Below are 57,671 nucleotides of genomic sequence, written 5' to 3' on the forward strand. Positions count from 1 at the left end.
TGGGGGGACGCAGGAGGATAGGGTAAGCGCGCGAATGGAAATGCGCGTCCAAGCAGTTAGGCCGATGACGAGGCAAATCCCGTCATCATCAAGGCGGAGCTGTGACGGCGAGGGAAATATAGTACCGAAGTTCCTGATTCCACACTGCCAAGAAAAGCCTCTAGCGAGGTAAAAGGTGCCCGTACCGCAAACCGACACAGGTAGGCGAGGAGAGAATCCTAAGGTGAGCGAGTGAACTCTCGTTAAGGAACTCGGCAAAATGACCCCGTAACTTCGGGAGAAGGGGTGCTCTTTGGGGTGAATAGCCCCGAGGAGCCGCAGTGAATAGGCCCAGGCGACTGTTTAGCAAAAACACAGGTCTCTGCGAAGCCGCAAGGCGAAGTATAGGGGCTGACGCCTGCCCGGTGCTGGAAGGTTAAGGGGAGCGCTTAGCGTAAGCGAAGGTGTGAACCGAAGCCCCAGTAAACGGCGGCCGTAACTATAACGGTCCTAAGGTAGCGAAATTCCTTGTCGGGTAAGTTCCGACCCGCACGAAAGGCGTAACGATCTGGGCACTGTCTCAACGAGAGACTCGGTGAAATTATAGTACCTGTGAAGATGCAGGTTACCCGCGACAGGACGGAAAGACCCCGTGGAGCTTTACTGTAGCCTGATATTGAATTTTGGCACAGCTTGTACAGGATAGGTAGGAGCCTTTGAAGCGTGAGCGCCAGCTTACGTGGAGGCGTTGGTGGGATACTACCCTGGCTGTGTTGAACTTCTAACCCGCACCCCTGATCGGGGTGGGAGACAGTGTCAGGTGGGCAGTTTGACTGGGGCGGTCGCCTCCTAAAAAGTAACGGAGGCGCCCAAAGGTTCCCTCAGAATGGTTGGAAATCATTCGCAGAGTGTAAAGGCACAAGGGAGCTTGACTGCGAGACCTACAAGTCGAGCAGGGACGAAAGTCGGGCTTAGTGATCCGGTGGTTCCGCATGGAAGGGCCATCGCTCAACGGATAAAAGCTACCCCGGGGATAACAGGCTTATCTCCCCCAAGAGTCCACATCGACGGGGAGGTTTGGCACCTCGATGTCGGCTCATCGCATCCTGGGGCTGTAGTCGGTCCCAAGGGTTGGGCTGTTCGCCCATTAAAGCGGTACGCGAGCTGGGTTCAGAACGTCGTGAGACAGTTCGGTCCCTATCCGTCGCGGGCGCAGGAAATTTGAGAGGAGCTGTCCTTAGTACGAGAGGACCGGGATGGACGCACCGCTGGTGTACCAGTTGTCTTGCCAAAGGCATCGCTGGGTAGCTATGTGCGGACGGGATAAGTGCTGAAAGCATCTAAGCATGAAGCCCCCCTCAAGATGAGATTTCCCATAGCGCAAGCTAGTAAGATCCCTGAAAGATGATCAGGTAGATAGGTTCGAGGTGGAAGCGTGGCGACACGTGGAGCTGACGAATACTAATCGATCGAGGACTTTTCCTAGGCGATTTGCAAGGTTACAATACTTATTATCCAGTTTTGAAAGAACAACTCTTTCAAACTTTATAGTCTGGTGGCGATAGCGAAGAGGTCACACCCGTTCCCATACCGAACACGGAAGTTAAGCTCTTCAGCGCCGATGGTAGTTGGGGGGTTCCCCCTGTGAGAGTAGGACGTTGCCAGGCGATTAAAGTAGGCCCGTTGGTCAAGCGGTTAAGACACCGCCCTTTCACGGCGGTAACACGGGTTCGAATCCCGTACGGGTCACCATTTGGAGGATTAGCTCAGCTGGGAGAGCACCTGCCTTACAAGCAGGGGGTCGGCGGTTCGATCCCGTCATCCTCCACCATGAATTACTTACGTATGCCGGTGTAGCTCAACTGGTAGAGCAACTGACTTGTAATCAGTAGGTTGGGGGTTCAAGTCCTCTTGCCGGCACCACTTTTAAAAATATTATTTTGAGCCATTAGCTCAGTTGGTAGAGCATCTGACTTTTAATCAGAGGGTCGAAGGTTCGAGTCCTTCATGGCTCACTTTTATGCGGGTGTGGCGGAATTGGCAGACGCACCAGACTTAGGATCTGGCGCCGCGAGGCGTGGGGGTTCGACTCCCTTCACCCGCATCATTGTAACGGTATTCTGTTAAAATTTGTTACATCTTATGATGAAAACATAATTCAGAATATCTTGTTCAAGCGCGGAAGTAGTTCAGTGGTAGAACACCACCTTGCCAAGGTGGGGGTCGCGGGTTCGAATCCCGTCTTCCGCTCCATAAAAATGCCGGGGTGGCGGAACTGGCAGACGCACAGGACTTAAAATCCTGCGGTAGGTGACTACCGTACCGGTTCGATTCCGGTCCTCGGCACCACTTTTATGCGCCCGTAGCTCAATTGGATAGAGCGTTTGACTACGGATCAAAAGGTTAGGGGTTCGACTCCTCTCGGGCGCGCCATTAATTATTCAAGCGGGAAGTAGCTCAGCTTGGTAGAGCACTTGGTTTGGGACCAAGGGGTCGCAGGTTCGAATCCTGTCTTCCCGACCATTTGAAGCTCTAAAAATAACGACATGGGGCCTTAGCTCAGCTGGGAGAGCGCCTGCTTTGCACGCAGGAGGTCAGCGGTTCGATCCCGCTAGGCTCCACCAATTTAATATACAATACATGGCGGTGTAGCTCAGCTGGCTAGAGCGTACGGTTCATACCCGTGAGGTCGGGGGTTCGATCCCCTCCGCCGCTATTGAAATATGGAGGAATACCCAAGTCTGGCTGAAGGGATCGGTCTTGAAAACCGACAGGCGGGTTAAACCGCGCGGGGGTTCGAATCCCTCTTCCTCCGCCATATTTTATCCATAACGTCGCGGGGTGGAGCAGTCTGGTAGCTCGTCGGGCTCATAACCCGAAGGTCGCAGGTTCAAATCCTGTCCCCGCAATAAATGGTCCGGTAGTTCAGTTGGTTAGAATGCCTGCCTGTCACGCAGGAGGTCGCGGGTTCGAGTCCCGTCCGGACCGCCATTTATATAATATTCTTGGCTCAGTAGCTCAGTTGGTAGAGCAATGGACTGAAAATCCATGTGTCGGCGGTTCGATTCCGTCCTGAGCCACCATTTTTTTAATATATGCCTTTTTAAATTAAAATATGGAGGGGTAGCGAAGTGGCTAAACGCGGCGGACTGTAAATCCGCTCCCTCAGGGTTCGGCGGTTCGAATCCGTCCCCCTCCACCAGTTTTGATAGGGGCATAGTTTAACGGTAGAACAGAGGTCTCCAAAACCTCCAGTGTGGGTTCGATTCCTACTGCCCCTGCCAATTTAAACTTAATACTATTTATGGCGATCGTGGCGAAGTGGTTAACGCATCGGATTGTGGTTCCGACATTCGGGGGTTCGATTCCCCTCGGTCGCCCCATATGTAATTAATGGGCTATAGCCAAGCGGTAAGGCAGCGGATTTTGATTCCGTCACGCGAAGGTTCGAATCCTTCTAGCCCAGCCATCCCTTTTAAAGGGCGGCATAGCCAAGTGGTAAGGCAGAGGTCTGCAAAACCTTTATCACCGGTTCAAATCCGGTTGCCGCCTCCATTTTCATCCATGCGGGTGTAGTTTAATGGTAAAACCTCAGCCTTCCAAGCTGATGTCGTGAGTTCGATTCTCATCACCCGCTCCATTTAATTTTAAATGGGCCTGTAGCTCAGCTGGTTAGAGCGCACGCCTGATAAGCGTGAGGTCGATGGTTCAAGTCCATTCAGGCCCACTTTTTTCCGCAGTAGCTCAGTGGTAGAGCTATCGGCTGTTAACCGATCGGTCGCAAGTTCGAATCTTGCCTGCGGAGTTAAATATTTATCGAAGAAATGTGCAAAGGATATAAAAATCCTTTGCACATTTTTATTTTCATAAAAAAACGTGTTTTGAGCAATTAGCTCAAGACACGTTTTTTTGCATTGGAAGTTAATAGTTTGTAAAATATGACACCAATAAGTTGACAATGATAATCATAATCAATTAATATGGTGTTATATCGTGACAACGATGATGAATATATTAAATAGCATAGTTATGCAAAAGAATAGATTTATTATTTTGTGAAAATAATCATTAGTAAACGAGTACAGGAGGAAGACAAAATGGAATTCAGAATAGAAAAGGATACGATCGGAGAAATTCAAGTTCCAATAGATAAATTGTGGGGGGCTCAAACCCAGCGCAGTAGTCAAAATTTTAAAATAGGAACGGAACAGATGCCTAAGAAAGTCATTGAGGCATTTGCGATCCTAAAGAAAAGTGCTGCTCTAGTTAATGAGAAATTAGGAAAGATTGAGTCTGTGAAAGCAGAAGTCATCGTGCGAGCAGCAGATGAAATTTTAGAAGGAAAGCTAGATGATCATTTTCCACTTGTCGTTTGGCAAACAGGAAGCGGAACACAATCGAATATGAACGTCAATGAAGTCATCGCTCATCGCGCGAATGAGCTATTATCAGACATGAATGAGAATGTTACGGTTCATCCGAATGATGATGTGAATAAATCACAAAGCTCTAATGATACCTTTCCAACAGCGATGCATATAGCAGGTGTATTGGCTGTTGAAGATCAATTGTTGCCAATGCTGCGTCAGTTGAAAGAAACATTAGAGAAGAAAGTAGAAGAGTTTGCTGATGTTATTAAAATTGGACGAACTCATTTGCAAGATGCCACTCCGTTGACGTTAGGACAAGAGATTAGTGGTTGGGTTCGTATGCTTGAAAAAACAGAGAAAATGATTACAGATAGTGTTGAGCCAATGAGGGAATTAGCTATTGGTGGAACGGCTGTAGGTACAGGGATTAATGCTCATCCAAAATACGGAGAAATGACAGCTGAACAAATTAGTCAACTAACGGAGAAAGCTTTTGTCACGGCTTCTAACAAATTTCATTCTTTAACGAGTCATGATGAGATTGTTTATGTACACGGTGCGTTAAAAGCGTTAGCAGCTGATTTAATGAAAATAGCTAATGATGTTAGATGGTTAGCTAGCGGTCCACGTTGTGGCATAGGAGAGATTGTAATTCCTGCGAATGAACCAGGAAGTTCCATTATGCCGGGCAAAGTCAACCCAACGCAAAGTGAGGCGTTAACGATGGTTGTTTGCCAAGTGATGGGCAATGATACGACGATCGGTATGGCCGCAAGTCAAGGAAACTTTGAGTTAAACGTATTTAAACCGGTGATTATTTATAATTTCCTCCAATCTGTACGGCTTTTAGCTGATGCTATGGAGTCATTTAATAAGCATTGTGCTGTTGGAATTGAGGCGAATTTAGAAGTTATTCAGCAAAACTTAGAAAACTCGCTTATGCTTGTGACTGCATTAAATCCTCATATCGGTTATGAAAACGCAGCAGCTATTGCGAAACTGGCACATAAAGAAGGGTTAACGTTAAAAGAAGCAGCGTTGAAACTAAACTTATTAACAGAAGAACAATTTGATGAGTTCGTTCGTCCAGAAGAAATGATTCAACCAAAGGAGTGAGGAGCTTTGTGGACAATTTTTCGGATTTGTGAAGGGATTTATGGATTTCGTGCAGAATCTAATGTTCATGACGCCTGGACAGCTACTTTAATCATGAAGACACATGAAAACCGATTAGACATTTTAGCGGAAATACATATGTCTTATTTAAATGAAATGGAAGAATATGAACGGTTACTTGATGAAATACGCTATTTTGCGAAAACAGTGAAAAAGGAGAAGAACAAGGAGATATGTGCAATGAATTTCCATTGCCAAGGGCTTTCTTGTTTTATCGACCAAAATCCACTGCCAACTTTCCGACATACGAGTGGCCTAGAGTTCATTAATACGACGTTTGTTGAAGAAGTTGCTTAGAGGACATAATTGCGGAGCACTCTATCTAGATGGTAGAGTGCTTTTTCTAATGAAAAGGTGGCTTTATGGTAGAGGGTTAATGTATAGTGAGAGAATGAACAATAACGACTGGAGGAGTTAAATTTATGTCGAATTTACCAAACTGCCCAAAATGTAATTCAGAGTATACATACGAGGATGGAAACCTTTTTGTCTGTCCAGAATGTGCGCATGAGTGGACGTTACAATCAGAAGAAGAAAATCATGAAGATCAAAAAGTTGTCAAAGATGCGAATGGCAACATTTTAAAAGATGGTGATTCTGTTACTGTCATTAAAGATCTTAAAGTAAAAGGAAGTTCATCCACATTAAAAATCGGGACGAAAGTAAAAAGCATTCGTTTAGTAGATGGCGATCATAATATTGATTGCAAAATTGACGGTTTCGGTGCGATGAAATTAAAGTCGGAATTTGTGAAAAAGGCGTAAATGCTGGTTTAATAGGGTCTGACTCCAAAAAGATATCTAATAAAGAAGGTGTGATCTTCTTTAGCTACTAGATATTTTTTCGGGGATGGACTCTTTTGCTTTTGAGGACACTTATGCTAGGAAAATAATTCAAGAACAGCAGGGGATTTTTATGTTCAGCTGTGAGATATCTGTCCTTTCTAATATATGGAGGTGTACAGAATTATGAAGTTTTCAAAAATAATTTTCATTTGCTTAGTTAGTGGCATAATTACTTTTTGTACAATCAAAGTGAGCAAAAGCATCATAGAAGATAAAAATGCTTATTATGTTCCAGAAAATCCATTTGTTACGAAGGACATTCAAGAGAACCAACGAAAGCCAGAAGATATTGATCGTATGATCTCACATGGTATATCCGGTACTAAAGAGACGACTTTACCTGTGGAATATGACAAAAACTACACCATATATGAGGACAAGCTCTATGTTACAACTAACAAGGGGAAGACTTGGGTGCAAGTCCCGGATGATGATCAACTAGGATATGCCCGTATCAGTGAATATCTAGATACTATTTCACAAAGCAATATTTACGTATCAAGTGAAGAAATCACCATTGTATACGGTGGGCGTGGTTCAGAAAATATAAGCATTATTACGACCGATAATCCAAGTGAGTATTGGAGTGTTGGTAGTATATCTCAGACAGCTACTCATGATTTACAAAATGGTTATGATGAGATGTACATTGATTTCTTAAATGATGCTAGAACGGGGTACCTTGTTGCCATTAAAAATAACGGAACAGCACAAGAAGAAATGTTAGTTTATCGCAGTGTAAATACAGGTGTAACTTGGGACTATGTAGATATGAACGATGCAATTTATCATGAAATTATAACGCGGTTTGGATTGTAGGTGATACGTCTATGATTAGGAATCGAAAAATGAAAATAATGTTATGTTGGATAGCCATAGTGCTGATGGTTTTTCAAGGGTTAATAATTGGAGTTGCTGCTCCGATAGGCTACTATTTAATTCACGATTGGATCTTTTATATAACCAATTATGTAATTATAATTATTTTTCTATTGTTGTACAGTAAAAATCGCTTTGTTAGATGGCTTCAAATAATGCTGGGTCTAATATTGTTGGTGAGTAATTCTACATTTTTCTATTATATGGGTGATATAAATGTGGTGGTGTCAAAGTCAAAGGACAACCAACATGAAGTAATTCTAAAAGAATATAAAAAAATGAGTAACGAGACAATTAGAATAAAGCGTAGAGGCTTTTTCTTTGGGAAAAAAGTAGCTACATTAATGGGAAGTTCTACATATAAGACCCTTGAAGAAGAAACGTATAAAATCGACTGGGTCAGTGGAGATACTGCTGTTGTGACATACCAAGTTAATGAAAAAGGCGCTTTACACCAAAGTATTTTTAATTTTAGAAGTTCGAGTTATGTTTCCTATCAAAATGTAGCTGTTAGCTTGACTGGCAAATGGTTTGAACAAGATAACCCTCAAAACTACTTTATGTACGATACAGGTGAAATTATTTATGCAAAAGATGGCCAACTTTACTATTACAGTGATGACGATTCAGAACAACAAGGAATTTTTTCGATTGTAATAACAGGGGATGAGAAAAATCCTTCTTTTACAGTGGTATTAAACTCTGATTCTGAGTTTGGAGACGATGGGTTGATTAAGGATGGGGGAACGATTACTATTTATCCGGTCACTCTTAAAGAGTTAGAGGGTAAGGTGTATTATAGGCAATAATACATGTTAATTAAGCATAAGCAACAAACATAATAGAGAAGAAAACATAAAGGTGAATTTAAGTAACCTTCTTAACATTTTGATGATAGGTAAAATGTAACTCCTTGACGAAGCTATTAAAAAATGAACGTAGGAGGGATTCAATTGAACTTGAACATGAGGTATGTGATTTTATACGTTTCCGATCATATAAGGTCTATGACATTTTACAAGGATATTTTAGGTTTACCGATTCGTGGTGAACATGAAACTTATGTTGAGTTTGAAACCGGCTCGACGATTTTAGCGATAAATACAAGAGAAGATGTTCAAGAGATTACGGGCTTGAGCATCCCTAAACAGGGCGTGTCACAAACGTTTGAGTTGGGGTTTGTCGTAGATGATGTAGAAGCAATGATTGAAAAATTGAGAGAGCAAGGTGTTCAAATTCTTGTGGAGCCAGTAGCGAAACCTTGGGGACAAGTAGTTGCGTACGTAGCAGATCCTGATGGAAACTATATTGAAATTTGCAGTTCTCTTGGTTGATAAGACAGGGAGCCGACTAGAAGTCAATGATTCAACTTCTAGTCGGCTCTTTTATCTTTCTAATAAAAAGTATTCTCTGCCTTCTAGTTCAACTATTACTCCTTTTGAAAAAGCCATAAAAATTTTATACTGTTTATTAGAGTGTTTTTATTATTGGTCATGACAGCTTAGGGGGAACAGGATTGAAATCACCGTTTATTTCTTATGTAGCGTTATTTTTTGGGGTACTTGCTTTATCAACTTCCGCGATTTTTGTGAAATTAGCAGATGCACCGGCAGCTATTACCGCCTTTTATCGGCTCTTTTTTGCTACGTTGATTCTTTTGCCGTTTTTATTAATGAATAAAGAGAATCGTCAAGAGTTGCGATCATTGTCTAAAAAACAATGGGGGCTGGGGCTATTATCGGGCTTATTTTTAGCCGCTCATTATGTGTTATGGTTTGAATCATTAAATTATACATCGGTAGCAAGCTCGACGGTTATTGTGACGTTACAGCCATTGTTTTCGATGGTAGGCGGGTATTTTTTATTTAAGGAGCGTTTTAGTAAAGGAGCAATTGTCGGCTTTCTCGTTGCCATTGCTGGAAGCATCGTTATTGGTTGGGGAGATTTTCAAGTGAGTGGCGAGGCGTTGTTTGGTGATATTTTAGCTTTTATTGCAGCTGGTGTAATTACCGCTTATTTCTTTGTGGGGCAGCATGTTCGTAAAAGCTTGTCGCTCGTTCCTTATTCAATCATTGGCTATGCGAGCAGTGCTGTATTTTTAAGCTTGTTTGCCTTTAGCCAGCAAGCCTCCTTTATCGATTATTCGGCTCAAACGTGGTGGTCTTTTATTGGACTAGCGTTTATCGCGACGATTTTGGGACAAACGGTGTTTAATTGGTTGCTGAAATGGTTAAGTACTTCTGTTATTTCGATGAGTATACTAGGAGAAACGATTGGCACTTGTATCCTCGCTTATTTCATTTTAGGTGAAGTCATTTCTGTTCAGCAAGGAATCGGTATCGCTCTTATTTTAATCGGTTTAGCTGTATTTTTGTTGCAGCAAAGAAAGATGGCGTAGATAGAAAGAAAATAGAGCAGTTTCAACTAGGTGAAACTGCTCAAAACTCTTATTTAGATAATAGTTGATTTCTTAATTTCGACATTTCTTTATCTAACGCAAAGGAAGCTTTTGATAGCTCGACTAATTGTTTTTGAGCTTCTGCTGGTATCACTTCTCCTTGATATTTGTAGTTGAGTTTATGTTCTGTTGAGGCCCAAAAATCCATTGCAGAAGTGCGAATTTGGATTTCAGCGGGAACCCATAATACTTGCTTAGATAAAATGACTTGTGTTTCGATAATTAGATGCAAGCTTTTGTAGCCGCTCTTCTTTGGCTCTTTAATATAATCTTTGACGCGAAGGATTCGAGTATCTTCACGCTGTTCAATATGTTCCTTCAGCATGTAGACATCATCGATAAAGCTAGTAACAATACGGACGCCAGCAATATCCCGTATTTCCTTTTCAACGGCTTCTTGCGTTAATGGGATGTTCTTACTTTCAACTTTATCGACCAATGAAAAGACGGTTTTCATTCGCGTTTTCAAATGTTCAATGGGGGAGTAGCCATGTGCTGTTTTCCACTCTAAATCAATAATTTTGAAATCACTTTCTAGCTCGTTTAATGCCATTTGATAAGGAATAAAAAAGCCTTTCCACTCTTTTAATATTTTTTGGATGGCATCGACCGAATGTGTCTCTTGATGCATCGTAAACAACCCCTTGTTCAAAATACGTTGTACTATGCTGTCATCATATCATAGCTTGTTTGGATCAGAAAGATAAAAGAATTTCCTTCTGATTTCACTGAAAAGAATGCAGATAAAAGTGTATTTTATGTGAACTTATTGAACGAAATGACAATTGTATGAAGGTTTATGCTTATATTGATAATATAATGAAAGAATGAATCAACGAATGTGTGAGGTTTTATGATAAAATCGAAGAAGGTGTGAAATGATAAAAAGGAATGAATAATAAAATCATGCGAAGTGAATTGAAGATGGATAAAAAGGATCAAACAGCTTCTGTAACAACATCGGCCAAGTCTTGGTCAACCATTTTGGCACAGACGGTTAAGACCGGGATTATTAAATCTAATTTGATTCCGATGTTTGCAGGACTAACATTGGCTTTATATACGTATGACATGGGACTAGTGGAACATATCCCCGAAATGATTTTTGCGATCATTGGTTCCGCTTTAATTATGGGAGCCGCAGGAGCTTTTAACAATCTATATGATCGTGACATTGATGCGGTGATGGAACGAACAAAAACGAGACCGACTGTAACGGGTGAAATCAATTTGAAAGCTGTTCTGTGGATCGGGATTGGGATGACGATCCTTGGAATAGGGGTACTTGCTTTAGCTTCTCCACTAGCAGCCTTTCTAGGGTTTTTAGGTTTGTTTTTTTACGTTGTTCCGTATACGATGTGGACGAAACGTCGAACGATTTATAATACGGAGGTTGGGAGTATTTCTGGAGCAATGCCTCCGCTAATTGGTTGGGCGGCTGTTCATCCAGATATCACACATCCGGCTAGCCTTGGTCTGTTCATTATTATGATCATTTGGCAAATGCCGCATTTCTATGCGATAGCCATTCGCAAACATGATGAATATAAAGCAGCTAATGTTCCAATGTTACCTGTTGTGAAAGGTTTTAGACGCACTTATATTCAAACGAATGTTTATTTAGTCATTTTGATTGCGACAAGCTTTCTGTTTATGTCATTAAGTTTAGGAATTACGCTGGTGGCACTGCTTTTAAGTGTCATTTGGCTAGTGTTAAGTGTATCGGGTTATCAAAAAATGGATTCGGAGAAATGGGCGAAATCGCTGTTTCTGTATTCGTTGATCCATATGACTGTCCTGTTTTCGACGGTCATTATTTACTCGATTATTGGTATAATTTTCGATTTGTAAAATAGTATGAAGTGAAAAAGCTCTTTTCCTGTTTTAAGGAAAAAGAGTTTTTTTCTTTATATCAATTACCCCTGTAAATATACAGGAATAATTGGTATAAAGAAACTAAATGATTAGTACTATTTACTTGTTTTATCAAATATTAGAAGTGTATAATCTAGTTGATTCATAGTTTCCATATAAAAAGGAGCGTTCAACTTATGACAAGTCAATTAAGTCCAAAAGTAGTTTCGTTTTTAGATGGTTTGAAAAAACTTTATATTAATGGTGAATTCGTGGATTCCGTATCTGGAAAAACTTTCGAAACGCTGAACCCGGCAACAGGTGAAGTATTAGCTGTTGTAGCAGAAGCAGTGGAAGAAGATATCGATTTAGCCGTTCGTGCAGCAAGAGAAGCATTTGATCATGGTGCTTGGTCAAAAATGGGATCAGCGGAAAGAAGCCGCTTAATTTATAAGTTAGCAGATTTAATGGAAGAGAATAAACTAGAGCTTGCTCAACTAGATACATTAGATAATGGTAAGCCACTTCAAGAGACATTAAATGCGGATGTACCGTTAGCTATTGAACATTTCCGTTACTTTGCTGGCTGGTCGACGAAAATTGTTGGTCAAACGATTCCAGTACAAGGAAATTACTTCATGTACACTCGTCATGAGCCAGTTGGGGTAGTAGGTCAAATTATTCCTTGGAACTTCCCATTATTAATGGCTGCTTGGAAGTTAGGGGCGTCACTTGCGACTGGTTGTACGGTTGTTCTTAAACCAGCAGAAAACACACCTTTATCAGCTCTATACTTAGCGACATTGATGGAAGAAGCAGGCTTCCCTAACGGGGTTGTCAACATCGTTCCAGGGTACGGTAAAACAGCTGGACAACCAATCGTTGATCATCCGTTAGTAGATAAGGTTGCTTTCACAGGCTCCACACCAGTTGGTAAAGCAATTATGAAATCAGCTGCTGATACAATGAAACGTGTGACGCTTGAGCTTGGTGGTAAATCACCGAACATTATTTTACCAGATGCCGATTTAACGAAAGCGATTCCAGGAGCGTTAATGGGTATTATGTTTAACCAAGGTCAAGTATGCTGTGCAGGAAGCCGTTTATTCGTACAAAAGAAAATGTACGATAACGTCATGGCAGACTTAACAACAGCTGCGAAATCTGTTAAACAAGGAAACGGTTTAGATTTAGATACAACAATGGGACCTTTAATCTCTGCGGCGCAACAACAGCGAGTAAAAGGCTACATTGATCAAGGAATTGAAGAAGGTGCTGAAGTATTAACAGGCGGTACGATTCCGTTTGATAAAGGTTACTTCGTATCGCCAACGATCTTCGCAGACGTTGATAGCAAAATGAAGATTGCGAATGAAGAAATCTTTGGCCCAGTAGTTGCAGCGATGCCGTTTGATGATATCGATGATTTAGTAGAGAAAGCGAACAACTCTGAGTACGGATTAGCAGCAGGTATTTGGACACAAGATTTGAAAAAAGCGCATAGCGTTGCTCATAAATTACAAGCTGGAACTGTATGGATCAATGCTTACAATGTATTTGATGCAGCCGCTCCATTTGGTGGATACAAACAGTCTGGTATCGGACGCGAAATGGGAAGTTATGCTTTAGATAACTTCACAGAAGTAAAGAGCGTTTGGGTAAATATGGACTAAGTAAGAGTGAAAAAGCCGTGTGTTTGCACGGCTTTTTTAGTTTGGGCTGTTAGGAGGGCTGGCTAAATTTTCTCATGCTATAAAATTGGAGACAGAGAGAGATCCCCATAAATAGAACCGCCAAATAAATCAATGCGATTGTTCCTATCTCCAAGGAAATCACTAAACCACCCAATGAAGACCCTACTGAGCTTCCTAAATAATTAATAGAACTATTCAAAGCAATGGCTGTACTCCCTTGTTTCGGTTGATAAGATAACAAAATATGTTGCTGAGGCGCTTGGGACGCCCAGCCCATCGCTCCCCAAATAAAAAACGGCACATATTTCAAAAGCGGTACATGGATTAGCAACGGCAGGCAGATAATAGCGACGGTTAATGTCGTTAAAATGATCACCATTAATGTTTTCGGCTTTTTAAAGTAATCGATGACATAACCTATCGATAAACTTCCAACTAACCCACCTAACCCCCAAGACCATAAGTAAATTGTTAGATTGATAGTGGAAGCAAAATCCTGTAGGAAGGGGGACAAATATGTATATAAACCTAAACTGGCAATGCTGGCACAAAGCGTAATGAAGACTGTTATCGCCACTCTTTTATCCGTGAACATGGATAATCTTTCTTTTATCGCAGGTGGTGGACTAACAGGAATTTCAGGTAGGAATTTGAATAGGCACACAGTAGCAAGGCAACTAAGTAGGACGACCATCCACATGGTCAATTGCCAATTAAATAGATTAGCAATATATAGACCGATCGGAACTCCTAGCACCGTTCCCATGCTCATGCCTCCAATGGTTAAGCTTAATGCGCGTCCCTTTTTCTCTAAAGGAACTAGTGAAGCGGCCCCTGCTACGGCTAATGGTGAAAATAATCCAGCTGTCATTCCGGCGATCGCTCTTGATAGTAAGAATATAGTGAAGTTCGGAGCTAAAGCACTCCATGCATTGGCAAACCCAAACATCAATATGGAAAATAATAAAACCTTTTTAATCGGTTTTCCAGCTAGAAGAGAAGCAAAAAGTGGAGCTGATACAGCATAAAACAACGTAAAGATGCTGACGGCTTGGCCTACTTGTGAAGCACTTTTCTCATAGGTTGCACTTATTCCAGGAAGTAGACCAGCAATGATATAGGCATCGAACCCAAGGGTGAACATACCTATCGTGAGGAAGAAAACATTTCTCATATGACCGCTCCTTTCATGTGTAAAAATAGTGGGTAAAACGATATGTTATACTTGAAATGATATCTATGTGTAAAAAAATATCATTTTATCAAATGAAAAAGAACGATCATTGTGTTAGAAGGATATAACAAAACGTTATAGCGTTTGAGGGGAATGACAAATGAATACAGACTGGTTACAAAGCTTTGTCGAGGCTGCTAACCAAAAAAGTTTATCGAAAGCAGCCAACGTAAATAACATTTCTCAGCCGGCATTAAGTAAACATATTCGCCATTTAGAAAATGAACTAGATGTCTTATTATTTCATCGGACGTCTAAAGGGGTCGAACTGACAGAAGCGGGAGAACGACTCTATGCTCGGATAAAACCTGTTATGGCAGAATTAGATGACATTCGTCGAGAATTGTGGACATTTCGTCAAGATCATCCAATAGCGATCGGAAGTTTACCTAGCTTGGCCACTTATTATTTACCGTCGAGAATTAAAGGATTTAACTTTCTAGGTAGACCGATCCATTTAATGATGCAAAACACGTCTGAAGAATTGGTCAGGTCATTGCAGGAGGGAAGGCTAGATGCTGTCTTTATTGATAGCCTCTATACGAAAAGCTCATTATGGAGTTGTGAATTGTTTACGGAGCCTTATTGTGCTGTTTTGCCATCAGGACATCCTTTCCAATCAAGGGAAACTGTAGAACTTGCTGATTTGTGTAAAGAGCCATTGATTGTTCATCAAGCTCCATGTGATACGAGAAAGCGGATTGTTAATCAAATCGAATCACTAGGTTATAAACCAAACATCGTAAGTGAAGTAGCTTTTGGAGATTTTGTTTTTGGAGCGATATCGGCTGGAATGGGGATCACGATTTCACCAGAAATGCTAGTGAAACATGTTAGTCACCAACAGATTTTTACATTACCTATTACTAATTTTGGAGAAAAAAGATCGATTTCATTGGTGACTCGGAGAAAGGAGATTGGCGTAAAGTTATATAAATTTTTGTCGGAATTTGTGGAGGAATGAATAGTGTCTTTATATAGTAGAGAAAAACGAAAAACTGTCAACAAATCCTAGTTCAAGGGATTTGTCGACAGTTTAAAGTTAGTGGTTAACGATTTTGCATCCATTCTGGTTTACCGAAACCTTTGAATTCGGCATCAACCACTTTTTCAAATTCTGCTGATTCAACGATTTCGATGATATCCTTTGATAGCTGGGAGTCTTTGTTTTCTTCTTTTACCGCCACAATGTTACGGAATTTATCAGGCATGTTTTCTAAAAATAAGGCCTTTTGCAAGTCTAGTCCTGCGGCTAAAGCGAAGTTACCAGGAACAGCGGCAATGTCTGCACTTTCGATTGCGCGTGGCAGGCCAGCTGCTTCAATCGGTTGAAGCTGTAGGTTTTTCGGGTTTTCAATCACATCTTTCTCTGATGCTTTTAGTTCTTCAATGTTCGGATCAATTTTAATTAAACCTTGTTCTTGCAAAGAAAGCAGTGTACGTGCAGCGTTTGATGGATCGTTAGCAATCGCTACGCGAGCACCATCTTTAATATCATCAATCGACTGATATTCTTTAGAGAAGAAGCCCATTGGTGCAGTCGGGACGATGATTAAATCAGTTAGTTTCATATTGTTTTCTTTCGCGAAGTTTTCAAGGTAAATCGTATGTTGGAATAGGTTAGCGTCGATGTCACCAGCGTCTAATGCTTTGTTTGGCTGAACGTAGTCACTGAATTCAACGAGTTCCACTTTGTAGCCTTTTTCCTCTAGTTGAGGAATGATCGCTTTTTGCAACATATCACTATAGGGCCCCGCTGTTGCTCCAAGCTTGATTTCCTTGCTGTCTCCAGCTGATTTGCTCGTGTCATCTTTTCCACCGCAAGCTGCTAGCGCAGTAATCAATATTAATGCAAGTGCTGCTAGTAAAAATTTTTTCATGTTATTTTCTCCTTTTTTATCTTTTATCGATGGCTTTAGCAATTAAATCTCCCGCTTGTTGAATCAGTTGTACGATGATGATTAAAATGACGACGGTAGCAATCATGATCGTATTGTCGTAGCGGTAATAGCCGAAGCGAATCGCTAAATCTCCGATGCCGCCACCGCCGATGATACCTGCCATCGCAGAGTAGGCAACGAGACTAATAATCGTTAGTGTAATTCCTTGGATAACACTTGATTTTGCTTCAGGTAATAACACATCTTTAATAATCATCCAAGGGGTTGCTCCCACGGCAATCGAAGCTTCAATGACACCTTTATCAATTTCTCGCAAAGAGGTTTCGACAAGGCGAGCGAAAAATGGAATCGCTGCTACTGATAAAGATACACTTGCTGCGATCGGCCCAATCGTATCTCCGACTATTAATTTAGTTAAAGGGAATAAGGCCACTAGTAAAATAATGAACGGAATGGAGCGAACCATATTGACGATAAAGCCTAGAATTCCTTTCACATAGCGGTTCTCCCAGAAGAGACCTTTGTCGGTGACGAATAAAATAATGCCAAGCGGTAAACCGACAATGAGTGAAATACTTAAAGAAATTCCGATCATTAACAGGGTTTCACCAAACGCTTTCCAAATGTCTGGCAGCATCTCGATGAAATGTTGGACATCAAATAGCATGCTCAATCACCTCCACATAAGCGCCACGACTTTCCATATAGGATTGTGCTTTGGCGATGCTGTCTTCTTGTCCTTGTAATTCCATCAGGAAGATTCCTAGTGGCTTTTCTTGAATGTATTCAATGGTGCCGTGTAGGAAATTCCCACGGACGTCAAAGCTTTGAAGCATATCGGAAATGACTCCTTCACCAGCGACTTCACCTTTAAACAACACTTTCACGATTTTTCCTGTGACGCTATGTACAATCGATGGCGGTAAGTCAAACGATACGACACTACTAATGAATTCCTTTGTTAGCGGCTTGTCTGGATTCGCGAAAATATCGTACACTGAACCTTCCTCAATCACTTTTCCGTCTTGCATGATGACCATGCGATCACAAATTTCCTTCACAACGTCCATTTCATGCGTAATGAGAACGATGGTGATATTCAGTTCACGATTGATTTTTTTTAGTAATCGCAAAATCGATACCGTTGTTTTCGGATCAAGTGCGGAGGTGGCTTCATCACAAAGTAAGATCGACGGATTGTTAGCTAAGGCTCTCGCAATGCCTACTCGTTGTTTTTGTCCGCCGCTAAGCTGGGCAGGGTAGACGTCAATTTTTTCAGAGAGACCGACCATGTCTAATAGTTCACGTACTCGATGATCAATTGTTTCTTTCGGTGTATTCGCTGCTTTTAAAGCGAAACGGATGTTTTCACCGACCGTTTTTTGACTAATGAGATAGAAATGTTGAAAGATCATGCCGATTTTCAAGCGAGCTTGACGTAAGGCAACGCTGCTTAATTTCGTTAAATCTTGCCCATCGACGATGATGCTACCGCTTGTAGGGCGCTCTAATAAATTAATACAGCGTAGAAGGGAGCTTTTTCCTGCCCCTGAGTAACCGACAATGCCGAAAACCTCACCTTTTTGGATCGTGAGTGATACATTATCAACGCCTTTTACTTGTTTCTTTTTTGTTTCATATATTTTTGTAAGATTCTGAATCTCTAACATAAGGAATCCCTCTTATCTATTGGTAAATTTCTTGAAAATACAAAAAATGCTTCTTTCCATATCTGAAAGAAGCATCGTTTAAGAAACGGTCGATTTATCTTTCAGAATGAAATCATTCTGTAGGAATTAGCACCTTCCCATCATATGGGGGTTGCTGGACGTCATCGGGCCTATCCCTCAGTCACTCGTGATAAATTCCAATTATTCAAATGTGTTTTAAAAGGTTTTTAAAAGGTATGGTCTTTATAATAAAGTGCTTTAGTATTATTGTCAAACACTTTTTTGAAAATTTTAATTTTTGTTATAGCGGGAAGAACAATGGGATGATAATCATCATGACGATCATCATAATTAGTTGTAATGGTACGCCTACTTTCACAAAATCCATGAACTTATAGCCTCCCGCTGTCATCACAAGTGCGTTTGTCGGAGAAGCAACAGGTGTAGCTAACGCCATGTTGGCACTAACGGCTACCGCCACCAACATCGTAGTAGGATTGACATCTAAGCTCAGCGCAGCGTTGATAGCAATAGGGGCAAATAACACCGTTGTAGCGGTATTACTAATGAATTGGCTGAACACCATCGCTAAAAAATAAATGCCTGCAAGCACACCCATCGCTCCAAACCCACCGAGCGATTGAACAATTCCTTCTGAAAGAATTGTCATCCCACCAGTTTTATCTAAGGCGGTGGCCATCGGTAACATCGCTGCAATTAAGACGATGCTTTCCCAGTTGATTCGACTATAGGCATCATCCATATTTCGAACACATCCCGTCACAACCATTAATACAGCAGCGATTAATACGGAGATAACGGCAGGGAACACTTCAAACACCATCGATAAAATCATCAATAGCATAATTCCACCAGCGATCGCAGCTTTTCCGCTAGCCGCTGCCATGCTGGCGTGTTCCTTCGGTTGCCCGATGACGACGACATCTTTCGTCTCTTTCGCCAACAATTCAATTTCATTCCATGCCCCTTGGACTAATAGGGCATCACCGAAGCGAAGTCGTTGTTTAGATGTTTGTTTTAACACATGCTCGCCTTGGCGATTAATCCGAATAATATTTAAGTTATATTTTTCACGGAAGCCAATATCTCTCACTGTTTTATTAACTAGGCTAGAATGAGGAGTTAGTAGCACTTCAGCAATACCGAGTTCTTTTGATACGAGCTCGCCTGCTTCTGAATGCTCATCTTCTAAAATTAATGAATAATCTTTCACTAATTTTTGGACATTTTCGAGAGAGCCTTGAATATAAAGCGAGTCTTTCAGTTGAATAATGCTTCCTGGACCGGCCATTTCTTGATAAGTGACCGGCAAAAGGTTAATGCCATCCGTTGATTTTCGCCGAATTTGCAAGATGCATAATTGATAATTAACCGGAATTTTCAATTGTGCTAATCGCTTGCCGATCATTTCTGAATCATTGGGTACATTTACTCGGTATAAACGATCACCTAATTGATAATCAAGGGCAAGCTGTTTAGGGGATAGCTTATGTTCAGCCTTTGATTGATTGTTATTTTTTTCGTTAGGAAGCAATCGGTTGCGGACGAGAAATAAATAAATGATTCCGACGATAGAACCGAGAACCCCAATTGGCGTGATGTCGAATAAACCAAGTTTCTCATAGCCGTGATCAACAAGACTTTGACTAATAATTAAGTTAGACGGGGAGGCGATAAGCGTTAACATTCCAGAAAAGCTAGCCATGAAAGATAATGGAATTAAATATTTAGATGGACTGCTATTCATACTCATCGCAATACTTACAACGATCGGCATCATTAAAGCCACCGTTCCCGTATTACTTAAAAAAGCACCGACACAAGCGACAATGACGAGCAGCAAAATAAATAATCTCTTCTCGCTATCCCCTGAAAAACGAAGAAGAAGATTTCCTGCCATTTGCGCGAGGCCTGTCCGAAAAATTCCAGCTCCCACGATAAATAAGCCAGCTAACATAATCACAACAGAATTAGAAAAACCAGCAAAAGCTTCCGTTGGATCTAAAATGCCAACTAAGACAAAGGCAAGCAGAGAGAGAATCGCTACAAGATCCGTCCGCAGACGATTCGTCATAAACAAAGCAATCGTAATCCCTAAAATGACAAAAGTTAAAGTCAGCTGCACAGTAATCGGATTCCTTTCTTTAGGTCATTATAATCAATTTCCTCTAACTATTTTACTATATAGATTCAGAAAATTGACTAAAAACTTGAATGGTTTATGGGGTAAGGGGGATTATTTTTAAATCTAAACAGCCAAGTATCGAGAGTATAAAATAATTTGTGTAGCTGAAAAATTCCATGTAAAAAGGAAGACCTTTTCTTGATAGAATTAAGTCACCACAACCAATCCTAGAAAAGAGGCCTTCCCTATGAATAAGTTTACAACAGCAATCGTCAATGTCACGCAGTTTGAAGATTACAACGAACGTTTCGCCACACGCTGTCATATTGGCTTTAACAAGGCACTTGCTGCAAATAAGTAGGATGACTAAAGGGCTACCGTTAATGAGTTGCGCCAATCCCGAATGAGTTTCACTTAGTTCTAGTTCACGTATGAGAGGCGCCATAACAGGAGCGATAATCACAAACCTACCATCGACACAAAAACACTAAAAAATATACTAAATCGAACACATGCAATCTTCATCTCATTCTTCTTTCTGACCTTCCATCACCACGATTCTATTAATCTATGTTGTTAGTTTCCAGTTCTCAGCAGCTTGTCGTATATCAATAAAGCGACGATATACACCTTTTTCTTTCATCAGTGAGCGATGTGTCCCCTGTTGAATGACTTTCCCATCTTCTAACACGATAATTTGACTCGCATTTTCTATCGTTGCTAAACGATGTGCAATAATGATGGTTGTTTTTCCTTGGATTAATTCTTCTAGTGCGGCTTGAATGAGTGTCTCATTTTCTGGATCAAGACTTGCAGTCGCTTCATCCAGTATAATAATCGGCGCATTTTTCAAAATGGCACGGGCAATAGAGAGGCGTTGCTTCTCACCACCAGATAATGAAAAACCACCTTCACTAAGAACAGTATTATAGCCATTTTCAAGTGACATAATAAAGTCGTGGCATTGTGCTTTTTTCGCTGCTTCCATCACATCATCTTCCGAAGCATTTGGATTTCCAAAAAGAATATTATTATAAATGGTATCGTTGAATAAATAGACCTTTTGAAATACCATACTAATGGATGATAATAAATTGTTTAACTGTATTGTGCGAATGTTGATGCCGCCAATATAGATAGATCCATTAGTGACATCATAAAAACGGGCAATCAAATTGCAAAGAGTTGTTTTTCCAGAGCCTGATGATCCAACAATCGCTGTAGTTGTACCTTCTTTAACCGTAAAGGATACATCCTGTATGATGGGCCTTGCATCGTAAGCGAAGGAAACTCGATCGAACTGAATCGTATGTTGTGTAAGTGTAATATCTTGACTTTCTTCGTCAATAAATGTTGTGCTTTCAATGGATTCCAGTTTATTTAGTGTATTATTAATGGTTTCCAAAACATGTGTGGCATCGCTAATCGGTTCAATACTGTCAAACATGACAAATGAAAACAGCGTAATAAGGAACATATCCGCAAGTGTCATTTCGCCATTTGTGACCAAGTAACAGGCAACAAATACAAGGAGTATAGAAGCAAGTTTTAAGGCTAGCCGATGTCCAATATTGAAAATACCAAATCCTTTTTGAATGGTTATATTGACTTCTTTACTATTACGAAAGGCATCCTGTATATTACGAGAAGCTATTCCTTCCTGATTAAAGTTCTTAATGACAGACATTCCACGTAAGTATTCTAAAGTCGCACTAACGAGTTGATGTTGACTTTGTTGATGGTAACTAGCATTTTTCCGACTATGTCTTTGCAGGAGTCGTAGAAAGATGGATGAAACAATCACACCACCAATTGCCACGAGTGCCATTAATGGCTCATAGAATGATAAAAATAGAACCATCGTAAATGTCAGTATATAGCCATTGACTACTACATCAATCATTTTTATACCCATCATTTCAAAGAATGAGAGATCTGTCGTGACGGTACTATTTATATCGCCTATGCGATGCTGCTGAAAGAATCCAAGAGAGACTCTTTTCAAGGTATGTCCCATTTTGATGCGATGGTCTGCGGTTATTTCAGAGCCGATACTTTCCTGGTAACGTGCTTTTAAATAGGCAAAGATGAAACGACCCAAAATAGCTAACACTAAAAAAAGTAAAAGCAACCAAATGTACTTTATCTCTAATGCCTTTTTTCCGTAATAGTCATCTAGCATCATTTGTAAACCATTAGCAGTAATGACAATGGGAAGGGCTATACAAATCGATTGAAAAAATGAAAATACAAACCCAAGATATAAACGTTTTTTGTAAGGACCAATCCAACGTATGATTCTCGTCAGTATTTTAATCATTTAACGATACCTCCTAAAGAATGATTCGTATCAGAGAGGAACTCATATTCTTTTGAACCAATATGAGCCGTCCACAATGTTTGATAAAGCTCATTCGCTCTGAGCAATTCATTATGGGTGCCAATCTCGTGGATACATCCATCCTTTAATACAACAATTTGATCTGCGTGTTTGATAGTGGACAACCGGTGGGCAATCACGATGAGAGTTTTATCTTTCGCGAGCTCGTTAAAGGCTTTTTGAATTTCAGCCTCATTTTCAGGATCTGTAAAAGCTGTCGCTTCATCGAGTATAATGATCGGTGCGTCTTTTAAGATGGCACGAGCTATAGCAATACGTTGCTTTTCACCACCAGATAGTTTGTTGCCAGCTTCACCTGAATCAGTATCATAGCCGTTCTCTAATTGAGAAATAAATGCATCACATCTTGCTAAACGTGCTGCACGATAGACTTCTTCGTCACTAGCCTGTGGATTTCCCATTCGAATATTTTCGAACAGGCTGGTTTTAAATAAAAAGTTATCCTGTGCTACATAGCTAATGTTTTTTGAAAGCTCATTTGGATGAATGTTTTGTATATTTGTATTCCCAATCGTAATGGTACCTTCTGTGACATCCCAAAAACGTGCTAGTAGTTTGGCGATGGTCGATTTTCCACTCCCAGAAGGTCCTACAAGTGCTGTATAGCTTTTTTCAGGGATGGTTAAAGAAAGGTGCTGAAGCACATTTTTCTCATTATTATAGCTAAATGAAATCTGATTCATTACAATCTCATAATTTTCTAGTGTTGTTGTTTTTTCTGTTATAGGAAGTGATTCAAGGTTTAAGTATGCTTTTGTATCGTCAATGGCATATTCTATGGCTTTGAAATCATTGACGAAAACGGTAAACTTCATAAGTGGATAAATAAGGCCCATGGATAAAATGAGACAAATGATTAATTGTGCTGGATCAATCGCATCTTGATGATATAGCCATAAACCGATTGGAAGGGTGCCGACGAGGGTGGATGGTAAAATAGCATTACCCAATGTCATCCATGGCCAAGTGCTACGAAACCATTGCATTGTATAATTTTTGAAATCTGTAATGGTATTTGTGAATTTCTCATAGGAAGCATTTGACTGATTAAAAGTTTTAATGACCTCGATTCCTTCCACATATTCTACGATGACACTATTCACATGATTGCTTGCCTCCATATAATGTTGATACTGTGCATTAAAATTTCTCATCATAAAGGTATACACAATGAGTGCAATTGGAACTGTTATAAGAGAGGCAAGTGCTAATCGATAGTCGATCGTTAGCATATACATAAAAACACCTATGGGTAACAATAGGTTTGAAATGCCTTCTGGAATTATGTGTGCTAGCGGCAATTCCAACGTTTCCACGCGATCAATGACCACATTTTTAATCTTCCCAACAGGTTGATTTAGAATATGACCTAAGGGTGCTCGTATTAATCTTTCGGCCAGCTGTAGACGAATTTCCTCTAAAATAGAATAAGCAGTTCGATGGGAGAAATAGCTAGAAATTGCATGAAACACCGTTTGAGCTAAGTATCCGGCGATTGCGATGGCTATCCATAAGAAAATGTCTTGCATAGTTTGTGTTCCTTCAATTAGTAATATGAGTATTTGATAAACAGCAACATATGGTATTAGGCCACCCATTACACTAATGATGGCCAAGAAGATGGATAAAGTAAGAGGCACTTTAGAACTCCCTGCAAATTGAAGGATCGACTTTATCCAAGGTTCTTTTTTTTCAATTTGTGCCATTGTTCCAACCCCCTTTGTTTGTTAAATAGTGTTATATTCTTAATCGTGCCCTGTGCCAATTCGATTTTTCCATCACAGCAAAGGGCAATCATCTCAGGATCATGTGTAATGATGAACACGAGCTTATTTTGATTGCGTAAAATATTCATGCAGTGTGCAAATTGCTTCATATGGTGAAAATCAAGTCCACTTGTTGGTTCATCCATAATAATGAGTTGTTTATCTGCAGCCATTGCTGAAAGAATGGCGATACGTTGTTTTTCCCCCCCTGATAATGCCATCGGATGAGCATCTTTCAGCTCGACGGCATCCAATAAAGACAGTAAATCTAATGCTTGCTCTTCATTTGGCTCCGGCATAGAAAGTAAGATTTCTGATAATACGCTTTCTGTAAAAAGTTGGTGATGTACATCTTGCATGACAATACTACTGACCTGTAGGCATTGTTTTTTTCTAAATTTCACATCATTGATGTAAAAGGTAGGAGAGGCTTTTTTGTTGAGACCTGTCAATGATTGGGCAAATGTCGATTTTCCTGCACCATTGTGACCAGTAATGGCCATGATTGCTGGAAACGGAAGTTCAAATTCCTCAATGTTTAGCTGAAAATCATGATTCAAATAAGAGAGGGCCTCCAACTTAAATCGTGCGTTTTGATCCAAAAAGCAATCTTGCACAGGTATTAATTTCTCAAGATGAATTGCTCGAAGCCCTAACTGATAAAGTGCTTCTTTCGACATGGTGCGCATCTCTGTTTGTGTAAAAATATGCTTGATTTGCCCGCTTTCCAAATAGACAAAGCGATCAGCGAGCTTCTGTAAGTAATGAAGTCGATGTTCAGAAATAACAATCGTTTTCCCCTGACTTTTCCAAAGGGTAATCATTTCTTCCAGCTGTGATGTTGCATCCGGGTCTAGATTTGCGGATGGTTCATCAAGGATAATAATGGGGGGATCATGAATAGCAACAGATGCACAGGCTATTCGCTGTTTTTCCCCTCCTGAAAGATGGAATAAATTTCTATTTAAGAGAGATTGTAACCCAAACTGTTCTACTGTCGTAGCCTTTCTATTAAGTATTTCCTCAGAAGGCAAGCCGAAGTTCTCCACTGTAAAAACTAGCTCGCTATCTGTATCAATATTATAAAATTGAGTTTTAGGATTTTGAAAAACAGAACCTGTAAGCTTTGAAATTTCATGAATTTTCAATGATTGGATATCCTGATTAGTCAACCTAATAGTCCCTTGTAGTTGGCCGTTTATGTAATGGGGGATAAGACCGTTCAATAATCGTGTAATTGTTGTTTTTCCGCAGCCTGACTTCCCACAGAGCACAATTACCTCTCCCTCTGAAATCTCTAAATGAATAGCTTGTAAGGCCATTTTTGATTGATGATCATATTGAAATGAAACATTTTGAAGTTGAATCATAAAAACACCTCCCAAATAAATATGAACCAAACTAAAATACAAGCAGAGATTAATAGAAAATCCTGTGTACAAAACTGAAGCTGACATACATTTGTTCTATTGTTTGGAGCAGATAAACCACGAGTTAGAGATGCCATTGTTAATTCATTGCCAATCTGTGAGGCAGATACCATAAGCGGAATAAGACGATATTCCATTGCTTTTAAAGGATGTAATAGCATTGAAAATCCTGTTAAACCACGGAATGCCATGGCCTGTTGGATATATATATATTCATGGCTAAGGGTTGGAAGAAAGCGGAACATGACAGAGAGTGAAATTATGAAACCCTTTGGCATGTGAAACCTTTCCAAAGCTGCGATGAGTTCACTAATGGATGTTGTGGATATAAGAAAATAGCCCATCATAATACCAGGTAGTAGTCTTAGAGAAATGGAGATTATCCCTAAAAATAGAAAGAAAACGAAACCGTGTATATAAGGGGCTATAGTATACTGAAAAGTTGTAACGGACAATATCAAAATCAAATAATAAGAGGCTATTTTGTATTTATGATACAGAAACAATAAAATAGCCGGAATACCCCATAAAATCGGCAATATGTACAGAAACCAGCCACTTTGTGGAACACTCACAGTGATGATATTGATAGTAACTGTCAAAAACAATTTAGTACGGGGATCTATTTGTATCCTTTGTGGCTTGTATCGTTCCATTTTATACAATCCCCGATTTTTTGAAATGCTTTGTTAATAATCTATTACCAATAAATCCTCCTATTAGACTCGCGACAAATGTCATAAAAATAAACAGAAATAGTGTCCAATCAGGAATATAGCTGTTTAATTTATTCGCATATTCAGCACTGTATTGAGCAGTAATAGTAGAGAAATAAGCTGTTCTATGAAAGTAAATTGGGAGATACAAGCCAACTGTCCATAAACTAAACACAGCATAGGATAATGACATCGAGAATGCGCTTGATTTAAGCTTTATAAAAAGTATGTCTGCAAATAAGCCGCAAATTAGTCCTGTAAGAATCGGATAAAATCCGTTACCACCCATTAGTGTCATTATTAATCCACAAATAATACCACTCATCGTAATCATTCCGAATCTCTTAGTTTTTGCTAAAAATAAAATAAACGGAACACCACAAAAAATACCGATTAGAACAGGTAAGGCAGCATTGAAAATAGGTATATAACCCAACATCGAGATGGTAAATGATAAGGCGAAATAAATACCTGTATAAAATCCTACTGTCATAAAGTCTTCTGTGCGCAATGCTAAATTTTTTTTCATGTTAATAGCTCCTTTCGAACTAAAAAATATTGGAATATTTAGGGATACAATCAACTTGATCATATACGATAATGAGAATCGTTGTCAATTGCTATTTGGAGTGAATTGAGATAAGCTCTCCAAACACAACCATTGAATACTATTGCATTTATTTCCATAATATTTTAGAATTGGTGATAATAATAATCGTTATCAATTATAAGGTGGCCTCATACATTACTTACATGAATTCTAAAATATCTTTAAAGGGTGTTGAATTTACTTGTTAAAAATTAGTCATATCCAATGCAGGGTACATGATATCAAAAAGGCAGTAAGTGATTATGAAAAAGCAGGATTTCAAGTTGAATGGGGGAGGAACCCTAAAAATTCATTGAATGCGTTTATTTGGTTTGAACAAGGTCCTTTTATTGAATTATTTGAAATGAAACGGTTTATGTCCCTAATAAAGTTTCCATTAGGGATTATGTATGGAAAATCAATGGGAGAGCGGTGGATGAAATGGACGGTTCACCGTGAAGGCCTCATTGATTTTGCATTAGAAGGCTATGAAGAGGATATTGCAAAGCAAGAAAATTTAAAATTAGTAAGAAGAGAAATAAATAATTTAGGTATAAGAACTTCAAAAGTGTTGAATGGTCGAAGGAAGAAACCAACAGGGGAGATAGTAACATACGGCTTTTTTTCACTGTCCCCTTGTAATTTACCTTTTGTTGTTTCCGCATATAGTACCCCCCAAAGACCAGAGCGTATTGTTCATTTAAATGGCTCTCAATACATCCAATCGATGTCAGTTAGCTGCACAAATGAAACAGCGGAAATACTAAATTCCTTGTTGGTTAATAAGACGATGTTAACTATCAAAGAATCTAAAAAATTCAACATAGATGCCATCACCATTGAAGGATTAACAGAAAAAATTGATGCTAATTTACTACATGGAGCAAACTTGATGCACGGAGAATACATATTAAGCGAAAAAGGTGAGGATACAGAGTGGACCAAAATCTGATGAATTTTAAAAGAAAAATAAAACATTTAAAAACACTAGGAATTGAATTATGGACTAGCCAAGGTAAGTTACATTTTAAAGCTGAAAAGAATCAATTGTCCGAAGATATTATGACATTTCTTAAAACGAATAGAGAAGCAATAATTACTTTATTAGAATATGAAGCACAAGATAATACATTTCCCTTAACACCTATTCAATCGGCTTATCTAGTAGGAAGTATGGACAGTTTCGAATATGGTGGGGTATCCAGTCATATCTATATGGAGCTTGAATATAACCATCTAGATAAAGAGAAAGTTGAGCAGGTGTGGATGTCATTAATAGAACGCCATGAAATGTTACGAACAACGATTCATGCTAATGGTTATCAAAATGTAATGGATAAAATGCCTAAAATAGAAATACCTTTTGAAGATTTAACAACAAATGATGTCGAAGATTGTCAGCGTCTACAAGCAATTAGGCAAGAATTGGGGCAAAAAGTATATTTACCGGAAAGTTGGCCGCTTTTTGATATTGCATTGAGTAAAAGATTGCAAGGTACAACTATGCATGTTTCTTTTGATTTTTTAATCGTTGATTGGGCCAGTATTTGGATTCTTTTAAAAGAATTTGAAGAGCTTTACTTTCACGAAAATATTACACTACCGACAAATGATTTCACTTTTAAAGAGTATGTAAAGATAGAAGAAGAAATGAGGTATCAGAAGAAGTATCAAGAGGATAAAGACTATTGGTATAGCAGAGTACAAGATCTTCCGCCTTCACCAACATTACCTAAATTGTCATTATTACAGGATGAAAAATCCTTTGAAAGGTATTTTATTCAATTAGATAAGACTGTTTGGGATAAATTTAAGCTTTCTATTTCCAATAAAGGTAAAACGGCAACGAGTGTTTTGCTCACTTTATATAGTCAATGCCTAGCGAAATGGAGTATAAATAAGCATTTTACGATCAATCTAATTCTTTTAAATAGATTACCTGTCCATCCTAATGTTCACCGTATTGTTGGTGATTTTACATCTATAAATTTAACTGAGGTTGATTGTAGAAGAGCGCAAACGCCTTTTATTGAAAATGTAAACCAGATTCAACAGCAGATGTTTCGTGATCTAGACCATAGCAGCTTTTCAGGAGTTGAGGTATTGAGGGAGATGACAAGACAGAAAGGGCAAGCATATGCCTTTATGCCCTATGTATTTACGAGTGCCATTAACCTCATTGATGCCAATGATTTAATCGGGAAAATGAATAAGTATGGGATTAGTCAGACACCCCAAGTATTCATTGATTGTCAAGTCATGGATGATGCCAATGGCTTGCGTGTAAACTGGGATGTGAGAAAAGGAGTTTTTCCTGCCAGCTTAATTCAGGATATGTTTTCAGCATTTGAAACAGCCTTATTAAAATTAGTACATGATGATCAAGCATGGGAATCAATGGACTTAGTAACCTTGCCAAATGAACAAATATGGCAAAGAGCCTGTGTGAATAATACCCATATCAATCAAACAAAACGTCTGTTACATCAAGGTTTCTTTGAACAAGCAAGTCAACAGCCTACTAGAATAGCAGTGATCGAAGGGGAGCGAGAGTATTCTTACGCAGAACTAAGGGATATGGTATTTGCATTAGGAAACTTGCTCCAAAAGTATCAAATAAAAAAGGGCGATAAGGTTGCCATTATTTCTGGCAAACCTGTCTCTCAAGTGACGAGTGTGTTAGCTATCCTCTCATTGGGAGCAGTCTATGTGCCAATTGACAAAGCACAGCCGATTAGTCGAATAAAAAAAATAATTGATCAAAGTCAAGTAACGGCTATCCTCGTCGATGAGCATAATCCGATATACGACTGCTTAGAGGCACCACGAATTGTAGCTAATTCATTAGAAAAAATAGAAACCACTTTCTATGACGTTTACAAGGGTGATCCTGATGTACTGGCTTACATCATTTTTACATCTGGTTCTACAGGAGAGCCCAAGGGTGTAGCGATTTCCCATGCTGCAGCAATGAATACGATTGAAGATATCAACAGACGATTTGATATTACAAGGAATGATAGTGTTCTTGCTTTATCTAAGCTTAACTTTGATCTTTCTGTCTATGACATCTTTGGTTTACTGACTGTTGGTGGTACGATTGTTTATCCGGAACAAGGACATATGTATGATGCTAATTACTGGCTAGCCTGTATGAAAGTCAAGAAGGTAACCCTATGGAATACAGTACCTGCACTAATGAAAATGCTATTAAGTGTTGATGAAACGGAACAATTAAAAGTAGATTCAATGAAAACAATTTTGTTATCGGGAGATTGGGTACCGCCTAAAATGGTTAAACATTGTGTAACCATTTTTCCTGAAAGTTCCACAATCGCCTTAGGTGGTGCTACAGAAGCGGGTATTTGGTCTAATTATCACCTCTGTTGTGAAGAAGACTTTGATAGAGAGTCCATTCCTTACGGCTATCCGTTAGCAAACCAATGCTTTTATATATTAGATGAACATGGTGAGGATTGCCCGAATGGGGTTAGTGGAGAGTTATATATTGGTGGTTATAGTCTTGCACAAGGCTACTATCGGAATCCTGAAATTACAAATGAACGATTTATATCAACATTTAAACAACAAAGGCTGTATAGAACTGGTGACTATGGAAGATATATGGACAACGGAGAAATCGAGTTTATAGGGCGTCTTGATAACCAAGTAAAGTTACGAGGAAATCTCGTTAACTTGGGAGAAATTGAGGCATTATTAAACAAACATGAGCAAGTGTATTTGTCTTGTGCAGTTGTTCTGGATGACAAACATCTATATACTGCTGTTCAATTGGCGGATCATGTTCATCAAACCAATGTAAATAGTAATGATTTAATATGTTATCTTGAGAACCTATTGCCGTCCTATATGGTACCAGTCAAGCTATTTATTCTATCCAAACTTACATTAAACGCAAATGATAAATTAAATCGTCAATTTATTAAGAAACAAGTACAGCAGTTAGTACAGGAAAGTACGAATAAGGATGAAATACGACAGCCAGGAATGCTTACTCAATTAGAGGAAACACTGCTGCATTTTGCAGAAGATGTGTTGCATATAGAACACATTCAAGTGGATAAAAATTTATATGATTACGGAGCAGATTCCTTAATATTATCACAATTAGCAGGGAAAATAAAAAAGTTTATTGAGAATGAAATTCAATATCGAGGTGTTACTTTTGATTTAATCCTTCGACAATTGTTAAATGAGCCCATTATTGAGTCGCTTGCACAAAAATTAATGCAACATACAGTTATAGAGACGAGGGATGCACAACAAATACAAGATATTAATCATTCCCAACCAATAGGTCTATTGAAAGAAGAATCCTCGCCTCATGGTGAACCATTACGGATTGTCGTCCATGCAGGATTAGGAACGATGAATGCATTTAAATATTTGAACAAACATTTAGTAAAACAAGATATTGGCACAGTTATCAGTATTTCCATTCAAGATATTCATCAATATTTAGCGATTGATAGTGCTGTATTAATCGATAGTTTAGCAGATGACTATGTTCTGCAAATCATGTCTAGACAACCAAGACAAGTTCAATTGATCGGTTATTGCATGGGTGGATTGATTGCTCTTGAAATTGCAAGAAGGTTGAGGGAAAGAGGTGTTGAAATTATTGATTTTACGTTAATTGATAGTGCTCCGGTTTTATACGATATCGAAGACTCCATTGCACTAGAATTGATCTTTATTACTAACTTCTATATTACTGTTGAGGATGTCTACGAAGGGGTATCAAATCGTGAATTAATGGAGGCTATTATGCATGTTTTTTATCAACATAATGAGAGTTTAAGTGCGTCAAGCCTTGAGGAACTAAAAAATATAAAAAAATATGAAGAGATTTATCAATTTATTAAGAAAATATCGCATTTAAGTAGAAAACAACGCTTTAACGATTACCGAGCTGCCATAGAACGAAAAAACGGTGAAATGATTCCAGATGAGATGTTGGAAGGATACTATAACATTTATTTACATAGTTTTAAAGGATCAAATGTACAACCAATGGTTTACTTTGGTGACATTCGTTATCTAGTAGCAAAAGAAGATATGGACTTTATTTTTACGAATAAACATGACACTTTAAAGTTTTGGAAAGATCTATGCCTTGGCCATTTTGAGGAAATAGCTATTGCCGGGAACCACATCACATGCATTGAAGATGATGACAATGCACATAGTGTTGCTGAAACACTACTAGCACCTATCCAAGTAGGGAGTATCAGTAAATATGAATAAAAAATGGTTAGGTATTGTTGGGGCAACAGGTCAAGTTGGTGTGGGGGTAGTTGAAACTTTATTAAACAATCATCCATCTGCATTGTTACTAGGAAGTAGAAAGGTAGAAAAGCTAAAAGAACAATTTGGTGAAGAAACAGAGACCATGAAATATCAAACAATTGATGTCTTTGATGAAGCAAGTATTCGCGCCTTTTGTGAAAATTGCCATTTAGTCATAAATACGGTCGGTCCCTCTTCAATTACACTAGAACGAGTTGCCAGTGCTTGTATGTTAACGAACACAAATTATATTGATGCATCTGGGGATAAAACGATGAAAAAGGCGATAGAGGAGGCTATGAGAAAACATGATAGTACTATAACATTAGCCATATCAGCTGGTGTCTACCCAGGTTTGACAGAAATGTTTATAGCATTTTTGTTACGACAAAACGAGAAATTGATTGAACGCATAAGCTGTTATTTTGCTGGTAAGGGTAGCTTTTCTGAAACGGGTGCCTATGATATTGTATCAAGCCTAGAAAAAGATGAAGGCTATGGGATGTCCTATTACAGTAATGGTGATATAGAGAAATTAACTTCAGGAATAGGGGGCAAAATGCTATTGCCTGCCCCGTTTAATCAAGTATATACTCTACCGATTATGAGTGAAGAATTTATAGCCTGTGTAAAAGAGTGTAGGGTTGCCGATGCTTATTTTTATAATACCTTCGCTACACCGAAAATACTCAGTGATTTTATTATGATAAAGGCTATGCAGCAATTTAAGACCGAGGAGGAAAAACGAGCTTCTGCTAATCGTTTGATTGAAACCTATAATATTCAAGATGAAAATGAAGGGTTCATTATTTATGCTTCATTGGAAGTGAATGAAAAAACACACATAAATTGGTTGAGAAGTTATGTAAACTGGAATTATTGCTCTGGTGTTGTAGCTGCTTGCGTAGCCTTACAAATGCAAAAAATGAATCTAGCCAATAAAAAAGGATGTTACTTTGCTCAATCAATTGTCGACGTAGAAGAGCTTATTCATCAACTAGTAAGAACTGAACATATCTCAATTACAGGGGAGAAATAATGTGGATGTAGAAAAAATGAAAATCATTAATATGATACAGGGCTATTCACATTCGTATATCGTATACAGTGCTGTTGAAATAGGTATTTTTAATGAATTGTTTACGAAAAGCATGACAAACCATCAATTGGGCACAAAGCTACATCTTTCACACTTATTATTAGAGCGATTTATGAAGGTTCTTGTAGCAATGGATTTAGTTTATCAAGAAGATGGTCAATACTCTTTAACGTCTCTAGGTGAAAAATTAGCAACTGATAGCGAAGAATCAATGGCAGCGATGATTTTATTTAATGGGCGTATATGCATGAAAGCATGGGGTTATTTTTATGAAGGACTAAAAAGTAATATCTCGCCCATTGAGCTTATGGAGGGAGAAGCATTTTTTGAAATAAATGCTATGAGCCAAGATCGATTGAGTACGTTTAATCAAATGATGCGTCAATCAAGTACACAGTTAAATTTAGATCTCTTATTTCAGACAAGAAAAATAGCTGACATTAAGAAAATTGTTGATATAGGAGGTGGTGCAGGGGATGTGATGATGCAACTTTTAGAGGGGTTTCCTTTTGCTGAGGGAATCATCCTTGATAAAGATTATATAAAAGAAGAAGCTGAACAAACTATTCGCACGTCTAGTTTAGAAAAGAGATGTCAATTCGTGGAGGGAAACTTCTTTTCACCACTAGAGCATAAGGCGGATATGTATATATTATCTAGAATTCTCCACGATTGGGATGATCGTAATACTACGATAATACTCAGCAACATCGCAGCGGTGATGACTGGTGACAATGTATTGTTGATTATTGAAAAAATACTCCCTGAAAAGGTGTCTAGACAAACACTTCCAGCTTTTTTAGGGGATATGCATATTTGGGCATTGTGTAATGGTAAGGAAAGAACGGAAAGCGAATTTGATAACTTGCTCCGACAGGTCAATTTATATATTGCTAGAAAGCATTTTGTGGATTCAGATAATATCATATTGGAGGTCAAAAAAGGTGAACAACATACAGCCAGAGGATATGATTACGAAATTTTTGGAGCATTATGAGAAAGCAGGTTATTTGGAATCATTGTCGTTAGCAGATGAATTAAAAAATTGGGCAACTACGTACAAGGGAAAAGTAGCTCTGGTTGACCAAACGGGATCATTGACGTATGAGGAATTGTATCGATCATCCAATTTTTTAGGACAAGGATTATTAGCTAGAGGCATTAAGAAGGGTGATAATGTACTCGTACAATTACCAAACAATATTTATTTTGTAAAGGTATGTTTTGCTTTATTTATTATAGGAGCAAGACCCATTTTGTTATTGCCAACACATCGAGAAAAAGATATTAAGAATGTAGCTAAATTAACAGAGCCTGTAGCAATGGTTATACCATCCTCCTTTCATGGCTACGATTATCAAGCTATGGCTAGAAAGGTAGCAATGGAACAGCAAAGTATTACCTTAATAATAACAGATGAATCGAATGAGGAATTTATTTCATTACGAGATATTGAACGGCAGTCTTATACACAAAATAGCTATTTAATGGAACATCAATCCTCTTATCAAGATATTGCTTTATTTTTACTTTCAGGCGGTACTACAGGTACGCCAAAGGTCATTCCTAAATTACATGCGGCTTACTTATATAATGCGAAGGCGGCAGCCGAACATTGCCAAGTGACAGAGAATAGTACTTATCTCGCCGTGTTATCCATTGCACATGATTATCCGCTTTGTTCACCTGGTGTTCTAGGCACTTTAAGTAAAGGTGGTAAGGTCGTATTAAGTTCAACTAGTACATTTGATGAAGTGCTAGACTGGATTGAAAAAGAGCGCGTCACGTTTACATCCATCGTACCTGTTATAGCGAATTTGTGGGTAGAGTCTTTAGTTTTGGAAGAACAAGCAGATGTATCTTCCGTTGACTATATTTTATTAGGGGCAGCCAAGTTGGAGAAGCAATTGGCGCTTCAATTGATAAAACAATTTCAGTGTCAGCTAATCCAAGGCTATGGTCTCGGAGAAGGTATAACGTGTTTCACTTCGCCAAATGATGATATAAATACGATTATCTCATGCCAAGGTAGGCCGATTTCAAAAGGAGATCAAATTAAAATTGTTGATGAGAATGGCGATGAGGTCACTCAGGGAGAACCAGGTGAGCTTATTCAAAAAGGCCCCTACACATTCCTAGGTTATTATAAATCTCCTGAAATCAATAAAATAAGCTTTACTACAGATGGTTTTTTTAAAACTGGAGATAAGGCACGAATAACGGATGAAAGGAATATTCAAATTCTTGGAAGAGTAAGGGAGCAGATTAATCGAGCTGGAGAAAACGTAATACCTAGTGAAGTAGAAAGTTACATTCTTGAACATGAGGAAATTATAGATGCTTCCGTTGCAGGTGTTGCTGATAAGGAGTTAGGTGAACGAATATGTGCATTCGTTGTCAAAAAAGATAGGGAGGTGTCTTTAACTGAGCTTTGTAAATTTATGATGGAGAACGGTGTAGCGAATTATAAACTCCCTGATCAATTAGTTTATGTAGAGGCTATTCCCTATATTAATGTGGGAAAGTCTGACAAGAAAAAATTAGTTGCACAATTTCTAGCATAGGAGGAGCTCCAATGACTAAGACAGAGGACCTATTAAAATGGCAAGCATTTAGAGATGAAGTGTGCAATATGTTGAACCCTGGTGGAGATATAGCGGACGATGATCATTTACTACATATGGGCTTATCGTCTATTCAAATGATGAAACTCATTAATTTCAGTAAAAAATTAGGATGTCGATTGACTTTTGAACAAATGGTGAAAAATCCCTACTTAAAAGATTGGCAACGATTATTGCTAGAGGAAACTATTTCTGAGGATCATACACATTATAAGCATGACATAGAGCGTGTTGATATGTACCAGCCCTTCCCTTTAACAGAAGTTCAGCATGCTTATTGGGTAGGACGATATGATGGTCAGTACCTTGGCAATGTAGGCTGTCATGGCTATTTAGAAATTAATGTTGGACAGATAGATACAGAAAAATTGGAAGATTCTTGGAAGAGACTACAAGAGCATCATCCTATGCTGAGATCTTGTTTTACAGCAGATGGGAAACAGTATATTTTAAACAAATCACAGGTAAAACCTTTAATAATTCATGATTATCGAATGGCGGATGAACAGCAAATTAAATACCATTTAGAGAAGACCCGAAATCAAACATCTCATAGGCTACTAAAGATTGACGAGGGTCAAGTAGCAGAATTACAAATCGCTTTATTACCAGAAAATAAAGGGCGCTTGTTTTTCGATATCGATCTATTAGTAGCTGATGTCCAAAGCTATCAAATTATATTAAGAGATTTAGCAGCGTTGTACAATCGAAATATGCAGCCTCAAGCGCCTCTTGAATGGAATTTTGCTAAATATTTGGCTGAAAAAAATGAAGAAAATAAAAACGAGAAAATAGAGGCAATGACCTATTGGACCAAAAGGTTAGCTACATTACCAACGAAGCCCCTATTACCAGTCTCCAATAAGTCTGCAATTAATGCAAGATTCTATCGACGTTCTTATTTTTTGCATGCTGAGTTATGGGAGAAATTAAAATATGCTTCCGCAAGAGCGGGTGTAACTCCAGCTATGGCTTTATTAACGATTTATAGTTTAATTCTCAATAAATGGAGTGAAAATAATCAATTTCTAATCAACATCCCGTTATTTAACCGGCAATCAACAAATAAAAATGAAATTGAAGAAGTGGTAGCTGATTTTACAACTCTTCTTTTATTAGAAGTTGATTTACAAGAACAACGGACATTCTTGCAGGATGTACAAAGAATTCAAACTCAATTTCATACAGATATGAAATATACAGCCTATCCAGGTGTGGATGTACAAAGAGACTATACTCGTCTGCATCCTAGTGAACAATCAATTGCACCTGTTGTTTTTTCATGCAATATCGGTTCGCCTTTATTGAATGAAGAGTTTGTATCAGTATTTGGCGATATTCATTATATGATTTCCCAGACGCCGCAAGTTTGGTTGGATTTCCAAGTGTTTGAGCAGGATGGTGGCTTACTGTTAATTTGGGATAGTGTAGATGATGTATTTAAACCACATGTCTTGGATGACATGTTTACAAGTTTCAAAGAAACAGTGGATATTGTAGCAAATATGGATGATTGGTCAAGGCCTATTCATATTCCAATAACGGAGCAATTAGCTATTAGAAAAAGTGTTCAAACAGAAATGGTAGTGGAACCTACTTGTTTACATGCAGCATTTTTTACTACAGCTCAACAACAACCTAATGAACTAGCGTTGATTTTCCCTGCTCTTAATACATCAATTACTTACGGCGGTTTACAAGAAAAAGCAAGGCGTATCGCTCAATACTTGCACCAAAATGGAATCAAAAAAGGTGAGGCAGTTGGAATATTAATGGAACGGGGAATCCCTCAAATTGCTGCAATTTTAGGAATTTTAGCAATTGGTGCGGTGTATGTGCCGATTGGTCTGAAGCAGCCACTGTCTCGAAGAAGTAAAATTTATGAAGCAGCGAATATGCGTGTTGTTGTAACAGATCAACCTCATATGGATGATGACAGGGGCATTTCTTATTTATCTGTTGCAGCCGCAGAACAATATGAGCAATGTACGGAAATCATATATGATTCAACTTCTACTGCTTATATTATTTTTACCTCTGGCTCAACAGGCGTGCCAAAAGGAGTAGAGATGACTCATGAAGCAGCATGGAATACGATTTATGCTGTGAATCAAATTAACCAAATAAATGAGGAAGATATTGTATTAGCAGTATCAGCAACAGAATTTGATTTATCCGTATATGATATTTTTGGCTTACTTGCCGTTGGTGGCAAACTTATTTTACTGAGTGAAGAGGAAGTTCGGCGTGCAGATAAATGGGTTCATTATATTGAAGAGTTTGGCATTACTTTGTGGAACTCCGTGCCGATTTTGTTTGAAATGCTATGTGTTGAATTAGAGCATGAAGAGAAACAACTCCCATCAATTAAGCTCGTTTATTTGTCTGGGGATTGGATTAAACCAGATTTAGTAAAGCAGCTACGAGGAAAAATGCCGCATGGCACTATGGTTGCTATGGGTGGAGCTACTGAAGGTGGAATATGGTCTAATTATTTTAACGTAACGCAGGATGATGTAAGTAAGTATCTAAGCATTCCATATGGGCATCCATTACCAAATCAGCTATATCGGGTCGTCAATGGAGTAGGAGAGGATTGTCCGAATCAAGTAGCTGGTGAATTATGGATAGGTGGTAAAAGTATTGCTAAGGGCTATAAGGGGAATGTACAGCAAACCAATGAACAATTTATCACTGTCGATGGTCAAACATGGTATCGGACTGGTGATTATGGTAAGTATTTAGATGATGGTGTTTTATTGTTTTTAGGTCGGAAAGATGAACAAGTCAAGGTTAACGGACATCGCATTGAATTGGGGGAAATTGAAAGAAATTTAAAGAGCAATCCATATATTAAAGATGTTTGTGTTTTGGCAACTAAACAAAAAAGCGGAAATCACCTTCATGCTTTTATAACTGCTGAAGGCTATGGAGATATTTTTGATATTCAGACTACATCATCCAACATACCTAAACTTGTTCGACAAGTGATAGAATCAGTTTCTCAAGAATCCAACTCCACCGACATTGATTACTTAGGAGCAATGCAGGTATTTAAGCAAGAGATTGCTCAATTAACTATTTATGGGATAACGTCTATTCTTCAACAAATAGGATTCCCTATGCAAACAGGAGAAACCTATTATCTTAAACAACTAATTGGAGAAAAACAGATAGGTGTTAATTATCATGAACTTATCCTTCAATGGTTTAAGTTTCTGCATAAGTTTCATGCGGTATCGACTATAGATCACATTACCTATACAAATGTTAGGAATTTATCGGATTATCAGATGCCGCCATTAACCAATTATCCAAATATCATAAGATTCAGTGCTTCCTTTATCGAGAATGGGCAAGCGATTCTGACAGGAAAATTGTCTCCAACCTCTTTATTATTTTCAGAGAATACATTAACACCGATGGAGGTAATATGTGAAGAACCAGGTGCTATAGAGAGTAATCGCTTATTAGCCTCTATTATTAGTATGATTAACACGGCTAATAAAGAAAAGAACCAGCCTATACACATTTTAGAGCTTGGAGCAAGAAGTAGTGTATTTACAGAGGGCATTCTTCAGCAATTGGAAAATGTTGATTATCATTATACGATTACGGATGCTTCAATGTATTTTAAAGAAAAATTTAAACATATTCTTTCAGATAACATTAAATTTGCGAGATTAGATATGGAAATTGATCCTGTTTTACAAGGCTATACATGCAATAAATATGATCTCATTATTGCAAATAATGCGTTACACAGAATTAAAAATTTACCAGAAATGATGCCTTTTATTGAGCAGCTTCTAGATGTAGATGGCTTGCTTATTTCTACTGAAAATACGATGAATAGTAGTTTGCAATTAATTACAACAAGCTTTGAAGAACAAGGCTTTACTCAATTTGAAGACAGGAGAAAAGAGGTTTGTCAGCCGTTATTATCAGATGCTGAATGGCTAGAAGTGTTTAAGGAATCCGGCTTTTCAAATGTGAAAGTGTTGAACTACCCGCAACTATATGCACACCATATTTTTATCGCGCAATCATCTACCGTGAAAAAACAAATAAATCAAAGTAAGCTTGAAGATTACGTTAGAGAGCAATTGCCGAATTATATGATTCCTAAAAATTTTACATTACTGCGCAAGATCCCTTTTACTAATAATGGGAAATTAAATCGTAAGTTGTTGAGTACAAGCATATATTTAGATTCTCAAGAGCAAGCTGAACCGATGCGTCCAATGACTGCTTTCGAACAAAAAGTAGCGCATATTTGGAAAGAGGTATTAAATAAACCTCATATTTTACTAGAAGATAATTTCTATCAACTTGGTGGAGATTCACTAATTGCTACACAACTTAATAGTCAATTACAGAAAAAAATGAATTTACCAACCTCGTTGGAAGCCATTTTTAAATATCCGAAGTTCAGTGACTTTACTAACTATATAGCAAAGAATGCAGCAGATAAAGAAGATGCAATAACAACGTTGACTTCTGCGAATATTCAAAGAGATACAGCTCATCTATATGAGCCATTCCCATTAACGGATATTCAGCAATCCTATTGGCTCGGAAGAAATAGTGTATATGACTTAAGTGATGTGTCAGCCCATTGTTATTTTGAGCTTGAATGTAACGAACTGGATATGGAAGCAGTGAATGCAGCATGGAATCAATTAATTCATCGTCATGATGTGATGCGAGTAGTTGTGCTTGACAATGGAATATCTCAGCAAATTTTAAGGGATGTACCAGTTTATCAAATCAAAGTGAATGATTACAGGCGTCAAGATCATACAGCTTTTGCTATTGGGGTGCAATCAACTAGAAATCAAATGTCCCAGCGTAGATTCGATGTCAACAAATGGCCATTGTTTGAAATTGAGGCAAGCTTGAGTCCAGCTCGAACGACAAGATTACATGTTAGCTTTGATAATACAGTATTTGACGGTTATAGTATTTTTCTATTATTTGATGAGTGGTACAAATTATATCATACACCGACTTTGAACCTACCAACTATCAATATTAGCTTTAGAGACTATGCTATTGCACTGGATGATTTAAAAAAATCCTCCCAGTATAAGAATGACATGAATTACTGGGAAGGACGTATTCAAAAGTTGCCGTCTGCTCCAGAATTGCCACTAGCAAAACAACCAAATGATATCATAGAACAAAAGTTTACGAGATATCAGGCAGTTTTAACGAAGGATAAATGGGATGTCATGAAACAAATGGCACATCAACTTCAATTGACACCTTCAACGATCATTATGACAGCCTATGCAGAAGTTTTAGGTCGATATAGCCGTCATCAGCATTTCACTTTAAATTTAACCCATTTTAATCGGCTATCTTTACACGAAGATGTAAATAAATTAGTCGGAGACTTTACATCTTTAGTATTGGTTGAAATGGATCATTGTCATGAAGGTAACTTTATTATGCGCTGTCAAGATACGCAAAAACAGTTATTGCAAGATCTTGAACATACGCTTGTTAGTGGTGTGGAAGTAGAGCGAATGCTGCGAAAAGACAGGACTCATTTTAACGATATTGTCATGCCGGTTGTCTTTACTAGTGGAATTGGAGTGAATAAGGATCATTTAGAGGATATATCTTATTTAGGGAAAATCATTTATGGAGCATCGCAAACACCTCAAGTTTGGTTGGATCATCAAGTATTTGAACAAGATGGTGAACTCATCCTATCATGGGACGGTGTAGAAGAATTATTCCCTTCAGGATTACTAGCTGAGATGTTTGATGTTTATCTTCAACTCTTAGATAAACTAAGTCAGGGAATTGGTGCGTGGCAACAAACCACTTCTCTCATTAGCTTGCCAGATGCAAAACAACGTGAGGGCATTCATCAGGCAGCTATTATACCACCATCCGAAGAAACATTAGTAAGTTTGATAGAAAAACAATGTCTCACATTTGCAGCAAATCCAGCTATTATTGATACTGCTGTTACAGTTTCCTATAAAGAATTGGCCAGTATGTCAAAAAATATCGCTGCAACAATTCATCTAGAACAACCACAAACTATCGTCGTATTAATGGAAAAAGGGTGGCAGCAAATTGTTGCAGCACTAGGCATTATGAGAGCAGGAGCGGCATATTTGCCAGTAGATGTGGATACACCAATGGAACGGCTACATCAGATTATACAGCAAGCACATATTAACATAATCATTACAACAAAGTCTTTATACAGTCGATACAGTCATTTAGACTTAAACGTTTATACAGTTGAAGAGCTAATACGGACGAGCGAGGAAAAAATGTTACCACTTCGAACAGTAAAGCCTGATGAATTAGCTTATGTCATTTTCACCTCGGGTTCAACAGGTAAACCTAAGGGTGTTGAAATTACTCATCGTAGTGTGGTGAATACCATTTTAGATATCAATAAACGTTTTCAGGTAACATCCTCTGACCGTAGTATAGCTTTATCCAACTTTACTTTTGACTTATCGGTTTACGATGCATTTGGCTTACTTACAACTGGCGGAGCAGTGGTTATACCAGAAGTGCAGAAACTGAAAGATCCAGAGCATTGGTTAGAATTATTGCACAAGCATCACATAACAATTTGGAATACAGTACCGACCTTTATGGAAATGTTCGTAAATTATCATAAAACGGCTACTACAATTGTGGAGCAGGGCCATGCTTTAAAATTGGTGTTGTTAAGTGGTGATTGGATACCATTAACTCTTCCAGAAAAAATAAAAAATATTTTCAGCGACATACAAGTTGTGAGTCTAGGAGGAGCAACGGAATGTTCTATTTGGTCCAACTATTTCATGGTGGAATTTATACAAGATCAATGGAAGAGTATTCCATATGGAAAATCTCTGTCACACCAGCAATTATATGTGTTGAATTCAAATTATGAGGAGAGTCCTGTTTGGGTGAAAGGAGATTTATATATTGGTGGTATTGGCTTATCGACAGGGTATTGTAATGATCATGAGAGAACGAAAGCACATTATATAAACCATCCAATAACAGGAGAACGAATTTACAAAACGGGAGACCTAGCTAGATATCTTTCTGATGGCAATATAGAGTTTTTAGGTCGTGAAGATCAGCAAATTAAAATAAATGGTCATAGAGTAGAGCTAGGGGATATTGAAGCCAACTTATGCAAATTCTCTATCGTGCAGCAAGCTGCTGTGATGATGCAAGACAATAAGCTTATTGGCCACCTGAAGCTTCATGAGCACATCCATCATGATCTTGTTCAAACATTAACAGCGGATACTAAGCTCTCAGAGAGTATCGAAACAATAAAAAAAGAGTTAGAGAATAAGAGGCCAACGCTTCATATTAAGGAACTTTCAGATTATACAGCATCTATTGAATGGCTAAGTGTCGGTATGATGTTTTTAGATTTGTATGCTTTAAACATTTTTAAAGCACAGGGACAAGTACTGATGAAAGAGGAAGTAATGGAATCAGTTGCAAGTACTTATGAATCTTTGATAGGGCATTGGTTGGATTATCTTACCGATTACGGATTTGTGGAGGAGAAACATGCTAGCTATATCGTTAATTTCAGTAAAAATGACGCTTTGCACTATATGAACCATAAGTTAAATGAATTTAATCTCGGTGAAACACAGCCGATATTTCATCAGTTAAAGGAGCAACTTATCGCTTCTCAACACGCCCGCCTTGCAATCCTGAAAGGTGAGCAATTAGCGAAAGTTTATTTACTAGACTCGCAGGGATTCTTAACGCCTGAACAATTAGGTCAGTATAATTTATGGAGTCAATATACACAAGATTTAGTTGACAATATATTAGGAATATTATCGGAGTCCAATGAAAATCGGTTGTTAAATGTCTTGGAGCTTGGAACAAGAACAGGCCAGGGGAGCAACAATTTTTCGCAGCATTTTAGAAGCTCTGGACAATATACCTATTGCGATGAATCATCAGATTTTCTAAATAGTAAAAAGGCGGCGATAACTCAAGAACATGTGAAGTTTAAACAATTTGATGTCAATCTTCCACCTGATAATCAAGATTTTGTTCTTCATAATTATGATTTGATTATTGCTGAAAACACGCTGCATCGAAGCCGGAATTTGAATAACACGATGACGTATTTAAAACGATTACTAAAGCCTGATGGCCTCATACTTCTTACGGAAAATGTAAGTAACAATGCCCTGTTATTAATTACAGTGGCATTCTATGAAGAAGGTTATCATCAAATTGCTGATGGTAGACGTTCAGAGAAATTACCATTACTTAATCCCGCAGCGTGGGAAAAATTATGGAAAAATGAAGGTTATAAGTATTTATTGGAATGGCCTCGAGATGATGTTAGATGGTTTGGTGAACATATTATGATGGTGGAAGGACCCTCACAGATCCAAACGTTAGTCCGTGATCGTTTTATAGAAGAAGTGAAACATGCTCTTCCTAAATATATGTGTCCAGATCATTATTTCGTTCATGAATTATTCCCGATAACAGCAAATGGTAAGGTTGACCGCAAGCAACTGGCACACTATAAAGCTTCTCACCAACTAGATCTTGTTGAACAGGGAAGACAAGCAGTCACGCTGGAGGAGCAGGTTGTAGTTAAGGTCTGGAATGAAATTTTAGAAGCGGAATACAACGGTGTGAACGATAATTTCTTTGAACATGGTGGTGACTCACTTAAAGCAATTAGATTAATTAATCGACTCGGCGAACAGGGTTATTCCTTGACATTAGAAAAATTATTCTTACACCCTACCATTAAAGGAATGGCTGCGAATCTTAATGAACAGAAAAACGATGGAGATGAGGAAGAAGCACAAGTTATAGGCACACTATAAAGATGCTATTTTGAGATAAATCATGATTGTTTTGATTGATATAGTTGCTAAATATATAGAAATCTAGTATTTTCCAAAATATATGGTTGACAATGCACAGTGCTGCTCTTTTTGCCCCATTAGCTCACTTTTTAATCGAGCCTACGCACCGCTGTGTCATCGATTCCTATCAACTTTATGCATCTATAAATTAGAATAACGAGAGAGTGATAAAGTAGTGACCCAAAAGTTACGTGTACTTGTATGCGGCACAAGATTTGGCCAATTTTATTTAGAAGCAATTAAAAATTCTCCTCTTTTTGAACTAGCAGGGATTCTAGCGCAAGGCAGCCCAAGGTCAAAACTTTGTGCCAGCGTTTATGAGACAAACTTATATACGGATATAGAGGAGATACCTAGTGAAATTGATATTGCTTGCATTGTTGTTCCTACTAGCGTTATGGGAGGTTCTGGTACAGAGCTTGTGATAGAATTCATGAAAAAGGGAATTCATGTCTTATTAGAACAGCCTGTACATTATCAAAATTTAATAGACTGTTACCGTGTGGCTAAACAATATCATGTCAAGTTTATAGTAGGAGATTTATATGTAAATTTACCCTATGTGAAAAAATTTATAGAAATTGCTCAAATCATAATGAAGAAAGAAAAACTTTTATATCTTAATATTGATATGGCGACCCAAGTTTCATTTCCACTAGCTCATATATTAACAAAGCTTTTTGGAAATCTACAGCCTTGGGAAGTAAAGAATGTGATTGCAGGTAGTATGCCGTTTCAATTGCTTTCCTCTTTGATAAAAGGTATTCCAACAACGATACGAGCACAAAATCAAGTAGATGTAGTTGTCTCTGATAGTTATATGCATTTAATGCATCAAATAACATTGGGGTTCGATAGTGGTAAATTGACTCTTTTTGATACGAATGGGCCAGTGATATGGACACCTAGAATGCAAATACCTAATATTTCGCTTGTTCCAAGAGATCTGGAACAAGAAGCTTCATTCTCACTAACTAGCCCAGTGATCGAGAACTTTGAATCAAAGGACCATGCTAATTATCAAGACATTCTTACAAAGATTTGGCCTTCTACAATTTTAAAAGATATTGAGAGATTAGCGAATTGGATTACCAATGACATGGATTCGATCGAGATGGGAAAAGAGGGGCAACAGATTATTCAAGCTGCACAGCTATGGAGTGGGATAACGAGTGCCTTGGGTTATCCCAATGATTGTAGAAGAATGGATCAACCGTTTTTAAACATTGAAGAGATAAAATTACAGCTTCGTAAAAAAGAGGCTATGGATACTCTCTACGAACAGTTAACAATAGATAGTGTACAACAAGCAGTAGCAAGATTCAACGAGGTTTGTTTAAAAACGATTCTACTAGAACTGCAAAAAAACAATATATTAAATAAGAAAGAGAGAGTGTATCAGTTTGATGAAATTCATCGCTCCATCAAAATAGCAGATAAATTTCAATTTATTCTCAAAAGGTGGTTAGCGGCACTTGCTAATCATGGTTATCTTATTTGTTTAAATACAGGCTTTGTATTGAATAATCCAGTGTTGACTTCCGATGAGGTAAAGAGAGAATGGAAAGAGCTTATATCATTATGGGCAGATCAATTGATGCCGGCGAAAGTCATGGACTATTTTTATAGGCACGCTGAACTTCTAGGTGATTTAATAGCCGGTAAACAATCTGCTGTTCAACTGCTTTTTCAAGACGGTGAGATGAATATAGCAACATCATTATATAAGGATACAATGATTGCTCATTATCTTAATAAAGAAGTGGCCAACATTGTCACAGCGCAAATTGCAATAAAAAATGAGGTGAATTTTTTAGAAATTGGTGCCGGAACTGGTGCTACTACTACAGTAGTGATTGATAGCATTCTAAAAAATCAACTACAAAACAACATTAACTGCTATTTGTTTAGTGATATTTCTAGTTACTTTATCAATGAAGCGAAAAAAACATTCCAGCATATTAACTGGTTAGAATACATGAAATTAGACATAGAAAATGTGAAGGATGTGTCTTTGATTGAGAATGGCTCTCAGGATATCATTCTAGCTGCTGGTGTGTTAAATAATGTTAAAAATACAAAAGAGATACTATCGATGCTTCAATTATTATTAAAGAAGGATGGTTTAGTCCTACTAACAGAAGCAGATGGTGAATCAATACAAATGTTAATTTCACAAGTATTTATGATGGAGCCCGCCAATGATAAAAGAATGGAGACATCATCTACTTTTTTAACAACAGCACAATGGCTAGAGATATTTAATGAGGTGGGATTGAAGTGCGTTTCTATCCAACCGGATAGGGGACACAAATTATACCCACTAGGACAGCGATTATTTGTATTAGAAAAAATGGAGGGAGGAAGCTGTAATGAATCCGAAAATATGGTTTCCATTCTCACGTGATAATCTTAGTGAAGTGAATGTATTTTGTTTTCATCATGCAGGTGGTTCAGCCTCACATTATAGAGAATGGGTAAGTAAATGTACACAAGTAAATATGTATAGTGTAGAACTGCCTGGCAAGGCAACAAGGAGAATGGAGGAGCCCATTTTAAACATTGCTGAAATAAGTATTAAAATAGCACAGGCAATTGCACGTATTTCGACAAATAAAAAGGTTGTATTATTCGGCCATAGTATGGGTGCCGCAATTGCATTTGAAGTCGCACACTATCTTGAAACTAATACTAACATACAACTGCAACTATTAGTGATTGCAAGTCGCCAAGCACCCCATTGTCAGGGCAAGGATAAATATCATTCTTCGATGCCTGACCAGTCTTTAATACGGGAATTACATCGACTTGGCGGTACACCACCTTTGCTTTTAGAGAATCTAGAGTTTCTTAATTTCGTCATCCCATCAATTAAAAATGACTATCGTTTACATGAGTCTTTTTCCTACAAGGGGCAAAAATTAAATACGCCGATTATTGCTCATTATGGTGAGCATGATTTAGATCTTTCTGCTATAGATTTAAGAAGATGGCAAGAGGTGACGAATCATGACTTTGCTTTTCAAAAATTTCGGGGAGGTCATTTTTTCCTTTATGAAATAGATGATACGTATTTAAAAAGATTGGAAGATGCTATTATTCACGGCAGTGTAAACTTGTTATGACAAATCTAAATCAATTAAATGTTTATTTATATAGAACAGAGGACGGTAGTAAACATGACTCTGATCTTTTTAAACGCTATATTTTATTTAAAGAAACAGGATTAAAGGGAATTCGATTTCAATATGGTTCATATGGGAAGCCTTATTTACGTCTGCCAGGGTATACAGAAGTTCATTTTAATATATCCCACTCTGGACATTATCTTGTTGGTGCAGTATCAATTGGATATTTTATTGGAATTGATATTGAATGGATAAAGCCTATTGATTTTGATTGTATTGATTTTTTTATGAGTGAGAAAGAAATTATACAATTTAATAGAATTCGATTAAAGGAAGAAAAGTTAGATTATTTTTATACAATATGGACCCTAAAGGAAGCTTATTCCAAAATGTTAGGTATGGGATTAAATATGAAATTAACAGAAATTAGTATTGAGAATCAGCAAATTAAACCAACATTAAAGGATGTATTTTGTTATTCAATGATTGTTGAAAACCTTTACCGGTTGTCTCTTATTTGTAGTAGAAAGATGAGAATAAATGTTGTACACATCAAAGACAACATTATATTAGAAGAATTTAATCATAATCAATTTATCTAAGTTGGGTGAAGACTATGCAGAAAATAAAATTATCTGACATCCTTAATAATTTTAAAAAAAATGATGCCTTGTTTAAGACTCCTGAAAAGCTGCTGTTATTCAATGGGGATCAAAAAAGATTTAAATTGGCATATAACGATCCTTCAAAGCTGAAAGAAGAGATTTTTACACTTACAAAGCAATATAAGGCACCGGTGATTATTGGTGCAATACCATTTGATCGACGTACTAAAGCAACTATTATAATTCCAGATACATTTGAGAATTATCATAAGTCAAATTTGATAGAGGACTTACAGACAACTACTCAGTCCTTGACTATAGAGCATAGTATTGATTTACCTAGTAGGCATCAATTTAACAAAATGGTTCAAAAATCCATTAATTTCATTAATGATAAACAATTTAACAAAGTTGTCTTAGCAAGATCATTAAAATATCGTTTACAAGCTGAACCGCAAATCATACCATGGCTAACTAATTTGATACACAAAAATAAACAAGGCTATATTTTTTCCATTGCCTTGGACGACGTTCAAAATCTGATTGGTGCTAGTCCAGAATTACTTGTAAAAAAGGAGGGCAATATTGTTACGATTAATCCATTAGCTGGTTCACGAAAACAAACATTTAATAAGATGAAAGATGCTGCTACAGAGAATGAACTGCTAAATGCAGAAAAAGATTTACATGAGCATAAAATAGTTGTTGATTATATTTGTGAGAAGTTACATCCTTATTTAAGTGAAGTGAAGTTCAATAAGAAACCAGTCATTCTTTATACAGATACAATGATGCATTTATCCACTATCATAAAGGGAAAAATAAAAAATGATACTACGACCGCATTGGATTTAGCGGAGCTATTACATCCTACACCTGCAATATGTGGAGCCCCACAAAAGCAATCATTAGACTTTATACAGAACACGGAACCTTTTAATAGAGGCTATTATACAGGGCTAGTTGGCTATATGGACAGTAATGGCGATGGGGAATGGGTAATTACTATTCGTTGTGCAAAGATAGATCATAAGGAAATTACATTATTCGCAGGTGCAGGAATTGTTAATAGCTCCGTGCAGGATAGTGAATATAATGAAATCTCTTCTAAATTTACAACAATGTTACAAGCGATGGGATTAACTCAGTAATTGAACATATTGAAAATTATTTTGATAAGTAATGGCTTTTTACTTATGCCAAAAACCTAATAATTAAGGGATAGGGGCTGTCCGAAAAGGGATGATTCAGTCCAAAAAGTGAAAAAGCTAAAGCCCAAGAATGCTACTAAATCAACATTCTTGGGTTTTTCATTTGGTTGTATATCAGTCGAAGTTGGACTTTTTAGACAGCCGCTTATCTCATTCTTCTGACTAATTAGACTCATTTTCAGATTTTCAAGAACAAACGAGAGTATAAGATATTTTGTGTAAATGAAAAATTCCATATAAAAAGGAATGCCTTTTCTTGATAGAATTAAGTCACCACAACCAATCCTATTCCTCGTGACCGTAATGGCGAATTTAAACAACAGACAGTAGCACTGTACAAACGCTCAAATGATACGTTAGAAGGTACAGTGATCCACCTGTTTAAAAAGGGCATTATCATGTCTGAAATCGCGCATTTAATCGAAAGAATATACGGGCATCACTATACACAGCAAACGATTTCGAACAATGACCAAAACGGTTTCTGGAAACGTAGAAGCGTTTCATCAACGTCCACTTCACAATCGCTATGTATGCGTGTATTTAGATGCGACCTATCTTGCGGTGCGTCGTGATACGGTTTCAAAAGAGGCCGTTTATATCGCTGTTGGCATTCGTGAAGATGGCTCAAAAGAAGTGCTGGAACGTTTCTTAGTCACGCAGTTTGAAGGTTACAACGAGCTTTTCGCTACACGTTGTCATATTGGCTTTAACAAGGCACGTGCAGAACTAGAAGATTGAAATCGAAGTAATTCGCAGTTCTAGAATTCGGCTCGCAATTTTGGTTTCTAGAAAGGACTAGCCCTTCCCTAGAAACCAAAATCAAACCTTCGAACAAGTTCAATTGAATACCAAAATGACAACCTATTTGAAAAGGTTGAAAATTCATTTGTGCAAAAATATTGACACTCCGCTAAAAAAACTAAGTATCTTGATTGTTGTTTTATCAAGATACTTGGTTTTTTGTTTTTTAAAACACTTTTTTATTATAGATACGAATGGATAGAAGCCAAGAACAAACATATAGAATAATAATTGAAAACATGATTAACAAATAAACATTAACATTTTGAATTGATAATAATATTTGTACATTTTCTCTAATTATATCGAGCCAATTCGGGATCAAAGTATTAATCACCACCATACAAATACCAACTAAAACAAGTCCACCTATATGCAAATATCGGGTTTTGAACTGATAAGAAAACGGAAACATCAATGAGACAGACACCATCACAACGCTAACGATAAACATGATGTCTTTCCATGCTGTTATTTCTCTATGAATAATTAAATTTTCCGTGAAAATTGTAAAAACAACTATAAAAGTAAAAATAAATGTACCAATGTATTTTGAGCTGACAACTTCTTTACGTGTATAAGGTAGAGAATTTAGTAGGGAATTGATTTCAGACTTTTCATCGATTGTAAAAGTAGTCATTATTATTGAGAGACTAAACACAATTCCTACCCAGATGGATGAAGAAGCTAGGGCTGAACACATAAATAAAATTGGTAATAAAATCATTAACGTCGTTTTTTGCAAAATGATATCTTTACGGATCAGATTAAACAAACTGCTCAGCCCCTTTCTTTGTATAGAACATAATTTCTTCAAGGGTTGGCTTCTCAATCAAAACCATGTCTCCAAAAATATTTTCTATACGTGCTTTATTAGCTGTTAATGCTTCAAAACCATGATTGGATTGGCGAATCGCTATAAATTCTTGTTCTGTATCTCGGTCTAATAACTCGATTCCGCCTTTTACGATGGCATACTCTTCTTCAATTTGATAAAATTCCTTCGTGAAAATATGCTCACCTTTATGAATAAACGTAATGTAATCGGCAATGCGGTCTAAATCTGTTGTGATATGAGTAGAAAAGAAGATCGTTTTTTCCCCATCTTGCATTAGATTATGTAGTACGTCTAACAATTCTCTACGAAACATTGGATCTAATCCGGATGTAGGTTCATCCATAATAATTAATTCTGCGTGATGCGATAAAGCCATTGTTAACGAAGCTTTCATCATCATCCCTTTAGAAAATGATTTAATCTTTTTGTTTAGTGGTAGTTCAAATGTTTTAACATAATAATCGAATAAATGGTCGTCCCAATTTAAATAGGAGGGTTTTATAATTCTTTTCATTTCTGCTAACGTTAAATCTTCATAAAAAATATTCTTATCGAACACAAACCCAATTCGTTGCTTTATTTCTTTTTCATGTTCCTTATAATTCAAACCGAATATTGAAATCGTTCCACTATCAGGTTGCAATAAATTCATCATCATTTTAATCGTTGTTGATTTTCCCACACCATTTCCACCGATGAATCCAGTGACAAACCCTTTCTTCACAGTCATTGAAAAATCCTTTAGTTGAAAACCATTAAATGACTTATTAACATGCTGTAATTCTATTACGTTTTCCACCATTATTCCTCCCTGTATAACATTGTAAGCAGTTCCTTTAATTCTGTAAGACTGACACCAATTTCTTTGCTATTTTGAATGGCTGTTAACAGTTGTTCTTCAATTCCTTGCATTTTTCGTTCTTTAATCATTTCATTATTTTGCTCTGATACAAAAGAGCCTTTCCCAACAATCGAATAGATAAAGCCGTTTTTTTCTAGCTCTTCATAGGCACGCTTTGTCGTAATAACACTAACATCTAAATCCTTTGCTAATTGGCGCATGGAAGGTAATGATTGCCCAGCTTGTAATTCATTCGTTAAAATATGTTTCTTAATTTGAGCATAAATCTGCTCATAGATAGGCTCTTTCGAATGATTTGAAATGATAATTTGCATGCAAAAATCTCTCCCGGATAATATTGTATATATACTTTATATACAATATACATAAATTTAAATTGTTTTACAACATATTTTTTCCAAAAATATTTTTACTATTTTACAAATGTGAGAATTAAATGGATTTATTTTACTTTAATGTATGATATAATTATTTTTCGAAAGTCCTTTGTAATATTCGGAGGTAACAATGGAAAAAACGAGTTTATATGCTTATATTGCATTAAAAAGTGAAGAATTCAGTGATGTCCCGTTAGAAATCGTCACGGAACGTCTAGGAATAGAACCGACTCAAACATGGAAAACAGGAGATCGAGTTCATCCCAATAATCCAAATAATCCATTAGAACGTTCCTACACTTGTTGGAAGTTTAAAACAGATACTATCGAAACCCTTGATACGGAGGAAGTGTTTCGCCCTATTTTTGATTTATTCGAATCAAAGACCGATGTCATTAATCAATTAAAAGAAGAATTTGATTTACAGGCAAGTGTAACACTAGTAATAAAAGTATATGATGGCGATATGCCAGGATTAGTGATCTATCCAACATTCAGTGCGTTTGCTGGTGCGATTGATGCGGCTATAGATGTTGATATGTATGTATTTTCATTAGTGCCGGAAGAAGAATAATTTAAGGCGGTTGCTCTTAATGCCTACTTAAACAGCAAAAAGCTGTGGGGAAATCGACAAAGAATGCATAGAGTTTCTGACACGTTTTTTCAATAACGTGAAAACACGCAAATGTGTAAAAGATACATTTGCGTGTTTTTTGTTTCTTATTTTAACGGTATCCAGATTTCGGAGTAAAGATCAGGGCTAGATGGGTCTTCATTTGTATATACTTCTAGTTCGGGGGTGCCAGCGTATTCATACTGATGGGACGGAAACCATTCCGAGGAGATCATTTGCCATGTTTTTTGCATAGCATCTGGCATTGGACCATGAACTTCAAAGATGCCCCATTTAGAGGCAGGGATTTCAAGAGTTTGTAATCCTTCAGGTGCTTCTCCCATATGTGCCGTAGCAATCCAATAGTCCATCATTTGATTAGAGGATTCGTTTGTATTAGGCACACATACACCAAGAATTCCTTTTAGTTCTCCATTGTTCATTGTAGCTAGTAATCTGTCAGTTCCATCTTGATGAACATCACTCCAAAATTTAGGGATACCTTTAAGGTTTTCGCCATTAGCGAATGAATATTCCCGTTTGATTCCTACTACTTGAAAGCTTTCTTTTTCAACAATTTTATACTTCATGGGTTCTGCTCCTTTCAGACTCACCTGAATGGCCAGGCGGTTATAAGACTTTAGTTTGCCGATGTTTTTTCGTACATCACTAGGCTTCATGCCATGTTGTCGACGAAAGGCTTTAGAAAAAGCTTCTGGAGTTTCATAGCCATACTTATAGGCGATGTCGATAATTTTGTGGTCGGTATTGGCTAACTCTTGGGCAGCGAGTGTTAAGCGCCTCTGCCGAAGATATTCGCCAACCGACATATCTGTTAAGATGGAAAACGTTCTTTGGAAATGAAAGGGAGAGGAATTAGCTTGTTTTGCTATGCTTTCGATTGTCATATTTTCAAGCAAATGCTCCTCCATGTAATCAATAGCTGTCTGAATCGATTCAACCCATCCCATAGCGCTCACTCCTTAATGAAATCATAACCGTTATTTGTATAGAAAACCTGCCTATTTATGCTTTGTTCGAACCAGTTTTTATGTAACACTAAGCTTAGTATAACTTTAACATAATCCGAGAGAAGTCCGGAGCGTGAAGGGCAGAGCCGAAAAGCGTTTGGTGGACGGCCTTCCGATCCTTGTTGAAAGAAAAAAAGGATGAAATTTTCCGCTTACCCTTGATAGGAACATACATTCTATTTATAATGATGACAAAGGAGGGGAAATATGACAAAACCAAACATTAGATGGTCGGTATTCGTGCCGATGAGTATCATTCTTGTATTAGCTATTATTGTCGGGATGATCGCCCCAGAAGCTTTTTATGAGGCGGAAAATACGATTGTACAGTTTGCCTTTGAACAGTTTGGATGGTTGTTTCAACTAGCGAGTGTATTATTTTTAGTGATTTGCTTATATTTGATGGTTTCAAAGTATGGAAACATTAAGATTGGTGGACCTGAAGCTAAGCCTGAATTGTCTACATGGAATTGGTTTGCGATTACGTTGACAGCAGGTATTGCGACGGGGGTTTTGTTTTGGGGGGTTGCCGAACCAATTACCCATTTTATGAGCCCACCAGAAGAGCTTGGGTTAAAGGCTGGAAGTGAAGTGGCGGCGATGTTTTCGATGACTCAAACCTTTATCCATTGGACGTATTCGCCGTATGCTATTTATGGATTAGCGGGTGTGGGAATTGCTTTTGCTGTGTACAATGCGAAGCTTCCTTATCAAGTAAGCTCCATTCTTTATCCGCTGATTGGAAAAAGAATGAACGGTGCTGTCGGAGCAGTGATTGATAATATTTGTTTATTTGCGATGGCAGGCGGTGTGGCAGCTGTGCTTGGGGTTGGCACGATGCAAATTGCCACAGGTTTACAGATTATTACGGGCATTCCTAATGGGAAAATGACGTGGATTATTATTGTTAGTATGATTGTGGCTACGTATATTATTTCAAGCTATACCGGTCTACATAAAGGGATTCGCTGGCTGTCAGATAAAAATTCCAAAATGTTTATTGCGATGGTCATCTTTGTGTTTATTTTTGGACCGATGTCCTTTATTTTATCGTTCGGAACGCAGTCGTTTGGTCATTATTTGGATGATTTTTTCGTTCGATCTTTATATTTAAGTCCGATTGATGGCTCTGAATGGCCGAGGTGGTGGCCGATCTATTATTGGGCGATTTGGTTAGCGTACGCACCTTTAATGGGCATGTTTTTAGCGAGAATATCAAAAGGGCGTACAATTAAACAGTTTATGTTGATGAATGTCGTCATGCCAGGGACGGCTGGTGTCATTTGGTTTTCTGTGTTCGGTGGAGCGGCCATCAACCTTCAGTTAAATGGGGCCGGCATTTGGGAATCGATACAAGAAAACGGTATGGAGGTTTCTGTTTTTTCTTTTTTGGAGCATTATCCATTAACGACAGTGACGAGCCTAATCTTCATTTTTACCGTGTTTATTTCGATCGTGACGATGGCAGATTCGATGACTTCTACTGTTTCCTCTTTAACGATCAATAGTTCCAATAACGAAATGACGGAAGCACCAGGAAGAATCAAGATTTATTGGGGGATCGTGATGTCCTCTATGGCGATTATTAATTTATTGTCAGCTGGCGGCAAGATTAGTGGCATTGATGCGACGAAACAGATTGCGACGATTGCGGGCTTTCCAATTTTATTTTTTATGCTAATTCTCGCTTATGCGACGTTAAAAATGATTATCGAGCATGAAAAATATGATGTAGTTTCAGTGAATAGGCAGGAGAGATATGATGCGGATTAGAAAATTAACTCCAAAGGATGAACTGCCGATTGAATTATTATTGTTAGCCGACCCTTCTGAAAAGCTAGTGAAAGAATATGTGAGCAGAGGGGAATGCTTTGTGGCGGAAATCGGTCAAAAAACGGTTGGCGTGTATGTTCTGCTTCCGACAAGGCCGGAAACAGTGGAATTAGTGAATATTGCCGTGGTGGAGAGTGAACATGGCAGAGGAATCGGGCAGCAGTTGGTGAAGGATGCGATTGAACAAGCGAAAGCACAAGGTTACAAAACGATTGAAATCGGTACGGGCAATTCTAGTATTGGACAGCTAGCCCTTTACCAAAAGTGTGGCTTTCGAATGACTGGGATAGATCAAGATTTTTTCATTAGACATTATTCGGAAGAGATTTTTGAGAACGGGATACAGTGTCGAGATATGGTTCGGTTATCTCAAGATTTATAGAGGTGAAAAAAGCGAAAACTTTATTGTGGTAATTATTAAGCCACAGTGAAAGTTTTCGCTTTGTGTAATTATATAAATCAAACTTACTACGTTTATATAGTCGGTGTGGGGAATTTTTGAAGATGGTCAGAGCTAATACTGTAAGAAATAATTTTCTCCTTATATTGTTTGACGACATCAACGTGATGATCGTAATTATAAATGAAGAGGTTAACATCTTGTTTGCCTCTTTTTAAATTGATGACAAATGGAGTAACATTAGTCTCTGGATGTAGAAATGTTTTTTCATTGCCCGGAAATATATCATATTTTTTTAGAAAGCAAGCTTTATTGAAATAGTCAATAAATTTAGTGTTTTCTTCTTCTTTTAAGTGCTTTCCGTTAAATGTTACAGTCACATCTTTCGAATCCAGTTTTGGATGAAGTGCAAATTTACTTACAATCCATCCTACAAGTATACTTGGAGGACTCATTAATAATTTGATAATGCCTGATATTACAATAACAGCAATCCATTCCATATTACACCGCTCCTTATGTAATTGTAGTTTTCACCAAAGAAATCAATGGCGTTGTTGGAATAACAAATACAAAAATCTTTTTTATTATATAATATTTTATATAGGCAAGGAGTGGGTAATTTTGAACTATAATGGTATATTTTTTGTCTGTTTAGTGACTTTTTATTTCCTCTTTTTGTTTGGCTATCATTTAACTACATCAAGTTTGCTGATGATGGAAGAGGGCAGTTGCAGAGGAAAAAATTTATTTAGGTTTCTTGCTATCTATTAGCGTATTTCATTTTATAAACCGTTTATTGTTAAACATGCCTGATTCGTATGGATTGATGGGCATCGTTTCAATTATATTAGCATTTAGTGTATATATGTTGTTGGTTATTATGAGAGATCGCAGAAGAGAAGCGATTTAGGGGCTGTCTAGAAAGTTGGTG

39 protein-coding genes, 23 tRNA genes, 2 rRNA genes, 5 pseudogenes and 1 riboswitch (1 of these 70 only partly in view) are annotated in these 57,671 nt (G+C 37.8%); of the genes and pseudogenes, 53 read left to right on the forward strand and 16 right to left on the reverse strand.

The annotated features are described in order from the left end of the window. The 32 genes from ACSVDJ_RS01415 to ACSVDJ_RS01570 form a co-directional block, all read left to right on the forward strand. Positions 1 to 1,464: ribosomal RNA gene (locus tag ACSVDJ_RS01415) — 23S ribosomal RNA — on the forward strand; it begins 1,469 nt to the left of the window's first position. A gap of 66 nt (positions 1,465 to 1,530) precedes the next feature. Beyond that, positions 1,531 to 1,646 (forward strand): 5S ribosomal RNA (gene rrf / locus ACSVDJ_RS01420). A gap of 10 nt (positions 1,647 to 1,656) precedes the next feature. After that, a tRNA-Glu gene (locus tag ACSVDJ_RS01425) sits at positions 1,657 to 1,731 on the forward strand. 3 nt (positions 1,732 to 1,734) lie between these two features. Continuing rightward, a tRNA-Val gene (locus ACSVDJ_RS01430) sits at positions 1,735 to 1,810 on the forward strand. Between the two features lie 16 nt (positions 1,811 to 1,826). Further along, positions 1,827 to 1,902 (forward strand) — tRNA-Thr (locus ACSVDJ_RS01435). Between the two features lie 19 nt (positions 1,903 to 1,921). Beyond that, a tRNA-Lys gene (locus ACSVDJ_RS01440) sits at positions 1,922 to 1,994 on the forward strand. A gap of 7 nt (positions 1,995 to 2,001) precedes the next feature. After that, positions 2,002 to 2,083 (forward strand) — tRNA-Leu (locus ACSVDJ_RS01445). 74 nt (positions 2,084 to 2,157) lie between these two features. Further along, positions 2,158 to 2,232, forward strand: a tRNA-Gly gene (locus ACSVDJ_RS01450). 7 nt (positions 2,233 to 2,239) lie between these two features. Continuing rightward, positions 2,240 to 2,328: transfer RNA gene (locus ACSVDJ_RS01455), tRNA-Leu, on the forward strand. A gap of 7 nt (positions 2,329 to 2,335) precedes the next feature. Further along, positions 2,336 to 2,412, forward strand: a tRNA-Arg gene (locus ACSVDJ_RS01460). Between the two features lie 13 nt (positions 2,413 to 2,425). Beyond that, positions 2,426 to 2,502: transfer RNA gene (locus tag ACSVDJ_RS01465), tRNA-Pro, on the forward strand. Between the two features lie 25 nt (positions 2,503 to 2,527). Further along, a tRNA-Ala gene (locus ACSVDJ_RS01470) sits at positions 2,528 to 2,603 on the forward strand. A gap of 18 nt (positions 2,604 to 2,621) precedes the next feature. Then, positions 2,622 to 2,695 (forward strand) — tRNA-Met (locus ACSVDJ_RS01475). A gap of 9 nt (positions 2,696 to 2,704) precedes the next feature. Further along, a tRNA-Ser gene (locus ACSVDJ_RS01480) sits at positions 2,705 to 2,797 on the forward strand. Between the two features lie 17 nt (positions 2,798 to 2,814). After that, positions 2,815 to 2,888 (forward strand) — tRNA-Met (locus ACSVDJ_RS01485). 5 nt (positions 2,889 to 2,893) lie between these two features. Next, positions 2,894 to 2,970 (forward strand) — tRNA-Asp (locus tag ACSVDJ_RS01490). Between the two features lie 16 nt (positions 2,971 to 2,986). Continuing rightward, positions 2,987 to 3,062, forward strand: a tRNA-Phe gene (locus tag ACSVDJ_RS01495). Positions 3,063 to 3,096: 34 nt separating this feature from the next. Continuing rightward, positions 3,097 to 3,181: transfer RNA gene (locus ACSVDJ_RS01500), tRNA-Tyr, on the forward strand. 8 nt (positions 3,182 to 3,189) lie between these two features. Further along, a tRNA-Trp gene (locus tag ACSVDJ_RS01505) sits at positions 3,190 to 3,263 on the forward strand. Between the two features lie 23 nt (positions 3,264 to 3,286). Continuing rightward, positions 3,287 to 3,362 (forward strand) — tRNA-His (locus tag ACSVDJ_RS01510). Between the two features lie 11 nt (positions 3,363 to 3,373). After that, a tRNA-Gln gene (locus ACSVDJ_RS01515) sits at positions 3,374 to 3,448 on the forward strand. A gap of 12 nt (positions 3,449 to 3,460) precedes the next feature. Then, positions 3,461 to 3,534 (forward strand) — tRNA-Cys (locus ACSVDJ_RS01520). 11 nt (positions 3,535 to 3,545) lie between these two features. Further along, positions 3,546 to 3,619: transfer RNA gene (locus ACSVDJ_RS01525), tRNA-Gly, on the forward strand. 13 nt (positions 3,620 to 3,632) lie between these two features. Next, a tRNA-Ile gene (locus tag ACSVDJ_RS01530) sits at positions 3,633 to 3,706 on the forward strand. Positions 3,707 to 3,712: 6 nt separating this feature from the next. Continuing rightward, positions 3,713 to 3,784, forward strand: a tRNA-Asn gene (locus tag ACSVDJ_RS01535). A gap of 292 nt (positions 3,785 to 4,076) precedes the next feature. Next, positions 4,077 to 5,465 carry a class II fumarate hydratase gene (gene fumC / locus ACSVDJ_RS01540; protein WP_439170459.1) on the forward strand — a complete coding sequence of 463 codons (1,389 nt, stop codon included), beginning with the start codon at positions 4,077 to 4,079 and terminating at the stop codon, positions 5,463 to 5,465. A gap of 6 nt (positions 5,466 to 5,471) precedes the next feature. Beyond that, the gene (locus tag ACSVDJ_RS01545) at positions 5,472 to 5,822 is read left to right on the forward strand and encodes a hypothetical protein (protein WP_439170458.1); all 351 of its coding nucleotides are present in this window, start codon (positions 5,472 to 5,474) and stop codon (positions 5,820 to 5,822) included. 125 nt (positions 5,823 to 5,947) lie between these two features. After that, positions 5,948 to 6,289, forward strand: a complete 342-nt coding sequence (locus ACSVDJ_RS01550) for a zinc ribbon domain-containing protein YjdM (RefSeq protein WP_439170457.1) — start codon at positions 5,948 to 5,950, stop codon at positions 6,287 to 6,289. A gap of 204 nt (positions 6,290 to 6,493) precedes the next feature. Further along, on the forward strand, positions 6,494 to 7,189 hold the full coding sequence (locus ACSVDJ_RS01555; protein ID WP_439170456.1) for a hypothetical protein: 696 nt from the start codon (positions 6,494 to 6,496) through the stop codon (positions 7,187 to 7,189). Positions 7,190 to 7,200: 11 nt separating this feature from the next. After that, positions 7,201 to 8,058, forward strand: coding sequence for a hypothetical protein (locus tag ACSVDJ_RS01560; protein WP_518619827.1), 858 nt, complete (start codon positions 7,201 to 7,203; stop codon positions 8,056 to 8,058). A gap of 144 nt (positions 8,059 to 8,202) precedes the next feature. Next, a complete protein-coding gene (locus tag ACSVDJ_RS01565; protein ID WP_439170454.1) occupies positions 8,203 to 8,583 on the forward strand; it encodes a VOC family protein in 381 nt (126 codons plus the stop codon). Between the two features lie 182 nt (positions 8,584 to 8,765). Then, on the forward strand, positions 8,766 to 9,647 hold the full coding sequence (locus tag ACSVDJ_RS01570) for a DMT family transporter (RefSeq protein WP_439170453.1): 882 nt from the start codon (positions 8,766 to 8,768) through the stop codon (positions 9,645 to 9,647). Between the two features lie 49 nt (positions 9,648 to 9,696). Here the strand turns inward: ACSVDJ_RS01570 and ACSVDJ_RS01575 are convergent, their stop codons facing one another. Further along, positions 9,697 to 10,338, reverse strand: coding sequence for a GTP pyrophosphokinase (locus ACSVDJ_RS01575; protein WP_439170452.1), 642 nt, complete (start codon positions 10,336 to 10,338; stop codon positions 9,697 to 9,699). A 293-nt stretch (positions 10,339 to 10,631) separates the two neighbouring features. Between ACSVDJ_RS01575 and cyoE the strand changes: the two genes are divergently transcribed. Then, complete coding sequence (gene cyoE, locus ACSVDJ_RS01580; RefSeq protein WP_439170471.1) at positions 10,632 to 11,558, forward strand: heme o synthase; 927 nt, start codon at positions 10,632 to 10,634, stop codon at positions 11,556 to 11,558. Between the two features lie 200 nt (positions 11,559 to 11,758). Continuing rightward, positions 11,759 to 13,234 (forward strand): aldehyde dehydrogenase family protein, encoded by a 1,476-nt coding sequence (locus tag ACSVDJ_RS01585; protein WP_439170451.1) that lies wholly within the window; start codon positions 11,759 to 11,761, stop codon positions 13,232 to 13,234. 49 nt (positions 13,235 to 13,283) lie between these two features. On the opposite strand, the gene ACSVDJ_RS01590 is transcribed toward ACSVDJ_RS01585, so the two are convergent. Further along, entirely contained in the window at positions 13,284 to 14,429 is a 1,146-nt protein-coding gene (locus tag ACSVDJ_RS01590; protein WP_439170449.1) for an MFS transporter, read from the reverse strand. Between the two features lie 160 nt (positions 14,430 to 14,589). On the opposite strand from ACSVDJ_RS01590, the gene ACSVDJ_RS01595 reads away from it, so the two are divergent. Continuing rightward, on the forward strand, positions 14,590 to 15,453 hold the full coding sequence (locus ACSVDJ_RS01595; protein ID WP_439170447.1) for a LysR family transcriptional regulator: 864 nt from the start codon (positions 14,590 to 14,592) through the stop codon (positions 15,451 to 15,453). 85 nt (positions 15,454 to 15,538) lie between these two features. Here the strand turns inward: ACSVDJ_RS01595 and ACSVDJ_RS01600 are convergent, their stop codons facing one another. From ACSVDJ_RS01600 to ACSVDJ_RS01615, 4 genes are all read right to left on the reverse strand, one after another. Next, a complete protein-coding gene (locus ACSVDJ_RS01600) occupies positions 15,539 to 16,369 on the reverse strand; it encodes a MetQ/NlpA family ABC transporter substrate-binding protein (protein WP_439170446.1) in 831 nt (276 codons plus the stop codon). Between the two features lie 16 nt (positions 16,370 to 16,385). Further along, a complete protein-coding gene (locus ACSVDJ_RS01605; RefSeq protein WP_439170445.1) occupies positions 16,386 to 17,057 on the reverse strand; it encodes a methionine ABC transporter permease in 672 nt (223 codons plus the stop codon). Beyond that, complete coding sequence (locus ACSVDJ_RS01610) at positions 17,047 to 18,060, reverse strand: methionine ABC transporter ATP-binding protein (protein ID WP_439170444.1); 1,014 nt, start codon at positions 18,058 to 18,060, stop codon at positions 17,047 to 17,049. The genes ACSVDJ_RS01605 and ACSVDJ_RS01610 overlap by 11 nt, the downstream gene beginning before the upstream one ends. A gap of 91 nt (positions 18,061 to 18,151) precedes the next feature. Beyond that, positions 18,152 to 18,257: riboswitch (SAM riboswitch) on the reverse strand. 104 nt (positions 18,258 to 18,361) lie between these two features. Beyond that, complete coding sequence (locus ACSVDJ_RS01615) at positions 18,362 to 20,212, reverse strand: SLC13 family permease (protein ID WP_439170469.1); 1,851 nt, start codon at positions 20,210 to 20,212, stop codon at positions 18,362 to 18,364. A gap of 223 nt (positions 20,213 to 20,435) precedes the next feature. Between ACSVDJ_RS01615 and ACSVDJ_RS01620 the strand changes: the two are divergent. Continuing rightward, positions 20,436 to 20,567 (forward strand): annotated as a pseudogene (locus ACSVDJ_RS01620) (IS256 family transposase); the annotation flags it as partial. Positions 20,568 to 20,774: 207 nt separating this feature from the next. Here the strand turns inward: ACSVDJ_RS01620 and ACSVDJ_RS01625 are convergent. The 5 genes from ACSVDJ_RS01625 to ACSVDJ_RS01645 are packed head-to-tail and all read right to left on the reverse strand — an operon-like array spanning position 20,775 to position 27,048. Next, a complete protein-coding gene (locus ACSVDJ_RS01625) occupies positions 20,775 to 22,526 on the reverse strand; it encodes an ABC transporter ATP-binding protein (RefSeq protein ID WP_439170443.1) in 1,752 nt (583 codons plus the stop codon). After that, the gene (locus ACSVDJ_RS01630; RefSeq protein ID WP_439170442.1) at positions 22,523 to 24,313 is read right to left on the reverse strand and encodes an ABC transporter ATP-binding protein; all 1,791 of its coding nucleotides are present in this window, start codon (positions 24,311 to 24,313) and stop codon (positions 22,523 to 22,525) included. The genes ACSVDJ_RS01625 and ACSVDJ_RS01630 overlap by 4 nt, the downstream gene beginning before the upstream one ends. Beyond that, positions 24,280 to 25,743 carry an energy-coupling factor ABC transporter ATP-binding protein gene (locus ACSVDJ_RS01635; protein WP_439170441.1) on the reverse strand — a complete coding sequence of 488 codons (1,464 nt, stop codon included), beginning with the start codon at positions 25,741 to 25,743 and terminating at the stop codon, positions 24,280 to 24,282. The genes ACSVDJ_RS01630 and ACSVDJ_RS01635 overlap by 34 nt, the downstream gene beginning before the upstream one ends. Beyond that, entirely contained in the window at positions 25,740 to 26,459 is a 720-nt protein-coding gene (locus tag ACSVDJ_RS01640; RefSeq protein ID WP_439170440.1) for an energy-coupling factor transporter transmembrane component T, read from the reverse strand. The genes ACSVDJ_RS01635 and ACSVDJ_RS01640 overlap by 4 nt, the downstream gene beginning before the upstream one ends. Before the next feature lies 1 nt (position 26,460). Continuing rightward, positions 26,461 to 27,048 carry an MptD family putative ECF transporter S component gene (locus ACSVDJ_RS01645; RefSeq protein ID WP_439170439.1) on the reverse strand — a complete coding sequence of 196 codons (588 nt, stop codon included), beginning with the start codon at positions 27,046 to 27,048 and terminating at the stop codon, positions 26,461 to 26,463. 262 nt (positions 27,049 to 27,310) lie between these two features. Here ACSVDJ_RS01645 and ACSVDJ_RS01650 point away from each other — a divergent pair, with 262 nt between their 5' ends. The 13 genes and pseudogenes from ACSVDJ_RS01650 to ACSVDJ_RS01710 all read left to right on the forward strand — a co-directional run. Then, positions 27,311 to 28,060: a VOC family protein gene (locus ACSVDJ_RS01650; RefSeq protein ID WP_439170438.1), complete on the forward strand. Its 750-nt coding sequence runs from the start codon at positions 27,311 to 27,313 to the stop codon at positions 28,058 to 28,060. Further along, entirely contained in the window at positions 28,060 to 32,376 is a 4,317-nt protein-coding gene (locus tag ACSVDJ_RS01655) for an amino acid adenylation domain-containing protein (RefSeq protein WP_518619838.1), read from the forward strand. The genes ACSVDJ_RS01650 and ACSVDJ_RS01655 overlap by 1 nt, the downstream gene beginning before the upstream one ends. Further along, positions 32,369 to 33,457, forward strand: a complete 1,089-nt coding sequence (locus ACSVDJ_RS01660) for a saccharopine dehydrogenase NADP-binding domain-containing protein (protein WP_439170436.1) — start codon at positions 32,369 to 32,371, stop codon at positions 33,455 to 33,457. The genes ACSVDJ_RS01655 and ACSVDJ_RS01660 overlap by 8 nt, the downstream gene beginning before the upstream one ends. A gap of 1 nt (position 33,458) precedes the next feature. Then, complete coding sequence (locus ACSVDJ_RS01665) at positions 33,459 to 34,514, forward strand: methyltransferase (protein WP_439170435.1); 1,056 nt, start codon at positions 33,459 to 33,461, stop codon at positions 34,512 to 34,514. Further along, on the forward strand, positions 34,462 to 36,081 hold the full coding sequence (locus ACSVDJ_RS01670) for a (2,3-dihydroxybenzoyl)adenylate synthase (RefSeq protein WP_439170434.1): 1,620 nt from the start codon (positions 34,462 to 34,464) through the stop codon (positions 36,079 to 36,081). Before ACSVDJ_RS01665 ends, ACSVDJ_RS01670 begins: the two co-directional genes overlap by 53 nt. 296 nt (positions 36,082 to 36,377) lie before the next feature. Continuing rightward, positions 36,378 to 41,951 (forward strand): annotated as a pseudogene (locus ACSVDJ_RS01675) (amino acid adenylation domain-containing protein); the annotation flags it as partial. Between the two features lie 165 nt (positions 41,952 to 42,116). Beyond that, positions 42,117 to 43,418: pseudogene (locus tag ACSVDJ_RS01680) on the forward strand (amino acid adenylation domain-containing protein); the annotation flags it as partial. 525 nt (positions 43,419 to 43,943) lie between these two features. Then, a pseudogene (locus ACSVDJ_RS01685) lies at positions 43,944 to 44,993 on the forward strand (class I SAM-dependent methyltransferase); the annotation flags it as partial. Between the two features lie 217 nt (positions 44,994 to 45,210). Next, positions 45,211 to 47,442, forward strand: a complete 2,232-nt coding sequence (locus tag ACSVDJ_RS01690; RefSeq protein ID WP_439170433.1) for a Gfo/Idh/MocA family oxidoreductase — start codon at positions 45,211 to 45,213, stop codon at positions 47,440 to 47,442. Then, a complete protein-coding gene (locus ACSVDJ_RS01695; RefSeq protein ID WP_439170432.1) occupies positions 47,408 to 48,160 on the forward strand; it encodes a thioesterase II family protein in 753 nt (250 codons plus the stop codon). The genes ACSVDJ_RS01690 and ACSVDJ_RS01695 overlap by 35 nt, the downstream gene beginning before the upstream one ends. After that, positions 48,157 to 48,765, forward strand: a complete 609-nt coding sequence (locus ACSVDJ_RS01700) for a 4'-phosphopantetheinyl transferase family protein (RefSeq protein WP_439170431.1) — start codon at positions 48,157 to 48,159, stop codon at positions 48,763 to 48,765. Before ACSVDJ_RS01695 ends, ACSVDJ_RS01700 begins: the two co-directional genes overlap by 4 nt. A gap of 14 nt (positions 48,766 to 48,779) precedes the next feature. After that, a complete protein-coding gene (locus ACSVDJ_RS01705; protein ID WP_439170430.1) occupies positions 48,780 to 49,919 on the forward strand; it encodes an isochorismate synthase in 1,140 nt (379 codons plus the stop codon). A 347-nt stretch (positions 49,920 to 50,266) separates the two neighbouring features. Continuing rightward, positions 50,267 to 50,621, forward strand: a pseudogene (locus ACSVDJ_RS01710) (transposase); the annotation flags it as partial. Between the two features lie 328 nt (positions 50,622 to 50,949). On the opposite strand, the gene ACSVDJ_RS01715 reads toward ACSVDJ_RS01710, so the two are convergent. From ACSVDJ_RS01715 to ACSVDJ_RS01725, 3 genes are read right to left on the reverse strand one after another with little or no spacing between them, the layout of a single operon-like run. After that, positions 50,950 to 51,558, reverse strand: coding sequence for an ABC-2 transporter permease (locus ACSVDJ_RS01715; RefSeq protein WP_439170429.1), 609 nt, complete (start codon positions 51,556 to 51,558; stop codon positions 50,950 to 50,952). Further along, the gene (locus tag ACSVDJ_RS01720) at positions 51,551 to 52,420 is read right to left on the reverse strand and encodes an ABC transporter ATP-binding protein (RefSeq protein ID WP_439170467.1); all 870 of its coding nucleotides are present in this window, start codon (positions 52,418 to 52,420) and stop codon (positions 51,551 to 51,553) included. Before ACSVDJ_RS01720 ends, ACSVDJ_RS01715 begins: the two co-directional genes overlap by 8 nt. Before the next feature lie 2 nt (positions 52,421 to 52,422). After that, the gene (locus tag ACSVDJ_RS01725; RefSeq protein WP_439170428.1) at positions 52,423 to 52,797 is read right to left on the reverse strand and encodes a GntR family transcriptional regulator; all 375 of its coding nucleotides are present in this window, start codon (positions 52,795 to 52,797) and stop codon (positions 52,423 to 52,425) included. A 193-nt stretch (positions 52,798 to 52,990) separates the two neighbouring features. On the opposite strand from ACSVDJ_RS01725, the gene ACSVDJ_RS01730 reads away from it, so the two are divergent. Then, a complete protein-coding gene (locus tag ACSVDJ_RS01730) occupies positions 52,991 to 53,434 on the forward strand; it encodes a DUF4279 domain-containing protein (RefSeq protein WP_439170427.1) in 444 nt (147 codons plus the stop codon). A gap of 146 nt (positions 53,435 to 53,580) precedes the next feature. On the opposite strand, the gene ACSVDJ_RS01735 is transcribed toward ACSVDJ_RS01730, so the two are convergent. Then, positions 53,581 to 54,444: an AraC family transcriptional regulator gene (locus ACSVDJ_RS01735; RefSeq protein WP_439170426.1), complete on the reverse strand. Its 864-nt coding sequence runs from the start codon at positions 54,442 to 54,444 to the stop codon at positions 53,581 to 53,583. Positions 54,445 to 54,711: 267 nt separating this feature from the next. Between ACSVDJ_RS01735 and ACSVDJ_RS01740 the strand changes: the two genes are divergently transcribed. Both ACSVDJ_RS01740 and ACSVDJ_RS01745 read left to right on the forward strand, forming a co-directional pair. Further along, the gene (locus ACSVDJ_RS01740; RefSeq protein ID WP_439170425.1) at positions 54,712 to 56,277 is read left to right on the forward strand and encodes a BCCT family transporter; all 1,566 of its coding nucleotides are present in this window, start codon (positions 54,712 to 54,714) and stop codon (positions 56,275 to 56,277) included. After that, positions 56,267 to 56,719, forward strand: a complete 453-nt coding sequence (locus tag ACSVDJ_RS01745) for a GNAT family N-acetyltransferase (RefSeq protein WP_439170424.1) — start codon at positions 56,267 to 56,269, stop codon at positions 56,717 to 56,719. The genes ACSVDJ_RS01740 and ACSVDJ_RS01745 overlap by 11 nt, the downstream gene beginning before the upstream one ends. Before the next feature lie 92 nt (positions 56,720 to 56,811). On the opposite strand, the gene ACSVDJ_RS01750 is transcribed toward ACSVDJ_RS01745, so the two are convergent. Beyond that, entirely contained in the window at positions 56,812 to 57,240 is a 429-nt protein-coding gene (locus ACSVDJ_RS01750; protein ID WP_439170423.1) for a YfmQ family protein, read from the reverse strand. Between the two features lie 257 nt (positions 57,241 to 57,497). Here ACSVDJ_RS01750 and ACSVDJ_RS01755 point away from each other — a divergent pair, with 257 nt between their 5' ends. After that, positions 57,498 to 57,650, forward strand: a complete 153-nt coding sequence (locus ACSVDJ_RS01755; RefSeq protein WP_518619846.1) for a hypothetical protein — start codon at positions 57,498 to 57,500, stop codon at positions 57,648 to 57,650. The last annotated feature ends 21 nt before the right edge of the window (positions 57,651 to 57,671 follow it).

Source organism: Bacillus sp. Hm123, assembly GCF_051842975.2.
Classification (GTDB): domain Bacteria; phylum Bacillota; class Bacilli; order Bacillales; family Domibacillaceae; genus Bacillus_CE.

Excerpts from the sequence above, each read along its gene's own strand:
- ACSVDJ_RS01645 (WP_439170439.1), bottom strand. The coding sequence starts at position 27,048 with ATGAAAAAAAATTTAGCATTGCGCACAGAAGACTTTATGACAGTAGGA.
- ACSVDJ_RS01625 (WP_439170443.1), bottom strand. The coding sequence starts at position 22,526 with ATGATTAAAATACTGACGAGAATCATACGTTGGATTGGTCCTTACAAA.
- ACSVDJ_RS01590 (WP_439170449.1), bottom strand. The coding sequence starts at position 14,429 with ATGAGAAATGTTTTCTTCCTCACGATAGGTATGTTCACCCTTGGGTTC.
- ACSVDJ_RS01745 (WP_439170424.1), top strand. The coding sequence starts at position 56,267 with ATGCGGATTAGAAAATTAACTCCAAAGGATGAACTGCCGATTGAATTA.
- ACSVDJ_RS01585 (WP_439170451.1), top strand. The coding sequence starts at position 11,759 with ATGACAAGTCAATTAAGTCCAAAAGTAGTTTCGTTTTTAGATGGTTTG.
- ACSVDJ_RS01550 (WP_439170457.1), top strand. The coding sequence starts at position 5,948 with ATGTCGAATTTACCAAACTGCCCAAAATGTAATTCAGAGTATACATAC.
- ACSVDJ_RS01695 (WP_439170432.1), top strand. The coding sequence starts at position 47,408 with ATGAATCCGAAAATATGGTTTCCATTCTCACGTGATAATCTTAGTGAA.
- ACSVDJ_RS01560 (WP_518619827.1), top strand. The coding sequence starts at position 7,201 with ATGATTAGGAATCGAAAAATGAAAATAATGTTATGTTGGATAGCCATA.
- ACSVDJ_RS01705 (WP_439170430.1), top strand. The coding sequence starts at position 48,780 with ATGCAGAAAATAAAATTATCTGACATCCTTAATAATTTTAAAAAAAAT.
- ACSVDJ_RS01655 (WP_518619838.1), top strand. The coding sequence starts at position 28,060 with ATGAATTTTAAAAGAAAAATAAAACATTTAAAAACACTAGGAATTGAA.
- ACSVDJ_RS01740 (WP_439170425.1), top strand. The coding sequence starts at position 54,712 with ATGACAAAACCAAACATTAGATGGTCGGTATTCGTGCCGATGAGTATC.
- ACSVDJ_RS01750 (WP_439170423.1), bottom strand. The coding sequence starts at position 57,240 with ATGGAATGGATTGCTGTTATTGTAATATCAGGCATTATCAAATTATTA.
- ACSVDJ_RS01575 (WP_439170452.1), bottom strand. The coding sequence starts at position 10,338 with ATGCATCAAGAGACACATTCGGTCGATGCCATCCAAAAAATATTAAAA.
- ACSVDJ_RS01630 (WP_439170442.1), bottom strand. The coding sequence starts at position 24,313 with ATGGCACAAATTGAAAAAAAAGAACCTTGGATAAAGTCGATCCTTCAA.
- cyoE (WP_439170471.1), top strand. The coding sequence starts at position 10,632 with ATGGATAAAAAGGATCAAACAGCTTCTGTAACAACATCGGCCAAGTCT.
- ACSVDJ_RS01595 (WP_439170447.1), top strand. The coding sequence starts at position 14,590 with ATGAATACAGACTGGTTACAAAGCTTTGTCGAGGCTGCTAACCAAAAA.
- ACSVDJ_RS01635 (WP_439170441.1), bottom strand. The coding sequence starts at position 25,743 with ATGATTCAACTTCAAAATGTTTCATTTCAATATGATCATCAATCAAAA.
- ACSVDJ_RS01600 (WP_439170446.1), bottom strand. The coding sequence starts at position 16,369 with ATGAAAAAATTTTTACTAGCAGCACTTGCATTAATATTGATTACTGCG.
- ACSVDJ_RS01660 (WP_439170436.1), top strand. The coding sequence starts at position 32,369 with ATGAATAAAAAATGGTTAGGTATTGTTGGGGCAACAGGTCAAGTTGGT.
- ACSVDJ_RS01605 (WP_439170445.1), bottom strand. The coding sequence starts at position 17,057 with ATGCTATTTGATGTCCAACATTTCATCGAGATGCTGCCAGACATTTGG.
- ACSVDJ_RS01725 (WP_439170428.1), bottom strand. The coding sequence starts at position 52,797 with ATGCAAATTATCATTTCAAATCATTCGAAAGAGCCTATCTATGAGCAG.
- ACSVDJ_RS01555 (WP_439170456.1), top strand. The coding sequence starts at position 6,494 with ATGAAGTTTTCAAAAATAATTTTCATTTGCTTAGTTAGTGGCATAATT.
- ACSVDJ_RS01610 (WP_439170444.1), bottom strand. The coding sequence starts at position 18,060 with ATGTTAGAGATTCAGAATCTTACAAAAATATATGAAACAAAAAAGAAA.
- ACSVDJ_RS01640 (WP_439170440.1), bottom strand. The coding sequence starts at position 26,459 with ATGGAACGATACAAGCCACAAAGGATACAAATAGATCCCCGTACTAAA.
- ACSVDJ_RS01700 (WP_439170431.1), top strand. The coding sequence starts at position 48,157 with ATGACAAATCTAAATCAATTAAATGTTTATTTATATAGAACAGAGGAC.
- ACSVDJ_RS01730 (WP_439170427.1), top strand. The coding sequence starts at position 52,991 with ATGGAAAAAACGAGTTTATATGCTTATATTGCATTAAAAAGTGAAGAA.
- fumC (WP_439170459.1), top strand. The coding sequence starts at position 4,077 with ATGGAATTCAGAATAGAAAAGGATACGATCGGAGAAATTCAAGTTCCA.
- ACSVDJ_RS01735 (WP_439170426.1), bottom strand. The coding sequence starts at position 54,444 with ATGGGATGGGTTGAATCGATTCAGACAGCTATTGATTACATGGAGGAG.